The sequence below is a fragment of the Bacillus sp. 16GRE42 genome (assembly GCF_019837435.1).
Classification (GTDB): Bacteria; Bacillota; Bacilli; order Bacillales; family Bacillaceae_G; genus Bacillus_A; species Bacillus_A wiedmannii.
Map to the genome: position 1 here is coordinate 230685 of NZ_JADAXF010000002.1, position 56892 is coordinate 287576.

Consider the following 56892-nt stretch of genomic DNA (forward strand, 5'->3'; position numbering starts at 1 on the left):
CCATACTTTTTCATAACTCATTTTTTATCCCCCTATATAAAACTACGCTCTTGTAAGTACTTCACGATTTGTTCTGCACATTCTTCAATAGAATACTTGTGCGTTTCTACAATTAATTCCGCTTTCTCTGGTTCCTCATACGGTGAATCAACACCAGTAAATTCTTTAATATCACCTTGTCTTGCTTTTTTATAAAGCCCTTTCGGATCACGCTTTTCACACTCTTCAATTGGACATTTTACAAACACTTCTATAAACTCATCTGCTGCTAATAAATCTCTTACTTGTTTTCGGTCTACTCGAAACGGTGAAATAAACGCTGTAAGAACAACAGTGCCTTGATCTACGAATAGCTTCGCCACTTCGCCAATCCTTCTTATATTTTCCATACGATCACTTTCAGAAAAACCTAAGTCTTTATTTAAACCGTGGCGTACATTATCCCCATCTAGTACATAGTTTCCAATATTCTTTTCAAATAGTTTACGAGCAACCGCGTTCGCCACCGTAGATTTACCTGAAGCTGATAGACCAGTAAACCAAACTACAAAACTATGATGCCCATTTCTTACTCTTCTCTCATCTTTTGAAACAGACGCTGTATGCCAAGTAATATTCGTGTCCATGTCATTCTCTCCCTATTCTGTTACTACTTCTTTTTTCAAACCTTTAATTAGCACTTCCACTACTTCTTTACGACTAAATGTACTTGGCGGAACCTCACCGTTTCGTAATAGTTCTCTTACTTTCGTACCCGATAAAATAACATGATCTTCTTTGCCGTGCGGGCATGTTTTCGTCGAAGCCATCGCTTCACATTTCGTGCAGTAAAAACTATGTTCAAAAAATAACGGTGTAATTCCTAACTCTTCCACTGTAAAGTTTGTAAAAATTTCTTGTGCTTCATACGTACCGTAATAATCTCCTACCCCTGCATGATCGCGTCCTACAATAAAGTGAGTACATCCAAAATTCTTTCTAACTAATGCATGGAATATTGCTTCCCTCGGTCCTGCGTAACGCATTGCTGCAGGAAATACCCCTAAAAAGACACGCTCTTTCGGATAATAGTTTTGAAGTAATACTTCATAGCTTTCCATCCTTACATCAGCAGGAATATCGTCCGACTTCGTTTCCCCAACTAAAGGGTTTAAAAAGAGACCATCTACAATTTCAAGAGCAGATTTTTGAATATACTCATGAGCACGATGTACCGGGTTTCTCGTTTGAAATCCGACTACTGTTTTCCAACCACGTTTTTTAAATTCTTCTCTCGTTTCAATTGGATCTAAATGATAAGAAGGAAACGGATTATTTTCAAAGCGTTTTGTAAGAATAATAGCTCCACCGACATAAACGTTCGGTCGCTCATATAACTTCTTCACTCCTGGATGAGCCTCATCCGTCGTTTTATATACAAGTAACGCTTCTTTTTCTTTATCTGGTACAAAAATATCTTCTATTTGAATGACACCATATATATTTCCATCACTGACAAGCTTTACTTCCTCTCCAATTTTTAGACTCTCTGCTACTTCTTCTGTTACCGGTAATGTAATGGGGATACTCCAAACGCTCCCATTAGCTAAACGAATCGTTTCTACGACCGAATCGTAATCTTTCTTTCCTAAAAAACCTGTAAGTGGGCTATATCCCCCTGTCGCTAATAGCTCTAAATCACTTAATGCAATGTTGTCTAGTTGAATTTCTTTTTTAATTTGTGATACGTCATATGTCTCGTCTATTCGATTTATTAATTCGTTTCTTGTACTCATTTTCAGTACCCTCTCTTAGCTTTATTTTCAAATTCATCTTATTGGTAATGAAGACCACATTCTGTTTTCACTTTCCCGGCCCATCTACCATCTCTCGAATTGCCACCCTCTCCTACAGGTAACGTACATTTCTCACACCCAATACTTGGATATCCAACATCATGCAGCGGGTTATACGGCAAGCTATGTTTGTATACATATCGCCACACTTCTTTCCACGTCCAATGAATGAGTGGACAAACTTTAATAGATTGAAAGCGATGATCTTGATTTATAAACTTTGTATGCTTACGTGTTTCTGATTGTTCCCTCCTTAAGCCCGAAATCCACGCTTTTTCCGCTGCTAATGATTTTTCTAACGGTAAAATTTTTCTAATTTTACAACAAAGGTTCGGATTACTTTCCCATAATTTCTCACCATGTAACTTCGCTTGTTCATCAAGCGTAAGTTCCGGCTGTTTTTCTATAATATTTAATGAAGGAAATCGTTCCCGCACTTTTTGAATTAATTCATACGTTTCTCGAAAATGAACATTTGTATCTAAAAATACAACTTTAGCAGATGGATTTACTTGGTTTATAAGATGCAGTAATACCATCCCTTCCACTCCGAAGCTACATGCGTATACAATTTCACTTTTATATTCTTTATAAGCCCAACTTAATACTGATAGCGCGCCTTTCGTTTCATCTTCTTCTGAAAATGAAACATTATTTTCTTCCCACGTTTCATACGTCAACATGTTCTTTCCCCCTGTAAAAGCAAAAAGACGGTTTTAACCTAATATAATAGGTTAAAACCGCCTCTAGTTTTTCTAGTCAGCGCTTTTTACTTTAAACGTACCTTTTCACTTTTCTCTAATTGAATGACTTTCCCATCTTGCACAACAATTGTAATTGAACCATATTTCATATCAGCAAGCATCGCTTGAATTTTCTCAGATACTTCCTCAAAATGTTCCCGTACACTCACGCGAACAGCCCCCCTTTTTATTCATAAAAAAAATCTTTCCCATTTCGAAAAGACTGTTCGGTAATATATTTTACCTTATCTTTCAAAATGGATTCCATTTTGCTGGATTTAGCACCTTGCTTTCTATAAGCAGGTTGCCGAGCTTCGTCGGGCCAGTTCCCTCCGCTTCTCTTGATAAGCTTTGTATTTGTATTTTATCACAATTCTGATTTTTTTCAATCCTAGTTTTCCGATATATTTTAATTATTTTATTTTATAAAAAAGGAATTGCCCATCCGAACAACTCCTTTTTCCTCATTTAAACAAGTTCTTTAATACGTATGCGATCGTTCCCAATAATATTTTCATATGTTTCGCGCTCTACAACAATTTGTGATGTGCCGCCTTTCGCGAAGACGACAGCTGGTCTACGAATCCGATTATAATTATTCGCCATCGAGTACCCATATGCCCCTGTACAAGAAATTGCTAGTAAATCGGCAGCAGCAACTTTCGGTAGAGTAATATCCCAAATTAACATATCTCCACTCTCACAGCACTTCCCAGCAATCGAAACAAGTTCCTCATTCTCATCATTCCCTCGATTCGCTAACATCGCTTCATAACGAGCGTTATATAAAGCAGGTCTTAAATTATCAGTCATCCCACCATCCACTGATACATATTTCCGAATACCAGGAATGTCTTTCACAGATCCGACTGTATAAATTGTCGTTCCAGCATCCCCTACAATACTACGGCCTGGTTCAACCCATATTTCTGGAAGCGGATAATTACATACCGTAAATTGTTCCCTCACCGCACTTGTTACAGCTCGCACATATGTCTCAAGAGTTAATGGTGTATCTGACTCTGTGTAGCGTATTCCGAATCCTCCGCCTACATTTAATACTTTTACTACATAGTTCGCGCGCTCTCTCACTTGTTCTAAAAATTGATGAAGAACTTCAATCGCTCGAACAAATCCAGCCGTTTCAAATATTTGTGATCCGATATGTGAATGAATTCCTAACACATTATAATTTGATTTTTGTAAAGCAAACTCAATTGCTTGCATCGCTTGACCATTTGACACGCCAAATCCAAATTTCGAATCATCTTGACCTGTTGTAATATATTCATGTGTGTGCGCCTCTACTCCAGGCGTTACACGGATTAATATGTTCACAAATTTCCCATGTTGCACTGCTAAATCATGCAAAATTTCTAATTCTAAGAAATTATCTACGACAAAACAACCAATATTCGCCTGCAGAGCCATCACGATTTCTTCTTCTGTTTTATTATTGCCGTGAAAATGAATGCGCGATGCTGGAAATCCTGCTTGAAGCGCAGTATATAATTCTCCTCCAGAAACAACATCTAATGACATATTCTCTTCACGAGCTACTCGGCACATCTCCATGCACAAGAACGCCTTGCTTGCATATGCTACTTGATAAGAGAAACCACTTTCTTTAAACGCACGATGAAACGCACGGCACTTTCCTCGAATTGACTCTTCATCGTATACATAAAGTGGTGTTCCGTATTGTTTTGCTAGCTGCGTCGTATCGCACCCTCCAATTTCTAAGTGTCCTTGCCCATTGATTCGGCTTGTGCCGTGTAAATACATTTGAATTCCTCCCTTATTTCCTCTAAAACTCATAACCCCAATCTTCTATTCATTGCAGCACGCTTTTAGATAGACAAAAAACGCGCGGAACAATGTTCACACGCGTTTCTTATTAGGAAAAATATATAGAAAAAATAAACGAGTTGTTATCTCCTCAAAATAAGAAACCGCATCAACATCTCCAAATAGCTCTCCATAAAATAAATATTATGACAGTACTACATTTATTCAATGCAGTCCCAATATATGAATAAGGTGGTTATTCATATATTTCGGCAATAGTCCCTTTCAACCTATGATCACAGATTCCATTAAATCTCCCATAGCTTACTCTTTCCTATCGCGGCCTCTACCTTTGAGAGTAGATGAGGTAAGTCTATTTAATTTTCAAACATCTAATTGTTGCTATTAACAATACCAAAGGACCATTTTATTTGTCAAACAATTTTTTATATTGTTTTTTTACAGTTTAATTTCGTATCATTTGGTAAGCGCTTTACTGAAATCTTTGACACTTCCCATTCGCCTTCTTCATTATTAAATGTAATCGTTACCTTCTCAAATGGTGGAGCAATTTTCCCAGCAACTCGTTCATACTTCGTTACTTCAATACTTGCTTGAAATAAATATGTACCGCTATACACTTTTTTTAAACTAATAATTTTAGGACATTGATAAGGCTTCAAGCTCCCATATTGTTTTTCAATTGCTTTATTTATTTTCGGAAATAAAACAGAATAAAGGGCATCTTCCATAAGAGGTGCATCATATTGGGCTACCGACACACTCGGTGAAGCAAAAAGTATAACACTACTGCATACTATAAAATATAATAATTTTCGCATTATAACCTCCGTATCATTACACGATTCTTCTGCGCACGATAATTATCATACATAGAAACTCCGTTTTATTGTCTCCCACTGCCCTTTTTCTACTCAATTATTATAAAAAAGTCCACAACTCTCTTTTATTTTCGTATAATGATACTCATAGTATAATAAACATAATAACAAAGGACTGTTCGTATATATAAAATGAGGCGCTAATCAAACCGGCTCACAAGAACTGTCATGCTTTTTAGGAGAGGAGTATATTATGCTACAACGTCTGTTTCCAAAACTGCGATTTGCACTCGTTGCAGTCGTTTTATTATGGATAAAAACATATATTGTGTACAAGCTAGCATTTGATATTAAAATTGATAACTTCTTTGAAGAATTTATGCTTTTTATTAATCCACTAGCTGCGTTACTTTTATTTTTCGGTTTTGCTTTACTTGCATCTAAGCACCGAAACCGCATTATAGTTGGAATCAGTTTTATACTGTCCTTTATTTTATTTGGAAATGCAATGTTTTATGGGTTTTATAACGATTTCGTTACGTTCCCAGTTTTATTTCAAACAAATAATATGGCTGATTTAGGGACAAGTATAAAAGAACTCTTTACGTACAAAACATTACTTTTATTTGCAGATGCAATTATTTTAATGTTTCTTTCACGTAAACTCCCAGCATTTTGCGACAAGACGCCACTTTCTCGCTCTGAGAAGCGAACTTTCTTTAGCGGTGTAACAGCTCTATTAGCACTACAAATTGCCGTTTCAGTTATTTATAAGCCGCAAATGTTCTCACGCTCATTTGATCGTCAAACTGTCGTGAAAAATTTAGGCTTATACACATATCATCTATTTGATATTACACTTCAATCTAAATCTTCGGCTGAACGTGTATTTGCAAGTGGTGACGGGTTCTCTGAAATTAAAAACTATACAGACTCAAAAGATAAGCAAGTTGATAAAAACTTATTTGGAGCTGCAAAAGGTAAAAATGTCATTTTGATTTCAATGGAATCTACACAAAGTTTTGTTATTAATAAAAAAATAAATGGAAAAGAAATTACTCCATTTTTAAATGAATTTATTAAAGATAGTTTTTATTTCGATAACTTCTATCATCAAACAGGACAAGGTAAAACTTCTGATGCTGAATTTATCGTTGAAAATTCACTTTATCCGCTAGACCGCGGTTCTGTATTCTTTACTCACGCAACAAATGAATATACAGCTACACCAGAACAATTAAAAAAATACGGATATTCTTCTGCTGTCTTCCATTCCAACGATAAAACGTTTTGGAATCGTGATGTAATGTATCCTGCACTTGGATATGATCGTTACTTTAATTTAAATGATTACGTAGGCATAGAACAAATGTCTGTCGGTTGGGGATTAAAAGATAAAGAGTTCTTTGAACAATCGATTCCAAAGCTAAAATCTTTACCACAACCGTTCTATACAAAATTTATTACTTTAACAAACCATTTTCCATTTCTTCTAAATCCAGAAGATCAATATGTTGATGAGTTTAATTCGGAAAGTGGTGTTGTAAACCGCTACTTCCCAACCGTTCGTTACACGGATGAAGCTCTGAAATTATTTATTAAACAATTAAAAGAGGAAGGACTGTATGATAATTCCGTTATTGTCATTTATGGAGATCATTACGGTATTTCTGAAAACCATAATGCAGCTATGGCTCAGTTCCTTGGGAAAGACGCTATTACACCGTTTGATTCTATGCAATTACAACGCGTCCCTCTCATTATTCATGTACCTGGTCAAGAAGGAAAAGTCATTTCTAAAGTATCTGGTCAAATTGATATTAAACCAACGCTACTTCATTTACTTGGTGTTAAAACAAATCAATCAGTTGAATTTGGAACTGACCTATTTATTAAAGAAGAAGATCCACTTATGGTAATGCGTGATGGTAGCTTCGTTTCGGAAAACTATGTTTATACAAAAAACATGTGCTATAAACGAAATACAGGTGAAGAAGCGGACATTTCATTATGTCAACCAAATATTGAAAAAGCAAAAATTGAATTGAAACTTTCCGACAAACTCATTTATGGAGACTTATTACGTTTCGACCCTAACAATCGTTATAAAACCGGAACAATGACAACGAAATTTGAATAGCACCAGAAGCAACTTTTATAAAAGTTGCTTCTTTTTTTACTTATTTTTCAAATCATTCCGCTATGAAATCTTTCACAAATTGGGAATTTTTTTCGTATGAGGAAGAAATTTATGGTATGATAAAATAAGTAAAATTTCATAAACTAATTAAGAATTTATTACAGAAAGCAAGGGATCAGATTTTGTATAGAGCAGCTATTCCAAACTTATTTACGCTCGGAAATTTATATAGTGGATTCTTATCAATCGGCTATGCATCTTTAGGATATTATAAATCAGCTGCTATTTTAGTACTTATCGGGATGATGTTAGATAGTCTTGATGGACGTGTTGCTCGTTTATTACGTGTTGATTCACAAATGGGAAAAGAGCTTGACTCGCTGGCGGATGTCGTAACATTTGGTGCAGCACCTGCTGTTCTCATGTATTACACATCTTTCTCCAATTACGGAATCATCGGACTATACATAGCGGGACTATTCCCTCTTTTCGGAGCATACCGTTTAGCACGATTTAATGTAACACCATCTTCTACTTCAATGAAATATTTCACTGGCGTACCGATTACAGCAGCGGGAGGGCTTGTTGCTTTCTTAACATTATTTTCACATACCATTCCAAAAATCGTTCTTATTACAGTATTTGTAACGTTCGCATTTTTAATGGTGAGCCGCATTCGTATCCCAAGTTTAAAAGATGTACCAATTCCACGATATAGCATCATTATTACACTATTTCTAGTTGGAATCATTATAACAATGTACCAAACAGGGTTCGGTAATTTTTCTGTTTTCTTATTCATTGCTATTCCACTATATATTTTGTATATGCTATCTCAATTTCTCAGACAAAGACCGTCTAAAAGAGCAAATAAAGAAAAATAAGAAACCTTCCGATTCCGGAAGGTTTCTTTTTATTTTGTAACTACTACTTTTTGATTTACAGGTGTTACAGGCTCTTCCCCTTTTAATACGGCTAAAATATTTCTTACTGCCATTTCAGCCATCGCATCACGCGTTTCGAACGTTGCATTTCCTACGTGAGGAGCAAGTACTACATTCTTTAATCCTTTTAGCTCTTCTGTAATTTTCGGTTCAAATTCAAACACGTCAAGAGCTGCTCCTTCAATTTCATTCGTTTTTAATGCATGAGCAAGTGCCGCTTCATTCATAATTGGTCCACGTGAAGCATTTACAATATACGCTGTTTTCTTCATCATTTTAAACTGTTCATCATCAATCATATGATGCAATTTCGGATTATAAGCACAATTAATTGTAATAAAGTCTGCTGTTTGTAATAATTCTTCCAATGTTACATATGTTGCTTCCAGTTCACTTTCAGCTTCAGGCTTTCGATTTGGTCCTGTATATAAAACATTCATTCCAAACGCTTTCGCACGCTTTGCAACTGCCTTTCCGATTTCTCCAAGACCAATAATTCCAATTGTTTTACCGTGTACTTCACGGCCTAAGAAAAATAATGGAGCCCATCCATTAAATCCAGTTGTACGACATAATGTATCGCCTTCAGGAATTCTACGTGCAGCTGCTAAAAGAAGTGCAAATGTTAATTCTGCTGTCGCTTCAGTTGATACTTTCGGTGTATTCGTTACCGCAATCCCTTTTTCTCCGGCATACGAGTAATCAATATTATCGTAACCAGCACCGTAGTTTGCAACAATCTTCAAATTAGGTGCCGCATCAATAACTTCTTTTGTCACCTTTGTAGAAAGTAGACTTAACAATGCATCTTTATCTTTTACACGATCTGTTAATTCATCTAAAGAAATTAATGCATCTTTATCATACATTTCTACATCATGATCCTTTAATAGTTCTAATCCGATTGCTGGAATTTTCCCTGCTACTAATATTTTTGCCACTACTAACACCTCTTCTATAAAAAATAAGATATCTCTTATCTTTCATTGTAAGAAATCCACCTATAAAAACCAAGGAATTTGATCATAGTTTTGAAAATCGACATTTTTTCCCCATAAGAAAAGAGGAGATCCATCTCTCCCCTTTTCTTACGCTTTCTCTTGCGATTCTTGTCCAAGCTTTGCATCGATCGTTCCCTCTGCAACTGTATCGCTAATTTGTTCCTCAATAACTGATTGAGATGTAGCATTCGTTTCAGAAGTATAAGCTTGTTGCTGTGCACCTTGTACATCTTGTACATTTTGTTTATTTTGTTGTTTCGCCATTTCTTACCCTCCTTCTTATTCTTTCTTATTTTGAACAAAAAGGGTGGTTTTCATCAAAAAATCGTGATCATTTTGAAATTGTTACTTCTTCTTCCAGTAATCTCATCGTTCTTACTCGTTTCGTAAATGTAGCTATGTGAGAAATATCATGATTACGTAACGTCTTTATATTCTCTGCCACATATTTTCCTAAATCATTCGGATAATGAGCATCTGAGGAGAGAGTAACTGGAACGCCATACTTAGCTAATACTTGTAAATATAGCGGACTTGGACACATTTCGCGTACAGGATAGCGATAGTACAATCCTGCATTTATTTCCGTTGCCGTATTTGTTTCTACTAACGCACGCGCAATTTCCTTATAATATGAAAGTTGTTCATTTTCATCTAACCGATAATTAAATACTTTTATGTTATCAAGATGAGCTATAATATCAAATAAATTAGAGCGAACTGTACACTCAACCGTTTTGAAAAACGTATCATATAAAGCATATAAGTCATGTTCTTTAAAATATTCTTTCGTATCTGGATTATCAAATCCCCAGCCATTTAAAAAATGAACAGAACCAATTACATAATCAAAATCTCCTAATGCGAGTAAAGATTGTAATTCTTGTTCACCACCAATAAAATAATCCGCTTCAATTCCAAGTTTTAGCATCACGCCTCGTTTACTCCATCGTTCTTTCGCCTCTTCAATTGTCTTTGTAAAATCATGCAGTGACGCTACCCTTACTTGACCTAACCATTCCTTCTGTAAACGACCAAGCCCTGAATCACTTATATCGACATATCTTTCATAGTATTCTTTCGCTTCATAAAAACGGTATAAATGATCGACAATACCAACTTCTTTTATACCTTTTCGCAAAGCTTCTTCTAAATATAAATCAATCCATTTCGTTGTAAATGGCCCTTCTTTCACACGTCTTTGCAGGTGTTCTTGTGTTTTCACAAGCCATTCCATAGAATGTTTTTCTTCTTTAAGCGGTTCATAATGTTGCAATGCTTCATTTATTTTAGCTAGCCATCCTATTGAATATGGCCCTTCTTCTAAATGAATGTGATAATCCACCTTCATCTACATTTCCCCCTTATAATGTATCTATTTCACTTCTGTCCCCTACTCGCGAAAGCTTCCCATTTCTTTCTGTCACTTCCTCCATAACATCTTCTAATGATATATTTTTTTCAGCTAATAAAACAAAGCAGTGATACAATACATCAACCATTTCTTTCACTAATTCTTTTTTGTCATTATTTTTAGATGCGATAATTACTTCCGTGCATTCTTCACCAATTTTCTTTAAAATTTTATCTTCTCCTTTTGAAAATAAATAATTTGTATACGATTCAGGAAGTGGATTTCCCTTTCGTTCTTCAATTGTTTCAAATAGTAATTTAAAGGCATTTTCCATATGTATCCCCCTATATAATTTTGTAGTGAAAACATGTTTTCTCTCCTGTATGACAAGCAGGTCCCACTTGCTTTACGACAACAACAATTGAATCTTGATCACAATCTAAATAAAGAGATTGCACATATTGGACATTTCCTGATGTTTCTCCTTTGTTCCATAACGATTGTCTTGAACGAGAATAAAACCATGTTCTTTTCGTTTCTAGCGTTTTTTCATATGCTTCTTCATTCATATAAGCTAGCATTAAAACTTCTTTTGTCCCTTCTTCAATTACAACTGCTGGTAATAATCCTTTTGAAAAGTTAGGTTTCATAACCGCACCTCAACATTTGCATTTCTTAATTTTCTCTTTACGTCCTGCACTGTCGCCTCACCATAATGAAAGATGGATGCCGCAAGTGCTGCATCAACTGTTGTCTTTTGAAAAACTTCTATAATGTGATCAACATGACCACATCCGCCTGACGCGATGACTGGTACGGAAACGCTTTTTGAAATTTCTTCTGTTAAACGAAGATCATACCCGTTTTTCGTTCCATCTGCATCCATACTCGTTAACAAAATTTCGCCTGCCCCTAGCTCGGCAACGCGTTTTGCCCATCCGATTGCATCCATACCCGTATCAACTCTTCCGCCGTTCACATAAACATTCCACTTTTCTTCTGCTACTTTTCTAGCATCAATTGCTACGACAATACATTGTGAGCCAAAGTGTTCTGCCCCTTCTTCGATTAGCTTTGGATTTCCCACTGCCGCTGAGTTGATTGAAACTTTATCCGCTCCAGCTCTTAGTAAATTGTACATATCTTTAACACTTGAAATCCCCCCGCCAACTGTAAGAGGAATAAATACTTTCGAAGCTGTTTTTTCTACAACATCTATAATTGTTTTTCGTCCTTCATGCGTTGCCGTAATATCTAAAAATACAATTTCATCTGCTCCCGCCTCATTATATAAAGCGGCTATTTCAACAGGATCACCGACGTCTTGTAACCCTATAAAATTTACACCCTTTACGACTCGGCCCTCTTTCACATCTAGACATGGAATAATGCGTTTCGCTAACATAACTTTGTTACCTCTAGCACTTCTTCTAAATCAATCGTTTTCTCATAAAGAGCCTTACCAATTATGACGCCGTATATATTCATATCATTTAATTTTTTCACATCTTGAATAGATGCCACTCCTCCAGAAGCAATAAGACGAATGCTCACGCTTTTTTGTAGTAACTCCAATTGCTCTAAATTCGGCCCTGCAAGTGTCCCGTCTTTCGAAATGTCTGTAAACACAATCGTTTGAACACCTACATTCTCCATTTGCTTCGCTAAATAAATGTAAGAAATTTCAGACACATCAAGCCACCCTCTCGTTGCTACGAAACCATTTTTCGCATCAATTCCAACAATGATTTTCTCTTTATATAGAAGAACTGCTTCTTCTAAAAATTCCTTATCATAAAGAGCAGCTGTTCCTAAAATCACTTTATCTACACCTACTGACAATAACTTCTCTACCGCTACAAGTGATCGAATTCCGCCTCCAACTTGCACAGGAATACGTATTGCCTTGCAAATTCTTTCAATAACGAGCAAATTTACTGACTCGCCAGCAATTGCACCATCTAAATCAACAATGTGCAACTTTTTCGCTCCCAATTTTTCGAATATAATCGCTTGCGCAACCGGATCTTCATTCATTACTGTTTCTTTACTAAACTCTCCTTGATAAAGTCTAACGCATCGCCCCTCTTTTAAATCGATAGCTGGGAAGATTTCCATGCCTCTACCACCCCTTTGAAATTTTTCAACATTTGCATTCCAATGTCACCGCTTTTTTCAGGATGAAACTGTGCGCCGTATATATTTCCTTTTGCTACAAAACCAGGTACTTTCACTCCATATTCACTTATCCCATACACAATTTCATTTGGACAATCTGCATAATAAGAGTGAACATAATATACGAAAGAACCGTCCTCTACTCCATTCCAAAGTGCTATTTCTCCCTCTTTCTTTAACTCATTCCATCCCATATGTGGAATTTTATAAGGAACCTTTAACTTTCGAATAACACCTGGCAATAAACTTAATCCGTTACAGTCTTGTAGTTCCTCACTTTTTTCAAATAAAAGCTGCATCCCTAGGCAAATGCCCAGAAGCGGTTTTCCTGAACTCCCGACTTCTTTTAATACACGCACTAAATTTTTTTCTTCCAATACATCCATCGCTTTCGGAAATGCACCTACTCCTGGTAAGATTACTCCATCACTTCTAAAAATCTTTTCTTTATCACCCGTTACGATGTACTCTGCTCCAATATATTGTAATGCTTGTTCCACACTGCGAATATTTCCCATTCCATAATCTATAATAGCAATCAATTACAACATCCCTTTCGTGGAATTTACACCAGTAATGCTGGCATTTCTTTCGACTGCTTCTCTAAGCGCTCTACCAAACGCTTTAAATAACGCTTCAACTTTGTGATGTGTATTGCTTCCGTATAAAATGCGAGCGTGTAATGTAATATTGGCAGCATGAGCAACTGCTCTAAAAAATTCTTCTGTTAGTTCTGTATCAAAATCCCCTAGCTTCGGATTCGTTAATTTTCCTTGAAACACAATATATGAGCGCCCGCTAATATCAATTGCGACAAAACCTAAAGATTCATCCATCGGTACATATGCGGAGCCATAACGGTTAATCCCCTCTTTATTTTGCAATGCTTCTTTCAAACAATTTCCGAGTACAATTCCAACATCTTCAACTGTATGATGCGCATCAACGAATACATCGCCTTCCGCCTCCACTTGTAAACCGAATCTTCCATGCCTTGCAAATAAAGTTAGCATATGATCAAAAAATCCAACTCCCGTTTGTACAGAAACGTTCTTGCCTTCATCAAGCTGTAAACTTAATTTTATTTTTGTTTCTGTCGTCTCACGTATTTGACTGCACTCACGCATTATTCTTCCTCCTCAAATCTTATTTGAATTGCTCTCGCATGCGCATGTAACCCTTCTTTATTGGCAAGTTCTACAATATGATGTTGTACATCTCTTAACGCTTCCTCCGTATAAGACAGAAAGCTTGATTTTTTCACGAAATCATCGACTGATAACGGTGAGAAAAACCTTGCCGTTCCACTTGTCGGTAACACGTGATTCGGTCCTGCTAAATAATCACCGAGCGGTTCCGGTGCATATGAACCAAGAAAGATAGATCCTGCATGTTTCACATAAGCTAGAGCATTCATCGGTTCTTTTATATGTAACTCTAAATGTTCTGGAGCGATTTCATTCGATAATTGTAGCGCCTCATCTAAAGAAGGAACGATAAAGATAGCTCCATTTCTATTTATCGATTCACGTGCAATTTCGCTTCTTGGTAATGTTTCTAACTGTCTTTCTATCTCTCTTTCTACTTCTTTTGCTAACTCTATATTCGTTGTAATACAAATTGCTGTTGCTCTCTCGTCATGTTCTGCTTGTGATAATAAATCAGCAGCGATATATTTTGCATTACCGGTTTCATCAGCAATAACTACAATTTCTGACGGTCCAGCAATCATATCGATATTTACTATTCCGTATACTTCTCGTTTCGCCAGAGCGACGTACAAATTTCCTGGTCCAACTATTTTATCCACTTTTGGAATCGATTCCGTCCCATATGCTAAAGCAGCAATTGCTTGCGCACCACCTATCGTATAAATTTCATCTACTCCTGCAAGGCTTGCAGCAACTAAAATATGTGGATCAATTCCCCCTTGCCTTGGTGGTGTTACCATTACAATTTTTTTCACACCTGCGAGTTTTGCTGGCAATACATTCATTAATACTGATGAAGGGTACGAAGCCGTTCCGCCCGGTACATATACCCCTACATTTTCTAAAGGCCGAATGATTTGTCCTCTAATGATACCTTTACTCGCGCAATCGAATATAGATTGCCTTTTTTGCTTTTCGTGATACGAAATAATGTTTTTCTTCGCCTCTTGTAACGCTTCTAAAAATGAATGTTCTACAAACATACCCGCTTGTTTTATTTCTTCTTCACTTACACGAAACGCTTTAGTCTCCACACCATCAAACTTTTTTGTATAAAAAGATAGAGCCTCATCCGTACTCTTCCTTACATTTCGAACGATTTCACTTACACTTCTTTGAACAGTTTCTTCTATTATATTAGCGTTTTCTCGTAGCAATTTTATTTTCGATAACGCCTTTTGAAAATCTTCACAAACTATCTCCATTACAAGTCCCCCTATTTTCCTGACAAAATTTCTTGCTCCATCATATTTACAATACTGAATATTTCGTCTTTTTTAGTTTTTAATGCAGCCTTATTTACAATCATTCGAGCAGATATAGAACACATTTCCTCAAATACAATGAGCCCATTTTCTTGTAATGTTTTTCCTGTTTCCACAATATCAACAATTGCATCTGCCAATCCAAGAATAGGAGCAATTTCTACAGAACCTTCTATTTTGATAATTTCTACATCCTCCCCTTTATCATGAAAATAGTTAGAAGTAATATGTGGATATTTCGTCGCAATGCGTTTCTTTCGGTAGCTCTTCGGATTATACGTAGGAATAGAAGCAACACAAAACTTACACACGCCCACTCCTAAATCCAACATTTCGTAAATATCTTTCTCATTTTCCATTAAAATATCTTTTCCAACGACCCCAATATCAGCTACTCCATGTTCTACATAAGTAGCAACATCTACTGCTTTCACTAAAATAAATGAGATATCTGTATTTTTACTTTGAAAGACAAGCTTTCGTCCTTTATTTTTGAGCTCCGAACAATCAATCCCAATCTGCTCAAAGAGCGGAATCACATGTTTTTCTAATCTTCCTTTCGTTAACGCAATTTGAATGTTACGCATGAAGTTTCTCCTTCTTTCTGGACTACCCATTTCTCTTTCCATACATATTCCACTAATGATTCGTTCTTTGCCTCAACGACCGTTACTATTTGATTTTTTCTTGCAAATTGAAAGGTGTCGTTTACATTAGAGAATAAGGATAGCTCTACTTTTTTTCCGTTCTTTTGAAGCAAATTTCGTAATCTTTCCGCTTCTGCTAATCTATTTAACTCATAATGAATAATAATATCTATTCCTTTTCGTTCATATGGTTCTTGTTGCTCTTGCAGCGCCTTCACAATTTGATTGACTTGCACCGCGAGTCCAACAGCCGGCAGCATCTCTCCAAAATTTCCAATTAACTCATCATATCTTCCGCCACTAACAATTTCTTCTCCAATTTCATATATATACCCTTTGAAAATAACTCCCGTATAGTAATCTAAATGTTGGATCATACCTAAATCAATTGATATGTAAGATCCATAGCCTAGTTTTTCAATTGCTTCATATATTTCTTTCACTCTTGCAATCGCCATTTTCATTTCATTACTTGAGGCGAGTTTTTCTGCTTCCTCAATCACTTCTAAATTCCCAAATAGCCTTGGTAATTTCTCAAGTAATCTTACTGTTTCATCACATTGATCTAATTTCTTTTCTCTAATAAAATTTGATAGAGCCGCATAATTTTTACTTTCAATGTATGTCCTAAGTACTCTCTCTTCTTCCTCATGAATGGAGAGTTTTTTTACAATACATTTATATAACTGCACTTGCCCAATCTCTATTGTAAAAGATTGCACCTTCACCTTTTGAAGTGATTGAATGACGCTTATGACGCATTCAATTTCAGCTCTTACGTTATCAATCCCTATAATTTCAATACCACTTTGTACAATTTCATTATATTTTCCAGTAAGGGACTCATTCGCCCGAAATACATTCCCGCCATACGTCAGTTTAAGCGGCGTATCCCACCTCTGCGTTCCCATCACTCTCGCTAAAGGAATTGTCATATCTGGACGTAACACGATAATCCGTCCTTTTTCATCAAAAAATTTATACATCTTTTCTTCATCTATCGGTCTATTTTGAAAAGCAAAAACATCATAAAATTCAATTGTAGGTGTCCTTATTTCCTCATAACCTCGCCCTAAAAAAGTACGTCTTAATTTTTGCTCCACTTCTTCAATTAACGTACATTCTTCGAATAAATAGTCTCTCGTTCCATTTGGGTTTGCCCGTTTCCATTTTGTCATCTAAATTCTCACACCTTTCCCTTTCTAATGTATGCCCATTTCATTCACCTAAACCGAAAATAAAAAGAGCCTTGTAGACAAAATACCTACAAGGCTCTTTAGTAGAGTGTAGGTACAACGGGAATAACCCTTGTGCCTACACGTTTTCACGCTAGGTTCAAGGGCTTTATGTATGATGATGTAGTTGTGTAAGCATTTTAATAGATTGCATGATATTCATAATACTTACTCCCTTTCTCCTCTGATTTTTACATAGTATATAATACTTAATTCTGAATGTAAATACATTTTGAACATTCCGTTATTTCTTAATATAAAGTTACTTTCCTTTCATACTCTACAATTTCTTGTTCATATTGCATCGTAATACTAATTTCGTCTAGACCATTTAATAATTTCTCTTTCCACATTTTCTCGATCGTAAAATGAAATCTGTGCGTACTCTTTGTAATTACCTCATTCTCTAAATCTACTTCTATTTGTTCTCTCGCATCCGTTTTGGCAAGTTGTTCTCGCATTTCTTTATCCATTACAATTGGTAACATACCATTTTTCATACAATTCATATAAAAAATATCTGCAAACCCGCCGGCGATAATAACGCGAAAACCATAATCAGCAAGCGCCCACGGAGCATGTTCTCTTGAAGAACCGCAACCAAAATTATCACCTGTAATTAATATACTTGCTCCTTTTCTATTTTGTGCATTAAGCGGAAAATTAGGGTTTTCATGGCGGTTATTATCATAACGCCATTCATCGAATAAATATTTTCCAAATCCCGTCCTTTCAATTCTCTTTAAGTATTGCTTCGGAATAATTTGATCTGTATCAATGTTATCATTCATCAGTACTGCAGCAGTACCTTTATGAATACGAAATGGCTCCATCATAACTCTCCTTTCTAGTATCAACAAAATGACCGTATAACGCAGCTGCTGCCGCCATTGCTGGGCTAACTAAATGTGTTCGTGCCCCTTTTCCTTGTCTTCCTTCAAAATTACGATTTGAAGTCGAAGCACAATGTTCTCCTTCAGGTACTTGATCTGGATTCATTCCAAGACACATTGAGCATCCAGGTTCTCTCCATTCAAATCCAGCTTCTTCAAATATGTGATGTAGCCCTTTTTGCATCGCAGCTTCCCTTACTCTTTTCGATCCAGGTACAACGAGCGCTCGCACACCTTCTTTTACCTTTCTCCCTTTCACAACAGATGCAGCAATTTCTAAATCAGAAAGCCTGGAATTTGTACAAGATCCAATGAAAACATGCTGAACAGGAATGTCATACGTGCTTTGTCCAGGGCTTAATCCCATATAAGAAAATGCTCTTTCGTCATTTGCATCCTGCTTTTCTGGCAATTTTTCATCAATACGAACACCCATACTCGGGTTGGTTCCCCACGTAACGTACGGTGCTAAATCCGTCACATCTATCGTAATATGCAAATCATAAATTGCATCTGAATCTGTATAAAGTTCAGACCATTTCTTCTCGAATGTTTCAAAGTCATTCGGTGCATATTTACGTCCTTTTACATAAGCAAATGTTTTTTCATCTGGTGCTATAATACCAGCCTTTGCTCCTCCTTCAATTGCCATATTACAAAGCGTCATTCTCTCTTCCATCTCCATAGCCTCAATCGTCTCTCCGTAAAATTCCATTACATATCCAGTTCCAACTGCTACACCGTACTTTGAAAGGAAATGCAAAATAATATCTTTTGCGTAAACACCTTTCTGTAATTTTCCTTTTAACTCAATACCCATCGCTTTCGGCTTTCGTTGCCATAACGTTTGCGTTGCCAATACATGCTCCACTTCACTCGTACCAATGCCAAATGCTAGCGCGCCAAACGCACCATGCGTTGCTGTATGACTATCACCACAAACAATTGTTTTTCCTGGTTGTGTAAGTCCAAGTTCTGGTCCGATAACATGAACAATCCCTTGCTCTTCATCCCCGATATCCGCTAACGGCACCTGAAATTGTTTACAATTTTCCCGGAGTGTATCTAGTTGCTGTTTCGCAATGCGATCGGTAATATTCCAAACATCTTTCGTTGGAATATTATGATCCATCGTTGCGAATGTTAAATCAGATCTGCGAACCGTTCGATTTGTAAGCCGCAAGCCTTCAAAGGCTTGCGGTGACGTTACTTCATGAACAAGATGAAGATCGATATATAATAAATCTAATCCATTTTCGTTTGTCGTAACTACGTGTCTTTCCCAAAGTTTATCTAGCAGCCTTTTTCCCATTATCTCCCTCTCCCTACTAACGCTTGCTCTTCCATCTCTTGTATAACTGCCTTCGTAAATGAAGTTGTCGTCTCATCTCCTCCGATATCTACTGTACATTTTCCTAATTTAAGAACTGCAGATATCGCAGATTCAATTGCATTCCCTTCTCTCGTTAATTCAAATGATTGCCCAAGCATCATTGCAACAGAGCGCATCATTGCAATTGGATTCGCCTTATTTTTTCCGGCAATATCCGGCGCTGATCCGTGAATAGGCTCGTATAATGAAGGTCCCTTTTCTGCATGACTTGCTGATGGAAGCATTCCTAATGATCCCGCTAATACTGAAGCTTCGTCACTCAAAATATCCCCAAATAAGTTTTCCGTTACAATTACATCAAACCGTCCTGGATTCCGAATTAACTCCATCGCAGCTGCATCTACTAAAATATGTTCTAGTTCAACGTCTGGATAACGAAGTGCTACTTCTTCCGTAACAGTTCTCCATAGTTTACTAGATTCTAAAACATTCGCCTTATCAATAGATGTTACTTTTTTCTTCCGCTTACTCGCTAATTGAAAGGCATAAGAAACGATCCGTTCAATTTCATGTCGATGATACGTAAGTGTATCTGTTGCTACTTCGTCCGTTCTTTCTTTCGGATAAGAAAAATAAATTCCACCTGTTAATTCACGAACGACAACGAAATCAATTTCATCAGCGTTTTTTAATGGCGATAAATGTGCCGTTGCGCTTTCTACCGTTACAGGGCGAACATTTGCAAATACTCCAAGCCCTTTTCTTAGAGCTAATAATCCTTTCTCCGGTCTTTCCTTCGCGCTATCCCACCTTGGTCCACCAACCGCTCCAAGTAAAACCGCATCACTTGCTAAACAAGCGGCAAGCGTTCGTTGCGGTAATGGTTGCCCATTTACATCGATAGCACTCCCGCCAAAATACTCATCTTGCAAATGAAAATGATGCCCATATAACCTCTCTACCATATGCAATACTTCCTTCGCACTTTCCATAACTTCTGGGCCAACACCATCACCAGCTAAACAAACGATACGTTTTTCCAATTTCAACACTCCTTTTGACTGAATTTTCATAACTTTAATTTGATAGGTGAGGAAGGCTTCTCTCACCTATCAAACACTTATTTCACAAGCTGGATAAAAGATTTCAATTTCCCTGCTGCATGGACATATGCTCTCGCCGAAGCTTCCAATACGTCTTGTGCAACACCAAAACCTGATACTTGATGCGTTCCTTCTTTTAATTCAACATGAACATGAGCCAGTGCATCTTGACCTTGTGTAATAGATTGTATGCGATAATCCGCCAATTCACATTCTAATCCTAAAATTCTTTGGATTGCATTATAAATCGCCTCAATACTACCAGAACCAGTGGCTGCATCTTCGTATACATTTCCTTCTTCGTCTTTTAGCACAACTGTCGCGCATTGTGTACTATTTGATACAAAATGTACTTGTAGTTGCGTAATGTTATATTGCTGAGCCGCAAATGCTGATTCCCCAAGCATAAGTGCACGTAAATCTTCCTCAGTAATTTCCTTCTTACGATCAGCTAATTTTTTAAAGGCTTCAAACACCGCATCTCGTTCTTCCTTTGTAAATTCATAACCAAGCTCTTTCATTTTTTCTGTAAACGCGTGACGTCCAGAATGTTTTCCAAGTACGAATAGATTTTGAGATTCGCCTACTAGCTCTGGTTCAATAATCTCATACGTTGTCACTTCTTTTAATACACCATCTTGATGAATTCCTGATTCATGAGCAAATGCATTCGCTCCAACAATCGCTTTATTTTTCGGTACAACCATACCGGTTAATCTGCTTACTAATGTACTCGTCGCTTTAATCTCTTTTAGCGTCATAGAAGACTCCGCTTTATAGAGATCTTTTCTAATATGAAGAGCAACTGCGACTTCTTCTAACGCCGCATTCCCTGCTCTTTCTCCAATTCCATTAATTGTTCCTTCTACTTGCAACGCTCCGCCTTCAACCGCAGCTAATGAATTCGCTACTGCCATCCCAAGATCATCGTGACAATGACAAGAGAAAATTGCTTTTTCATATGAAGGAACGGATTCTTGTAAGTATTTAAAAAGAGAATAATATTCTTCTGGATTCGTATATCCAACTGTATCTGGAATATTAATTACATTCGCTCCTGCACGAATTGCAACTTCAACTGCTTCAACTAAAAAAGCTTTTGCTGTTCTTGTCGCATCTTCTGCTGAAAATTGTACTGTCGGAAATAATGATTTCCCGAGTGTCACCGAGCGGTGAATACTATCTAATACATCTTCTTTTGACATACAAAGTTTATATTTCATATGAATATCACTTGTAGCTAAAAATACGTGTAGACGAGGAGATACAGCACCTTTCACGGCTTCATATGCTCTTCGAATATCACTTTCTTTCGCTCTAGCTAAACTCATAACTGTAGCATTTTGAATGGTATTTGCGATGCGTTTTACCGATTGAAAATCCCCTTCGGAAGCTGCTGCAAAACCAGCTTCCATGACATTAATACCTAGTCTCTCTAATTGCCTTGCAATTTGCAATTTCTCTTGTTCATTTAAATTCACTCCTGGTGATTGTTCGCCATCACGTAGCGTCGTATCCATGAACAAAATCTGCTTCATATTATTTAACCCCTGCCTTTACTCGCGGCTGTACAAACGGCATCATTTCACGTAATTTACGTCCAACTACTTCGATTTCGTGTTCATTCTCTTTCTCATTTGTCGCATGGAAATTTGGTTTTCCTGCTTTATGCTCTGCAATCCAGCCTCTTGCAAATGTACCATCTTGAATTTCTGCTAGCACTGCACCCATCGCTTTCTTCGTATCTTCCGTAACAACGCGTGGGCCTGATACGAAGTCGCCCCACTGCGCTGTATCTGAAACTGAATATCTCATATTTTCAAGTCCGCCTTCATACATAAGGTCAACGATTAGTTTTAGTTCATGTAAACATTCAAAATATGCAAGTTCCGGTTGATAACCGGCATCAACTAACGTTTCAAATCCAGCTTTTACTAGTGCAGTTACTCCGCCGCAAAGCACAGCTTGCTCTCCAAATAAATCTGTTTCTGTTTCTTCTTTAAACGTCGTTTCTAATACACCGGCTCTCGTCGCTCCAATTCCATCAGCATAAGAAAGTGCCTTTTCAGTCGCAACTCCTGTTGCATCTTGGTATATTGCAAATAATGCAGGAACAGCTCCGCCTTCAGCAAATGTACGGCGCACAAGATGCCCTGGACCTTTTGGTGCTACTAGAAATACATCTACATTAGTTGGTGGTTTCACTTGATCAAAGTGCACATTAAATCCGTGAGCAAAAACGAGAGAATTTCCTGCCTTTAAATTTGGCGCAATTTCCGCTTCATATACTTCTGGCTGCAGTTCATCCGGTAGTAGAATCATTACTACATCAGCTTTTTCCGCTGCTTCTGCTACTGTATATACAGAAAATCCATCTTCTTTCGCTTTATCCCAAGAGTTCCCTTTTCTTAAACCTACTACTACATCAAATCCGTTATCACGTAAGTTTTGTGCATGTGCATGACCTTGCGAGCCATATCCAATGATTGCTACTCTCTTTTCTTTTAATACATTTACCGTTACATCTTTCTCATAATAAACTTTTGTCATTTTCATTTCCCCCTATATTTAAATGGTTATTGAATTAACATAACTTGCTTATCTTGTTTTTTCATACTACGCGTAAACGCTGTTACACCTGTTCTAGCAATTTCTTTCAAACCATACGGACGAAGTAATTCAATTAATGCTTCTACTTTCTCCTGCGTACCAGTTACTTGCACAACTATGGAATCCTTCCCAACATCTATTACAGCGGCTCGAAACGGTTCAATTAAACTATATAATTCTGCTCTTGCTACTGATGTTGCTACTTTAATAAGTGCAAGTTCTCTTGCGATCATCGCTTCTTCTGTAATATCTGATACTTTCAGAACATCAATTTGCTTATGAAGTTGTTTAATTAACTGTTCCACTTGCTGTTCATTTTCAACGTGTACAACAATCGTCATCCGCGATATGTCCGATGATTCCGTATGACCTACTGAAATACTTTCAATATTAAAATGTCTTCGTGTCATAACACCCGTAATTCGGTTTAACACACCACTTTGATTTCGAACTGTCGCTGTAACAATTCTCTTCACCTTTTTTCCACTCCCTCCATTTGGTGAACACCTTTCCCTGGCGCAACCATCGGCATTACCTTTTCTGATTGAAGTACACGGCAATCAATTACGACTGGTTCTTGTAATTCAATCGCCTGCTGTATTTGCTTCTTTGCAAGAAGTGGATCATCTATACGAACTCCTTTTATGCCATACGCATTCGCAAGAGCGACGAAATCTGGTTGACACGACAGTAAAGAGTGCGAGTATCTTTGATTATAAAATTCATCTTGCCATTGTCTTACCATTCCTAAAGCTTCATTATTTAAGATAAATACTTTAACAGGCAATGAGTGTTCTTTTAACACACTTAATTCTTGCAAGGTCATTTGAAATCCAGCGTCACCTACAATTGCAATAACTAATTCCTCACGCTTTGCAATTTGCGCACCAATTGCTGCTGGAAATCCGAAGCCCATCGTTCCTAATCCTCCTGAAGTTACCCATTTATCAGGAGTTTTGAGCGGATAATATTGGGCTGCCCACATTTGATGTTGCCCAACATCTGTTGTTACAATCGCTTCTCCTTTCGTAATTTCATATAACATATCAATTGCGTATTGAGGCTTAATACTTTCCGAATTCCTTTTATAAGATAGTGGATACTTTTCTTTTCTACTCTTTAATAAAGAGAGCCACTTATGATGATTTTCTTTCCTTCCTTCTGGTTGAAGTAATACTTCCAGCGCTCGCTTAGCACTTGCAACAATTGGAATCTCAGTCGGCACATTTTTTCCGATTTCGGCTGGATCAATATCGATATGCGCAACAGTCGCCTTTTTAGCAAAATAAGCTAAATTCCCAGTAAGACGATCATCAAATCTTGCACCTATATTAATAAGTAAGTCGCATTCATATAACGCCATATTGGCTGTGTAAGAACCGTGCATTCCTCCCATTCCTAGAAAAAGTTCATCATCTGGCGGAAACCCACCAAGACCAAGTAATGTATGCACAACAGGAATTTCATATTTACGAGCAAAACTTGTTAACTCTTTCGAAGCCTTCGCATGCAATACACCTGCTCCAGCTAAAATTAACGGCTTGTTTGCAGCCCTAATTGCTTGTAATAATTTGTTTATTTGGAGTAAATTCGGTTCATAATTAGGATTGTATCCTGGTAAATCCATTTGTACGTCATTACATCGTTCTCCTTGCTCTACTACCATATCTTTCGGAAGGTCAATAACGACTGGGCCTGGTCTTCCTGTTCTAGCAATATGAAATGCTTCTTTAATAATTCGAGGTAAATCTGAAGCCTTTCGCACTTGATAGTTATGTTTTGTCACTGGCATCGTAAGCCCCATAATATCCGCTTCTTGGAAAGCATCACTTCCAATTAATGTCGTTGCTACTTGCCCTGTAAATACAACAAGTGGTAATGAATCAATCATCGCATCTGCTAGGCCCGTAATAACATTTGTAGCACCTGGCCCACTCGTTGCAATGACAACCCCTGGATTGCCAGTAATTCTGGCATACCCTTCCGCGGCGTGAATAGCTCCTTGCTCATGCCTTGTTAAAATATGCGGAATTTCACAGTCATAGAGTGCATCATAAAGAGGTAAAACAGCACCACCAGGATAACCGAAAATTACTTCTACTCCTTCCTTTTCTAACGCTTCTAACAATAGCTGTGCACCAGTTGCCAGTTTCTCTTCCGTTTTTGAAGACATTGTTCTTATAAGCCCCCTTTTTGAAAACTTTTATCAATAAAAAAAATCCTACGTCCACACTCCAGCTATGTGCTGAAGGGACGAAAGATTTCGCGGTACCACCCTTCTTCGCAAGAATACTCTTGCCTCAGTGACCCATAAATGAGTCTAGCTAATAACGGAGCTACCGTCTAAGCCTAGACAAATGCTTCAGCTTAGCACTCAAGGGCGATGTTCGTCGACGTGAACCATCGGTTTTCAGCAACCACCGACTCTCTGTGAGGCTTCACAATCAACTACTCCTCCCTCTCAACGCTTTCTTATTGTTATAAAGAGTTGCTATCCAACTTTATTTTCTTCGTAAATCTTCTCTCCATCTTCTACAACTAACTTTCGGAATTCTTCTAATAAACGATTCGTATGTAGACCTGTTTGCCCTAAACCAATCGTTCTACCATCTACTGTCGTAACAGCAATTACTTCAGCAGCCGTTCCTGTTAAAAATACTTCATCAGCTACATATACATCATGTCTTGTAAATAACTCTTCTCTAACGTCATATCCAAGTTTTTCACCGATTTCTAATATAGCGTTTCGTGTAATGCCTTCTAACGCTCCAGCAGAACTTGGTGGTGTAATTAATTTATTTCCTTTTACAATAAACACGTTATCTCCCGATCCTTCAGCTACGTATCCTTGATCATTTAACATAAGTGCTTCTTGTACTCCAGCTAATTTCGCTTCAATACGAACTAAAATATTGTTTAAGTAATTTAAAGATTTTACTTGAGGCGACAAAACATCTGGACGGTTTCGGCGCGTTGCAACTGTTACAACCGGAATCCCCTTTTCATAATATTCTTGCGGGAATAAAGATAGTTGTTCTGCAATTACTACTACATTCGGTTTCTTACAAGAATCAGGATCTAATCCAAGATTTCCTGCTCCTCTCGATACAACAAGGCGAATGTATCCATTAGATAATTTATTTTGTCGAATCGTCTCAACAACAATATGCGTTACTTCATCTAAAGAATATGGAATTTCTAACATGATGGATTTTGCTGATTCATATAACCGGACAAGATGCTCTCTCAAACGGAAAACATTACCGCTATATACTCTAATTCCTTCAAATACTCCATCGCCATATAAATAACCATGATCATATACTGAAACTTTTGCCTCGTCTTTTGGAACAAATTCTCCATTTAAGAAAATCCATTGCTCGTTCACTGGAAAGCGCCTCCTATGTTCTATGAATTTTTTATTGTTTCCTAGTTTACTCTCCTTTCTAAATAAATCAAGTAAATTTTTAGAAAATTTTTAATTTTTAATCGTACATACATCTTTGATTATATTGATTTAACAGCATTGTTAACGTTTACAAAAAGTCAAAAAATTTTTTTCGTCAATTTCCCCTAAAAAAAATATTTGTTTAAAAGAAGGATTTTCATCAATTGATACGAATCTATTGTATTCAATAAACGGACGTCCGTTTTTATAAATTCGGGAATATATAACGACTTTTGCTGAAAAAGGGGGAAAATAATAAAAATAACGCTGTCTAAAAATAACATTCATATTTTTCGTTTCGTAATCATAATCCTATTTTTAAAAAACAATTTGTCAAAATGAAGGAGGAAATCAATATGGCGTGTGTACAAATTAAAGGAACGAGACAAGAGGTAGTAGAAATGCTTCAACTATTTGATCTAATGGATACGAAAGGTTTTTGTAAATTCGATAATTATGTAGAGGTAGAACCAAATAATAAAGAACATAATAATTTTATTGCTTCAATTGACATTCATTCAAATACTTCTTCTGCCCAAGATACTTTAAACGATCAATTCGTAAGTCAAATGCTTACTGGTGTATATAACGACTAAATAAAGTGATACTTTAATCAAGCTATCCGTAAATAGCAGGATAAATATATGCTTCCTACCGTCTTTGCATAAATATATACGATGTACTAGAGCATACTAGCAACTAGATGGTAGGAGGTGAGAATTATGGCTAGAATTGGCGTTGAAAACTCATTAACAGATGTTCAACAAGCTCTTCAGCAACAGGGACATGAAGTTGTTACCCTGGGCTCAGAACATGATGCACAAGGGTGCGATTGTTGTGTTGTAACTGGGCAAGATTCTAATATGATGGGTATTGCAGATGCATCAATTAAGGGATCGGTAATTGCAGCTCATGGTTTAACAACAGATGAAATTTGTCAGCAAGTTGAGAGCCGCACTTAAAAAAGAAAGAGGACTCCTTTTGAAAAGGAGTCCTCTTTTTTATATTCACCTAACGGGAAAGTAACATATACTGGATGAAAGCCCTACCTCTCTCTCATCATTACGGTTCCACTGACCGCTCCTTGATTCACTAGTATACATATAAAGCCTACAATAATAATTTATAGGGTTTGTTCACAAAAGTTGTTGGTAAGACTACCCGATCTTTCGCAAACTTTTCGTATTACATTTATAAGATTTATTTACTTTATACTAGCTGTAACCGAGACACGAATTAAAATTTTAACACCAATACAATAACTTGTCAACATTTTTTACAAATTAAAAACAGACAGTAACGGTTTGTCTGTTTTAGAATGGAGCTTTTTCTTTTATTACATATACAACAAAACCGCTTACTAACATACATAAGCCAACTACTAAGTTTTTGATATTAATCATAAATTCCTCTCCCTTATTCCACACATCATATATATTTACAGTTCAATTATTCCGATCATCTTAAAGCGCACTTTTTCTAATATATCATAATTCCTAAAAAATGCAAGTTCACTTTTGGCGACCATTTACAAATTTATCTACAGTGCTTGGTACCGTATTTAAAGCCTTTTCAATTAAATGTGTACTACTATTGAGGTGTAATACTTGCACACCGTTAGAACCGACTACTAAAAAAGCAACTGGGCTAATAGAAACCCCAGCCCCGCTTCCGCCTCCAAATGGATGACTTTGCTTGTGCTCTTTATGCTGCCCTTGTCCGTTATTATGTTTTTCGGAAATAAAATCACCTTTAAAGTCACTTCCACCGGCACCAAAACCAAAAGCCACTTGAGATACTGTTAATACTACATTTCCATCAGCTGTTGAAACTGGACTTCCAACAATCGTATTTACATCTACCATTTCTTTTAAATTTGTCATTGTTGTTTTCATTAAATTTTCAATTGGATGTTCCATTATGTATTGCACCCTTTCCTCATTATTCTTTTTTATACTTTCCAAAATAGAGGAAGTCATACTAACTTTTCCTATTTCAAAAAAATAATTCCACTCTTCTAAGTGGAATTACGCCTTGTACAAGCTCGGATAAAGTAAAATTTTAATCAATGAGGTTTTGTTCATCACCCACTAAGTATTAACCCTTACCAATCGGGCGTTTGCGGGCCACAAATAGCGGGATAAAAAAGAAAAAGAGATGCATACTACTATTGAACCTTGTTATGAAAGGAGTCATGACTTTGACTGAGAAATTTGATGAGTATAAAAAAAGAGATAGAATAGATAGTGATTATAGTGACTATAAAGAAGAATATGCAGCTGAGGTTGCACCACAGCGCATTGATTATGATTACGATGAGAAAGATAATAAAGATGATGTAAGATCGTCCGCCGCTGGATCAACTGCTGGCTTTATCGCTCTTGCCTTATCTATCTTATCACTCTTTACCTTCCCAACATTATTTGGTCTTGTTTCTGTATTACTAGGAATTTACGCTTATAATCGCGGAGCTACTGTAACTGGTGGTATCGCTGCGATTGTCGGCGGAATTGCAGCACTCATTGCAATTTTATTCCGAGTAGCACTTGTCGGATTATTGTTCTCCCTTTTTTAAAAAGAAAAAGGTATCTCGCTTATGCGGGATACCTTATCCTGTAAATACATCTTCCGATGGATATTTGATTTTTTGTTTTGCTGGTCGCGCTAAAGAAAAAACAAGTGTTAACGGTCCAATTAATCCACAAAACATAACAAACATAATAATACATTTTCCAAACGCTGATAACTTTGCAGTAATCCCCATCGTTAACCCTACTGTTCCAAACGCTGAAATTGTTTCAAATAGTAACTGAATAAAACTAAAGTTTTCTGTAAGCATTAATACAAATACTGCTGCAAAAATGAGTATTTGACTGGCAACAGCAATGGCTAACGCTCTCGTTACTGTTGACATTTTTATAGTGCGCTGAAATAAAACGATTTCCTCTTTTTTTCTAAAGAAAGAAAGAACGGATGTAACTAAAATAACAAAAGTTGTTAATTTAATCCCTCCACCTGTTGATACACTTCCTGCACCAATAAACATTAAAACCATCGTAAATAATATAGATGATTCTTCCATTCCCCCGTAGTCAACTGTATTAAATCCAGCAGTACGAGGAGTAATACCTTGGAAGAAAGAAGCCCATAACTTTTCATTTAAAGGTAAATTCCCTAACGTCTTCACATTATTATATTCCAATACAAAAATCACAATCATTGCTATAACATTTAACGCTACTGTTCCAACAATCATGATTTTAGAATGAAGTGATAATTTTCGAAAGCTACGACTATACCATATATCAATTAATACGGTAAAACCGAGACCACCTATTACGATTAAAGAGCAAATCCCAATATTAATAATAGGATCTCCTACATACCTTGTTAAATTATCCGGCCATAGAGCAAATCCAGCATTATTATAAGATGCAATAACGTGAAAAATACTATAGTATACACCTTTTCCAAAGCCAAACTCTGGAATAAAGCGAAACGATAAAAAGATGACTCCAATAAGCTCAATACAAATTGAAAATATAAAGACACGCTTTACTAATTTTACAAGACCACCTATATTTGTCTGATTAAATGCCTCTCCGATTAATAATCGATGGCGTAACCCGATTTTTTTACCTAATACCCAAACAATTAAAATGGCAATTGTCATAAGACCTAAACCACCTGTTTGAATTAAAAACATAATAACAATCTCGCCAAACATCGTAAACGTACTTGCAGTATCTACTACCCCTAATCCCGTTACAGTTGCTGCTGACGTTGCCGTAAAGAAAGCATCTACCCAACTAATATGTACTTTCGTTGCGAATGGTAACTTTAATAACAAACCGCCAACCACAATTAAGCAGAAAAAACCTAATGCTAATATTTGTGGTGGATTTAATCGTATAAAACGATTATACAGCCCTTGTCTTTTTGTTACTTCCATATTCACTAACTCCCTTTTCCCCTCATAACTAAAGGCTTATAAGAAACCTTACATAGCGGGATAAACCTTATATTCTTATAATATAGTTGAGCATAATCCTTTTTTTTAAAGATTTCAACTTTTATTTATACTCGAACTCCACTTCATTTTATGACAAGAAACTTTCTATTATATTTATTCGTACTCTACAACTCTCGCAACAATCATTTTATATGTATCATTTCTCAAATTCTCATACCTTTCACTCTATGTTCACACCAAGGTCACTTCTATCTTTTATAGTATATATATCGAAGTTGTTCCTCCCTAATTTATAAGACATTCCCCAGTGTCTTGAACAACTTCCATCCCTAATTAAATTGACATAAATTGTCCCCTTCCTTGACCATCTCTTATGTGATGGTCTTATTTTTTATTTACTCTACCTCTTATCTAAAACTCCCTCTCTCTTTCACTCTATGTTCACACCAAGGTCACATCTATCTTTTATAGTATATATATCGAAGTTGTTCCTCCCTAATTTATAAGACATTCCCCAGTGTCTTGAACAACTTCCATCCCTAATTAAATTGACATAAATTGTCCCCTTCCTTGACCATCTCTTATGTGATGGTCTTATTTTTTGTTTACTCTATCTCTTATCTAAAACTCCCTCTCCCTTTCACTCTATGTTCACACCAAGGTCACTTCTATCTTTTATAGTATATGTATCGAAGTTGTTCCTCCCTAATTTATAAGACATTCCCCAGTGTCTTGAACAACTTCCATCCCTAATTAAATTGACATAAATTGTCCCCTTCCCTAGACCATCTTATGTGATGGTCTACTTTGTTTTCTAACTAGATTCCCCAACTTTTTTGCTTACTTTAGCAAAAGCAATCTATATTTAAACACAAATTTTTATACAAAATATTCAGAAAATAATGTCAAAACAAGTAGTTTTTCGGTACAATTAATGTAGAAAGCAATTTCACAAAAATAAGGGGGGTTTTATTGAAACAAACAAAAGCAATCTTAATTGCATTATTTCTCGGTTTAGTTGTTGGACTCACTTTAAATTTAGCTGCACCATCCATTTTTGAACCATTAAACCAATATGTGTTCAATCCACTTGGTCAATTGTTTATTCGCCTCATTAAAATGCTAGTTGTTCCTGTTGTATTCATTTCTATCGTGCTCGGAGCTGCTGGGCTTGGAGACCCGAAACAACTTGGAAGAATCGGCTTAAAATCAATTTCATTCTTTCTTGTAACTACAGCCGGTGCTATCTCTATTGCAGTTACATTTGCACTGATTATTCAACCAGGATCTGGCGGTAACTTTAAAACAGAAGGGCTTAAATATGAAGGGGCAAAAACCGAAACATCTTTCGTGGATACATTGCTAAATATCGTACCAGATAACCCAGCAAAAGCGATGGCTGATGGAAACATGTTACAAATTATTGCCTTTGCCGTATTAATCGGACTCGGTATAGCTATTTTAGGAAAACGGGTTCAAGGTATCCATTCATTACTTGAACAGGGCAACGAATTAATGATGTATCTTGTTAATCTCGTTATGAAATTAGCGCCAATCGGAACATTTGGATTGCTCGCTTCATCCGTTGGTAAAATGGGTCTTGCAGGCGTCGCTGCGATGTTCAAGTATATGATTGTCGTTATGCTAGTACTTATTATTCACGGCGTCTTCGTCTATGGCGGATTATTAAAGGTATTAGCAAAAGAAAGTATTGTCCGTTTCTTTAAACATTTCGGACCGGTAATGGCAATTGGATTTAGTACATCTAGCTCTAATGCATCTCTTCCGTTTGCGATGAAAACAGCACAAGAAAAACTTGGCGTTCCAAAAGCGATAAGTTCTTTTGTACAACCACTAGGTGCAACGATTAATATGGATGGTACTGCCATTATGCAAGGTGTAGCAACTGTGTTTATCGCTCAAGTATACGGAGTTGATCTTACTATGTCCCAATTAGCTGTCGTCGTATTAACTGCTGTACTAGCTAGTATCGGTACTGCCGGTGTACCAGGTGTTGGACTTGTAATGCTTACGATGGTTTTAAATCAAGTAAATCTACCAGTAGAAGGTATTGCCTTAATTATCGGTATTGACCGCATTCTAGATATGTCAAGAACAGCTGTAAATATTTCTGGTGATGCAATTTGTGCAATGATCGTCGCAAAATCAGAAGAAAAATATAATACAGATCAATCTGCAGCATCTTAAATCAAAAAAGGAGTGAAATGATTCACTCCTTTTTTGATTTACTTCCTTTTTTCGAACGATATTCTTTTCCTTTGTTATCATTACCAGTATCAAATTCCGCACTAAACTCTTGCTGAAATTGTCCTGATTTTGGTGAGCCTTGATTTCCGCTCCCTTTACTACCATTTCGATTTGTCATATTTTTGCCCCCTTCCTTTACTAGTAGTATGTTACATATTTTCTTTTTTATAATCTTTTACATACGAAAGAAGACCTTCCTCATATAAGGAAAGCCTTCTTCTTCAATACGTAAGCGTTTTCTTACTTGTAATGACTTAAATAAGTTTTTTAGAAATAGATATCATTATATTCATTTCTTCTTCTGAAAGCGCGGAGAATCTTTCTTGTAAATATTTCTTTTTCTCCCCTTCCATTTTTGCAACTAAATCTTTTCCTTGCTCTGTAATCTCTAAATATACAACTCTGCGATCTGATGTAGAACGTGAACGGGTTACAAAGCCTTTATTAATTAATTTTTCTGTAACAGCTGTAATATGACTATTCGACACATTTAACTCATTGGCTACACGTGATACCATTTCTTTATTCGTACGATTCAATATTCTAAGGACGATGAACTCATTCCACGGTATGTAACCACCAAATATCTTTCCAATATCATTACGCAACGTGCGGAACATAGCAAAAACATTTGTCGATAGTTCTTCCATTAATTGCTCTCGATTTTGAGACAACTTTGACAGCCCCTTTTATTTCATTTAGTTAAATAAAAACCTTATTAATAATTTTACATGAAATCTTACTTTTTGTCACCTTATTTTCCCATAATTCGTAGTTTTTTAATAGACATTTCATGATACAATAAAGTTGATTTTCCAGAAAAAGGGGATGGAATAATGAATGAAGAAGACAAATTTTCTAATCTCAATCTAAAAGATAAGACTTTGATTATTGGTTTTGTTATTCTGTTTCTCATTATAATTTTTGCATTTATATTCTTTTTATATGTAGGAATCTTTCATATTACAGGTATAGAATATTCATCAAGAACAGCTCTACTACTCTTTTTTTACTTATTCTTTTATTAGATGGTATTACATATTTTATATTTATTTTCTTTAAAGTGCTCTTTCATCCAATGATGATAAATATGCCCAATTGGCTCTCAATCGCTCTGCTCTCCATAATTGAAATTACGTTAGATTGGTTTGTCATACATACCGCCGACGACTGGATAGAGAGTGTACAAATGTCCAACATAGCTGAACTATGTGTCGCACTATTCCTTTACACACTCAATAAATTATTTAGTGATAAGAAAGAGTAAGAATACAAGCTTTTCTATATAAAAATTGGTACAATGAAAACAAATCATACTAAAGAGGTGTTACTTATGAACTTACAACAATGGGCTGATAAAGGTATGTCCTTTGATACATATGTGAATGAAATGAAAGTAAATCAATACGAGCTACTGCACATTTACAATAACTTTTTAATTCCAAATGAATTACTTCCTGTATTAGAAGAACGCCAAAATGATGGCTGGCGTGTTATCGTATTAACAGCTGATTGGTGTGGTGACGCTCTTTTATGCGTACCTGTTATGAAACGAATTTCTGAAGTTGCAAATATTGATATGAGATTATTAATTCGCGATGAAAACTTAGAATTAATGGATCAATATTTAACAAATGGAACAGCACGTGCCATTCCAATCTTTATTTTCATTGATAAAGATGGAAATGAACAAGCCGTTTGGGGACCACGCGCTCCAAAAGTACAAGAGTTAGTAACTTCAATGCGCGCTACATTGCCTGAAAAAGAAGATCCAACATTCGAAGAGAAACAAAAAGAAATGTACGCTAATTTCCGTGCCACATTAGCTGATGATACTTCTCTTTGGGAACATGTAATGGAAAGCATGATGGAAAAAGTAGTAAAATAAAAAAACTGCCGAACTCGGCAGTTTTTTTATTACATAATGAAGAAATAGAATACCGCAGCTAAAATGAAACGGTAGTAAGCGAACGGTGTTAGTTTTACACGACCTAATAATTTTAAGAATGAAACAATTGCAAGCATCGCAACAACGAATGCTGTAATAAATCCTGTTGCAAATAACGGGATATCAGCCGCACTTAATATATCCCAGCTTTTAATTAAATCTAAACCACTTGCAGCTACCATCATTGGTACTGCTAAAATAAATGTATATTCAGCCGCCGCTGTATGTGACACGCGAGCTAATAAACCACCACTTATTGTAGAACCAGAACGAGAAAATCCTGGCCAAAGCGCTAAACATTGGAACATTCCAATTGTAAAAGCTTGCTTATATGTGATTTCATCTAATGTTCTTGCTGTACTTGGTTTCGAAAACTTCTCAGCAACAATCATTAAAATACCACCAGCCACTAAACTGATGACAACTGGGCCTGGCCCAAATAAAACTTCTTTAATCGCACTATGGAACAATACGCCAAGTACGCCGGCAGGAATCATCCCGATAATAATATGTAATAAATTTAACGATGGTCCCTCGGTTACTTTCCCTATACCTACTAAAGACCATAGACGCTTCCAAAATATAACAACAACTGCTAAAATCGATCCCAATTGAATAACAACTTCGAAAACTTTCGCTCTCTCGTCGTCAAATCCAAGTAAATGACCTGTTAAAATCATATGTCCTGTTGATGAAACTGGTAAAAACTCTGTTAAACCTTCAACAGCCCCCATGATTATTCCAATTAACCAATCAGCCACGAGTAGTGCCTCCTTAATAACGAATATGTAATTTTTCACACCTTATCATAATACCTTATCCCCTTTTAAAGTGCATCCTTTTTTTATTGATTGTACATGTTGTATGCGCATATTTCTTTTCTATTTTTTGATTAAATTGTATGATAGTAAGAGTTTGTTTTTTTAGCGGAAAGGGGATTTTATGAAAGAAACTAATTCATTCTCACAAAAATTAAAGCAATTTGTATTACTATTTTTCCCGATTTTCGTAACGCAAATGTCATTATTTGCAATGAGTTTTTTCGATACGACAATGTCAGGGCACGCAAGTCCTATTGATTTAGCGGGTGTTGCTATCGGAACAAGTATATGGCTTCCCGTTAGTACCGGATTAACAGGAATTTTAATGGCTACCACTCCAATTGTTGCACAGCTCATTGGATCCAAGAAAAAAGAGGATGTTCCCCAAGTTGTCATACAAGCAGTATATTTAGCAATTTGTGCTAGTTTCGTGGTCATCCTTATCGGTTTCTTCGCTGTTTCACCTATTTTAAACGGCATGCGCCTGGAAGAACCTGTGGAACGTATTGCGGCACAATTTTTAAGTATTATTGCAATTGGAATTATCCCTTTATTTACTTACACTGTTTTACGCGGGTTTATTGATGCATTAGGAAAAACTCGCACAACGATGATCATTACATTACTATCATTACCAATTAACGTAGTATTAAATTATGTATTAATTTTTGGTCATTTCGGTTTTCCAAAACTCGGTGGTGTTGGAGCGGCAATTGCTTCTGCAGCAACCTATTGGTGCATTTTAATTATTACCGTTATTATTATTCGTACGAAAGAACCTTTCGCATCTTTCAATATCTTTAAACAATTATATCGTCCTTCTCTTTCAAGTTGGACTGAATTCTTAAAACTTGGCGTCCCTATTGGATTTGCTATCTTTTTTGAAACAAGTATTTTCGCTGCGGTGACACTTATGATGAGTAATTTTAGTACGACAACAATCGCAGCTCATCAAGCAGCTATGAACTTCGCTTCCTTGTTATATATGACTCCTTTAAGTTTAGCAATGGCAATGACCATCGCTGTTGGATTCGAAGTTGGAGCAAAGCGATTCAATAACGCAAAACAATATGGATTTATCGGGATTGGCTTAGCACTTGCATTCGCCCTATTATATTCAATTCTTCTCTATTTCTTTGATGATGCAATTGCTTCTATTTATACGACAGATATACAAGTTCATCATTTAGCAAAAGAATTTCTTATATTTGCGATTTTATTTCAAATTTCAGATGCAATTGCAACTCCTGTACAAGGGGCACTACGTGGTTATAAAGACGTAAATGTTTCCTTAATTATGACATTAATCGCTTATTGGGTAATAGGTCTCCCTCTCGGTTACATATTAGCAACTTACACTGACTGGGCAGCAAAAGGATATTGGATCGGTCTTATTATCGGTCTAGCATTTGGCGCCACCTTCCTTCTTGTCCGTCTCTTTCAAGTTCAAAGAAAATATACAACAGAAAACCACCGCTCACGATAGAGGGGTGGGTTTCTTTATGCATATTTTTTCTTTGAACGTATAACATAATGAAAAAGAAAGGTGGATACATATGGACGAAAAAGAAAAAAAGCAATCATTCGATGAAGAATTCGCCCCTGAAATTTCACCTGGATATCGGCAAGATGTACATAAGACACCTAAATATAAAAACACTTCTTTTTTAATGGGCATTACCATTTTTGCCGCTGTGTTACTCGTACTCATCATTTTCGTTTATTTTTGATGGAAGGTGGTCTATTATATGAAGAAACAAAATTCCAATCGTTCAAAAAAAACTGTGAAAATAGAAAAAGGGTATGCAGGTGATTCTGTTCTTACTCAAAAACAAGTCGAGCAAGGAAATTTATATATTGCTCAAAAAGAACTTGGTCAACAAAATGAAAACCTTTAGAATCCCTCAAAGAACTGGGGGATTTTTTTATCCGCTATTTGTAGCACTGATTCATGTTTCACTTTATTGTACATACTGTTTTTGTTCTAACACCTTAAATATATTATTAACCTTTACAATTTTCATTTCATAATTCAATTTCATTTCGCTTCTCTTACCATTTTCAGTACCCGCAACGTACGCTGCAGTTTGATAACGAAAACTTTCATCCGTCACTTCACGTATGTCCTCGTTTATAAATTTATACTCTAAATCCCGAAACCGATTTGGATAATAATTTCCTATTAATTGTTCATATCCTCTATTTACAAATAGTTCTTCACCTTTTCGTTTCACATCTTCTTTATTATTAAGCCCAAACACTGATAATTGCTCTGTCACAAAATGTTCTCCTACCTTTTTCATTTCATTATGAGTTAAAGTTTCTATACTTTTGTTCTTTAATTCATTATTTAATCCGTACTGATCAATCAGTTTAAAGCTAGCAAAAACCTCTTCTTTATATGACCAAAACAATCCAAAAGCGATACATAAAGAAGTGATGAATAGTCTTTTCTTCATAATACTCCCGCCCCTCTTCATAATGATAGGTATATTTTAACATATAGAAAGAAAATTCTGATATCATAAAGTGGAATAAGTTAACATAGAAATGAGGAACAATTATGGACTCTTACAAACAATATATAAAAGAAGCTTTGCCTAATCTTTCTATACATTCATATAAACAAAATGAAGAAGGATGGGATAATGTAGCGGTTATTATCAATGATGAACTACTGTTTCGTTTCCCGCGAAAACAGGAATATGCAATGCGAATTCCGTTAGAAAAAGAACTGTGCACACTTCTCTCTTGTTCACTACATGAAATTGAGGTCCCACAGTATCACCTATTATATAGCAATAATGCTGATGCGGTTCCACTTTGTAGTTACTATACACTCATTCATGGTGAGCCGTTAAAACCAGAAATAGTTACTACACTAGAAAAACAAGAGCGGGAAGCACTTATTACACAATTAGCCACCTTCCTTGCGACTCTACATAGTATTCCTTTAAAACGTGTGGAAGCGTTAGAATTCCCTATAGAAAAAAACTGACCTACTGGAAAGAGCTACAAACTAAATTAAATCAGTATGTTACTAACAGTCTTACTTCGTTACAGAAATCATCTTTAAATCGGTTATTCGAAAATTTCTTTACTTTTATCGATACAACCACTTTTCAAAATACAATTATTCACGCTGATTTTACACATCATCACATTTTATTTAATAAGCAGAACAAAAATATTTCAGGGATTATCGATTTTGGTGATGCTCAAATTGGCGATCCTGCTTTTGACTTTGCTGGACTATACTATAATTTCGGACATGAATTTACTACAGCTGTATATAAACAATACAGTACGCTTACTTCACACGATGACCCATTACTCATTCACCGCATCACGAGTTTTTATCAATACAGCCCTTTACTACATAATATTGTTTATAGCTTTGAAACAAAGAATGAACTTGAATTCCTAGCGGGTACAGAACAACTGAAAGTAATACTACAGGGATGAGATTACATTCTCTCCCTATACTCTCTCTCCTCATACATCATTAACTTTTTATCCATTTCAACAATAACTTGATACAGTTGAAATGCTTGTAAAATTTGCAGTTGAATTCCAAAAGGAGCATTCTGTTCTTTTAACCATTGAAATACTTTCGTTTCATCTTTCATTGATTATTCCTCCCTTTATTAAAATCTGCTACAAATATACGGTATATGATGAAAAGCTTTTCATGTCAATAACAAAAAAGGATACAAACTTGTATCCTTTAATGTACGATATTTTTCTTCTGTTTCGCTTCTTTCTTTGCTTCTTCCCTTTGGCATTCACTACGAAACGCACAACTTATACACTCAGAACGAAAATGACGCTCTGTATAATGCTCAGGTTGTTGCAACATTTCTTTCATTCTAGATAAATCAGCCATTCCAGTTATAATATCTTCCTGTTTCGGAATGTACTCATACTTAGTTCCTTCTATTAAATTAATAACTTCAATTTTTCCGGGAAGAATGCCAAAAGCTTTATAACTGAATACTGTCATTAACTTTTGACAAAGAGCAAGCATTTCCTCATCCGCATCGACAACATACTTTTTAATTACAAACGACTCAGTACTCCACTCACCAACTTCTACTGTCAATGACATGTGGACACCTAACTCTTCCATATATGTTTGAAATTTTTCATATAAAAATAACGGCGGTATCTGACTATCATCTCTTTCAACAAACTGTAATAAGTGATCCGTTAGCTTCGCTAACACAATATAATACTCCGTCTTTGAAGCAAACATATTAATCCTTACCTTTTTCCAATACTTTTCTATTAATATTAAAAGTACGATTTTCGTTTGTTGGCCCGCAGGTAGTGTGTAATATTCATTAATAATTCGATTCACAATCATTTGTGCGATTTGTTGCCATTCAAATGAAGAAGGTTCTCTTCTTTTTATATGACGGAAATAAAATTTATGCGGACAACGCATAAAATCATACAAATGATAATCTGTCATCGTTTTGATTGCGATTTTCTCATGCACTTGCTCTTCATCTCCCTTCTGCCATTAAGAAAGGTGTTTTACAAATTCAGCTCCAAACTGTAAACATTTTTCTACATCTTCATCTTCTGGCGTTAATTCTACTTTTAGTCCTTCTAACACAACTGCAGCTCCGCGCTCTTGTAGCTTTTCTATTAAAATGTCAACCGCCACGCCGTATTTCGGATAAGCCGAATCACATGATCCGAATACTGCCGCTTTTTTCCCGGTTAAATCAATAGAATCCATTGCATCATAAAAATCTAAGAAATCATCAGGAAGGTCACCATCTCCCCAAGTGTAAGCACCTAAAATAATTCCATCATACTGTTCTAGTATAGAAGCTTCTGGTGAATCCATAATATCGATAACTTCAATTTCATTTTCTGTTTCACGAATTGCACCCGCAATATGATCAGCCATTTCCTCTGTATTTCCACTCATACTTGCAAAAATCATTACTAACTTACTCAACTGAATCTCTCCTTTTACCTTGTATCTCTTTTTCTGTTGGAAGCGTACTCTTCTCATCTACATATTCAGAACGAATTACATTTCGTTGCCATTCCATATGCTGATCAACATCTTTATTTTTATCTTTTAATCCCCTCCGCAGAAGGTGAAATTTTTTTCTCATTAACATGTCTCATCCATCCTATTGATAATAATTATCAATTTCAACTACCCTTAGATTAATTGACAGTGATTATCAATGTCAATAACTATTTTTTAAAAAATGATTAAAATGTACAAGCTTGTCCGTTAGCTATTCATATACTATAAATGAGCATAGTTCTTTCTCAGCCCTCTCTGACGGAAAGAAATAAAAGCAACTGCGATAGAGCGCAGTTGCCTTTTTTTATACTTTTCTATGATTTTAGTAGTCTTATCGCTGTCTCTAAAAATAATTCCACTCCATAAATTAAAGCTGATTCATCTACATCAAATTTCGGATGATGATGCGGATAACAAGTATCTACCTTTTCATTCCCCGTCCCCAATTTAATGAAGCAACCCGGTGCCTTTCTTAAATATGCTGAAAAATCTTCTCCTCCCATAGAAGGTTCAAGCTTCACAACACGCTCATTCCCAAACAAATGTAGTGCACTTTCTTCTACTACTTTCGTAATATATTCATCATTAATAACCGGATCATATCCGTATCGATACGTATATGTATACTTTCCTCCATGTGCCTTTGTGATTCCTTTCACGATTTGCTCAATTTTCTCTTCTGCTTCTATTCTTAACGCTTGATTAAAAGAACGCACAGTTCCCATTAAAGTTGCTGCATTAGGAATAATATTATCAGCCATTCCCCCATGAAACTGCGTAACTGAAACAACTCTTTGCATGAAAGCACTTGTATTTCTTGATACGATATGTTGTAAATTTGTAATAATCTGCGCTCCGATAGCAATAGGATCTATCGTTTCTTCTGGCCTCGCCGCATGCCCTCCTTTCCCTTGAATTTCAACTGTAAATACGTCTGGTGCCGCCATCATCGGTCCATACGCAATTCCGATTTTCCCGCTCTCCAATCCAGACATAACATGTAAACCTATTACATAATCAACACCATCCATCACGCCTGCCTCAACCATTTCTTGTCCCCCGCCAGGATACACCTCTTCTGCGTGCTGAAAGAAGAGACGAATCTCACCTACGAAATCTTCCTTTATATTTGATAGCACCTCTGCTGTACTTAACAAAATAGCTGCGTGAGCATCATGCCCACATGCATGCATCATTCCTTTATTCACAGACGTATAAGATTTCCTTGTCTCCTCTTGAATTGGTAAAGCATCTATATCAGCTCGAATCGCAACTACTTTCCCTTGTCCCGTCCCTCTTTTAATTGCTAGTACACTATACTTCGTCGGTCTCGTTACTTCTAAAGAAGAAAATGAGCATAATGTTTCATATATAAATTGTGAAGTTTCTTTTTCATGAAATGATAATTCCGGATATTTATGAAAATGCTGTCTCCATTTAATAATGTTTTCTTCTAAAATAAGATCCTTCCACATCCTCTTCATCAGAAATTCCTCCTCTTATGAAACTTTAACAATTCATACATTAACTATGAAAAACTCAAACAAATATTACATTTCTATACATTCTCCCAGACCACTTTTATACATTCACACAATCCACTTCCTATTTACATGTCAAACCCATTACAAATTCATACTGAATGTAATATAATTGCTAAGTTAGGGATTTTCTTTTTTAGTATTTAGTGCTAATATCAGAAAAGAGCCTTTTGACTTATTTTTACCTAAAATGTGGAATTTTGTTTTTTTCACAATAATGTAGGACATGATACCTACAAAGAGCTATCATTTCATTAAGAGAGGGAAAGACATGGAAAGATTAAAAGAGATATGGTCTCGACCACTCACACAATGGGTTGCAAAGACGGTTTATTACCTTGCAATTTTATTTGCATTGCTTTGGTTGTATGGATTCCATGATACAAACACAAGTACATTTATTTACAACGAATTTTAGGGTGGGAACGTTATGAAGTTATTAGAACAAATTGAAAAGTGGGCTATTGAAACGCCTGATCAAACTGCTTTTGTTTGGCGAGATGCGAAAATTACGTACAAACAATTAAAGGAAGATTCTGATGCGTTAGCACATTGGATTTCTTCTGCGTATCCAGATGATCGTTCACCAATTATGGTGTATGGCCATATGCAACCTGAAATGATTATTAACTTTTTAGGATGTGTAAAAGCTGGACATGCTTATATTCCTGTAGATTTATCTATCCCAGCTGATCGTGTACAACGTATCGCTGAAAATTCTGGTGCGAAACTACTTTTATCAGGAACTGAAGTAACAGTAACTGATTTACCAGTTCGCATTGTAAGTGAAGACAACTTAAAAGATATTTTCTTTACTCATAAAGGGAACACTCCAAATCCTGAACATGCGGTAAAAGGTGATGAGAACTTCTACATTATTTACACATCAGGAAGCACAGGTAATCCGAAAGGGGTTCAGATTACTTATAACTGCCTTGTAAGCTTTACAAAATGGGCTGTAGAAGATTTCAACTTACAAACAGGGCAAGTATTCTTAAACCAAGCACCTTTCTCATTCGATTTATCTGTCATGGATATTTACCCATCCTTAGTAACAGGTGGTACACTTTGGGCAATCGATAAAGATATGATTGCACGTCCAAAAGACTTGTTTGCTTCTTTAGAGCAATCGGATATACAAGTATGGACTTCAACACCATCTTTCGCAGAGATGTGTTTAATGGAGGCATCTTTCTCTGAGAGTATGCTACCGAACATGAAAACATTCTTATTCTGCGGTGAAGTGTTACCAAATGAAGTAGCTAGAAAATTAATTGAGCGTTTCCCGAAAGCGACAATTATGAATACGTACGGTCCAACAGAAGCTACTGTCGCTGTAACAGGTATTCACGTTACAGAAGAAGTGCTTGATCAATACAAATCACTTCCAGTTGGCTACTGTAAATCAGACTGCCGCCTTCTTATTATGAAAGAAGATGGCACCATTGCACCTGATGGTGAAAAAGGTGAAATCGTAATTGTCGGTCCAAGCGTAAGCGTTGGATATTTAGGAAGCCCTGAATTAACAGAAAAAGCATTTACTATGATTGACGGTGAGCGTGCCTATAAAACAGGCGATGCTGGCTATGTTGAAAATGGTCTTCTATTCTATAATGGTCGTCTTGATTTCCAAATTAAGCTGCATGGTTATCGAATGGAATTAGAAGAAATTGAGCATCACCTTCGTGCGTGTTCTTACGTAGAAGGAGCAGTTATCGTTCCAATTAAAAAAGGTGAGAAATACGATTATTTATTAGCGGTTGTTGTTCCTGGCGAACATTCATTTGAAAAAGAATTCAAATTAACATCTGCAATTAAAAAAGAACTCAATGAGCGATTACCAAACTACATGATTCCACGTAAATTCATGTATCAATCTTCTATTCCAATGACACCAAATGGAAAGGTAGATCGCAAAAAATTATTGAGTGAGGTTACAGCATGACCGCATATGGATCATTTTATTTTTTCGCTATAGTGGGCATTTTATTAATACCTACTATCATAGCTGGATTAAAAGGTAAAATGTTGCGTAAATATAATGCCGTTTTAACATTAGTCATGCTCGCTATTATCTTCTCGGATAAACCGAAGCAAGCGATTATGTTAGCCGCATTTATTATTTGGCAATATGCCCTGATTAAAGGCTATTTAATTTTAAGAAAACAAAAGAATAGTACATTCACGTTTTGTGTAGCTGTTATTTTATCGATTTTGCCACTTATTTTGGCGAAAGTCGCACCATTTGCACCTGAACTAAAGTTTATTGTATTTCTAGGCATGTCCTATGTAACATTTAGAGCAGTGCAAATGGTATTTGAAGTTCGTGATGGCTTAATTAAAGAACTTTCCTTCTTTAATTTTTGGGAATTCGTTTTATTCTTCCCTGCGATTTCAACGGGACCTATCGATCGTTACCGCAGATTCCAAAAAGATATTCAAAAACCACCTAGCGCTGAAGAATATCAAAATTTACTATATACAGGATTAAACCGTATTTTCCAAGGTTTCTTGTATAAATTTATTATCGCTTACTTAATAAAGCAATATTTTATGGATCCGGCATTTGCTCAGCAAGATACAATCCTATCCAATATGATTTACATGTATAGCTATAGCTTATATTTATTCTTTGACTTTGCTGGTTATAGCTCATTTGTAATTGGTGTAAGTTATATGATGGGTATTAAAACACCAGAAAACTTTAATAAACCGTTCATTAGTCGTAACATTAAAGACTTCTGGAACCGCTGGCACATGAGTTTATCATTCTGGTTCCGTGATTTTATTTACATGCGTTTCGTCTTTTTTGCAACGAAGAAAAAGTTAATTAAAAACCGTTACACAATTTCTTATATCGGTGCATTTTTGAACTTTTTCATCATGGGAATTTGGCATATTACTGGTGAGCATGTGTATCAATACATTATTTATGGTCTTTATCATGCCGCACTGTTTATTTTATTCGATATTTTCGAACGAAAAAACAAGAAGCATAAGTTTTGGCCAAACAATAAATTTACACATGTCCTTGCGATTGTAATTACGTTCCACGTTGTATGTTTCGGTTTCCTAATTTTCTCTGGACACCTTAACAGATACTTTTAATGCACCCTTCTTATACTAGTAAGAAGTTGCACATATAATATATTTCGGATATAAAGGAGATTTTAAAAATGGCAGAATTCAAAGAGCAAGTATTAGATATTTTAGAAGAAGTATGTGAAAACGATATTGTGAAAGAAAACTTAGATGTTCAATTATTTGAAGAAGGTATTCTTGATTCTTTCGCTGTAGTATCTTTATTAGTTGAATTCCAAGAGCGTTTAGATATTGAAGTTTCTATTTCTGATTTTGACCGTGACGAGTGGGCTACACCAAACATGGTTATTAAGAAGTTGGAAGAAATCCGATGAACAAAGCAAAATTTGGTCCGATGCTTTTAGCATTGGCCCTTTTTGCTGTATTCTTACTTATTCCAACGCGCTTCCTACTTCCACTTTTAAGTGATGAAAAAGTAGAACAAGCTGCCACTTCTTTAAAAGAAGAAAAGATTCAAAGTATGATATTACAGCAAAAGATGTTAGCAGACCCGAAATACCTTCCGATGTACGGTTCATCGGAATTCGCACGTATGGATGCTTTCCATCCATCAAATTATTTCAAAGTAAAGCCTGAAGGGTTCACACCATTCCTACTTGGACGCGGAGGAACACAAGACCTTGTACATGTGTTAAACTTTGCATCTACTATGGATCAATTGAAGGATAAGAAAATGGTATTCGTTCTTTCTCCTCAATGGTTTGTACCACAAGGTATTGATGAAACACACTTTGCACCTAACTTTTCAAAACAACAAGGCTATCACTTGCTTTTCAATGATGACTTAAAGCCTGAAATGAAAAAGCAAATTGCAAAACGTTTATTAAACTTTGAGATCGTCAAGAAAGAAACTTTACTAAAAATTTCGCTTGAAGGTATCGTTTATGATGATACAAAGCATAAAGTAAAAGCACTTGCTGCTAAACCTTTCGCTTATATTTATCGTAACATTTTAGATCGTAAAGATTTATTTACAGCAATGTTTAATATTAAACCGCATAAAGAAAAACTTGACCCTTCATTAAAACAAATGAATTGGGACGAGGCTCGTAAACATGCAGACCAAACGGGTGCAGTAGAATCAGGATCTAACGAATATGGTATCGAAGATGATTACTTCAATAGCAAAATTAAGAAGAAATTAAAGCAACGTGAAGGCTACTTAAAAAATGATGCTTATGATCAATCGCCAGAATATGAAGATTTACAAATTGTACTTGATTTATTAAAACAATCTGGTGCAAAACCACTCTTCATTTCTGTTCCTGTAAAAGGTCCTTGGTACGATTACGCTGGCTTCCCGAAAGAACGTCGCGAATTGTACTACAAGAAAGTTCATGAGCAAATTGAGAAAGCTGGCTATCCAATTGCCGACTTCTCAAATCATGAGTATGATAAATACTTCTTAAAAGATCATATGCATTTAGGTTGGAAAGGCTGGGTTTATATCGATGAGGCCATCCAACAATTTTATAAAGCAAACTAATGAAAAGACCACTTGAATTATTCAAGTGGTCTTTTTCTATATATATTTTGTAATTGTTCGATTACGTTCTCTGCTTCTTTCATAACTCGCTCCACTACATGCTGAGCTGATTCTATTCGTGCTAATGATGACGCTTGCCCTGCCCAAAGCGACATGTATTCTCCTTTATTTTGTTTTGCTGCTTCTTGGCGTATTTTAGAGGTTAATACATTTTGCACTGGATACATCGGAAGCCCTTCTTCTTTCCCTTCATGTCTCTCTATAAATTCATTACGAATACCCCGCGCATATTTCCCGGAAAACGCACGGGTCACAGTTGTACTCGTATCTGTACTATGTAACACTGCTTCTTTATACACATCATGCGTAATACTTTCTTCACTCGTTAAAAAGGCTGATCCCATTTGAACAGCTTCTGCCCCCAGTGTAAATGCTGCAACAAGCCCTTGTCCGTTCATTACACCACCTGCTGCAACAATCGGGATATGCGGGACTGCTGCTACTAACTGTGGAATTAATGCAAACGTACCAATCATAGCGTCCTGTTCTTTCCCAATAAACGTTCCTCTATGCCCTCCTGCCTCACTACCTTGACCGACAATAATGTCTACTCCTAATTCAGCAAGCACCCTCGCCTCTGTCACATGAGTAGCTGTTCCGATAACTTTTATTCCTCTTCTTTTTAAGTCACCTATTTCTTCTTTTTCTAACGTTTGAAATGCAAAGCTAACGACTGGTACGTTTTCTTCTATTAACACTTGTAATTGTTCTTTATAGCTTTTGGGGAGCTTTATCGCCTCTTCTTCCCCTATACCGAATTCTCTATTCATCCCGCTAAGTAATACCTTTGCCAAGTTTACTTTCTCTTCTTCTATCTGTATCTCTTTCGTTAACAGTAAATTAACACCGAAAGGCTTATCAGTTCGTTCCCTTATTTTATAAATTGCTTCACGAATTTGCTCAGGGCTCATATAGCCTGCTCCAAGCGTTCCTAGTCCTCCGCTATTACTTACAGCTGCAACAAGCTCAGGCGTCGTAATCGCACCTGCCATACCTGCTTGAATGATGGGATACTTAATTTGTAATAAATCTATTACGCGACTTGTAAACATCATTTCTCCTCCTATTCCCCTTATATCTTCTTTATTTGACAAACTTTCCCCTTCTTTTACAAGGGTTGAACTTCATAGGAAGCGAATATATTGAAAGGGAAGGAGGCTGAAAACAATGATATATCCAAATGCGTTACAACAAGGTGATACAGTAATGATTATTGCACCGTCCGGCCCACCAACAATTGAAAATGTATTAAAAGGGGTAACCCTATTACAAGAAATGGATTTATCTGTAGTAATCGGGAAGAGTGTTTATGAGAAATATGGATATTTAGCTGGAAGTGATCAAGTTCGGCTCGATGATATACATGGAGCATTTACAAATAATGAAGTAAAGGCCATTTTCTGTGCACGAGGTGGTTATGGAAGTGCCCGTCTCCTCCCTCACATTCAATATGAAATCATTCAGCAGAATCCAAAAATCTTTTGGGGATATAGCGATATTACAGCTTTACATACTGCCTTTTCACGTTATGCAAAGCTTGTTACTTTTCATGGTCCAATGGTTGAAGAATTAGGTAAAGGTGTAGATTCTCTTTCTTTATCTTCTTTCAATCAACTATTCCATCCGTATTCAAACATCTTATCTGCTTCAGAATGTATCGTACCTACCTCTCCATGTACAGTTACAGGCACATTGGCGGGAGGGAATTTAACTGTATTAACGAGTATAATTGGCTCACCCTATGAGATAAATACGGCTAATAAACTTTTGTTGCTTGAAGACATTGGGGAAGAACCGTATCGCATTGACCGCATGTTAAATCAGCTACTTTTATCTGGCAAGTTTAATGAATGTAGCGGTGTTATTTTTACAAGTTGTCACGACTGCACTCCTTCTAAACCATCTCAATCATTGCAAACAATACTATATGAATATTTCGCACCATATCATATACCTGTCCTATTCGGTTTACCGATTGGACATATAAACCCAAACATCGGGATTCCTCTTGGAGCTACAGCGACAATAAATACAAATAATAAAACACTCTCTATTTCTTCTGGCGTAGCCAATCCGTATTCAAATTAAAAAGGAAAAGCGATTCCGCTTTTCCTTTTATTTATAATAATTAAAAATTCGTCCAGATGCGATATCTGCAACTTCTTCTGGAATAAATGTTTTACTTATATCAGTGCCAACATTTAATACTGCTGTAGCATCTTTCTCAATGCTACCAAATAATTCTTTTCCACGTATCGTAATAAGGGGCGTTCCTTCTGGCAACACGTCTTTTACAAATTCCATTTGTGTAAAGAACGGAACGATCCATCTACCCTCTCCTTGGAAATGACGCAAGCGAAGTATTCCTTCTGTTGCCCCGTCCTCTGCTTCTAGTGAACCAGCAACATAAAACTCAGTAGATAAGAGCAATTCATAAAATTCCTTTTGCTTCTGTTTATCGTCCCCTGCTACAACAAGTACTTCTTCTATTCTCTTTACCGGAATTTGCTCCATATGATGCCACCCCTATTTCAAAATGATTGTACTTAGATTATACGAAATATTCTTATTTTTTTCTACATAATTCGCAATTATTTTCTTAAAATAATTTTAATACTTCTTTTTTCGTTACAATCGTAGCAAATTCATCATGTAAGTTTACAAGTGTCATATTGTGAATGTCCTCTGCACTATACTCTGCCCCGTCCAGACCTTTACGATTGAATGTAGCCGTCGCATCGCTCACTAAATACGTTGTAAATCCTAAATTACCTGCCATTCGTGTTGTAGTCTCCACACAATGATTTGTCGTTAATCCTACAATCACTACCGTATTACATTTTTGCTCTCTTAATTGTTCTTCTAAATTTGTCCCAATGAACGCGCTATTAACGGATTTCCGAATAATTATTTCATCTGGCAGTGGTTTCACTTCTTCTTTAAAGTTTACTGTTTCTGCTTGTTGATAAAACATCGACTGAACATCTTCTTTATTTACATGTTGAATATGAAAAACTGGTCGCTTCCTTCTTCTCCATTCTTCTAATAAATTTTTCATATTTTCTTCAGCAAAAAGATTATTTCTCTCACCCCAGTATGGTAATTGAAACGCCTTTTGTACATCAATTATGATAAGTGCTATTTGATTAGTCATCATTTTCTCCTTAATTTGGTTGTAGTTGAAATACAAAACCAAGTTGCTGCGACGCAGTAATAAAACAAATATAAGCGCAAAGTTCTACAATTTCTTTTTCCGTCCAATATTGTTTTAATACATGAAACATATTATCATCTATCGCCTTTCGATCATGAACAAATGTATGCGCAAAAGTAACGGCTATACTAATCTCCTCTGCCTTTTGCACATCATCAGGTCTTCCCTTTGCCATGCAGTACGGACATTCATTCCCATACGCTAATGTTCTTCTCACTTGCTCCTTCAACTCTGCTGAAAGTGTTCCTTTATTGTACAGTGTATCCTCTAACGTACTCCACGAATGTAATATATCCAGATTATGGCCTAATAAATTTTGAAACTTTGTAACTCCTACATTTGATAATGAAATTCTCTCCATCATTTCCCCTCCTATTTCCTTCCGTTTTATTGTAAAATAAATAAAGTTCACTTTACATTTCATATGAATCTTAATTTATATTTTCACTTTACAAAAATTATTATTTTACTGGAGGTATATTTACAAATGCAACTAGACCGTGTCGATCGAAAGATTTTAAATGAATTATATAATGATAGTCGCCTTTCCATGCGTGAATTGGCGAAACGAGTAAACTTATCTGCTCCGTCTACTGCAGAACGTGTTCGCAAACTTGAAAGTGAAGGCGTGATTCAAAAGTACACAATCGATATCGATTATAAAAAAGCAGGACTTGTTTTAGATTGTATTTTAGAAATCACTTTAAAAAATGGTGATACAACACGTATGCAACAGTTTATTCAGTCTTATCCATCTGCAAGTTTTTGTTACCGAGTAACAGGAAGCTTATGCTACATTGTAAAAATTTCTGTTCCTTCACTCGTTGAACTTGAAGATTTTATAAATGATGTTTCTTCATATGCAACGACAGTTTCTCATATCGTATTATCAGAAGTATCTCTTACTCCTGATATTGAACATATCTTCCCAGAAGATTAATTTATTTTTATTCATAAAATACAAAAAAACCCCTTACATTAAGAATAAAAATAATATATTATGTATTAAAATACATAAAGTTCGAGAAAGGGGCTTTACATTGAAAATCTGGTTTTATGAAAAAACGGCACAATTAGACGACTTGCTTGGCATTTGGGATAATGTTCCCACTATCCCTCGAATTGGTGAAAAAGTGGAGATTTTAAAAACAGTCCGTATCGTTACAGATATTAAATATGTAAAGAACGGTAATAATTTTCGTGTAGAAATTATTACAAATTAAAAAGTAGCTCTTTAGGAGCTACTTTTTAGTTATCTATCATGCGCTTTCTTTATAACGATTTTATCTTCTTCTACAGATACTGTTACATAATCATTTTCTTCTAATCGAAGCTTATTTACAGCCTCATCTGGTAGCTCTACAGCCATCAGTCTATCTGTTACAATTACTTGACTATACACTTCATTTTCTTGTGATGCACTCACTACTTTTTCCTCATTTATAAAGCGCACTGGTGGCACACCCACTTCTTTTACAGTACACCATTGTTTCCAAATGTAAGGAATTAACCAAAGTAACCCAACAACTGTCAGACCAATACCGATCCATAAATTACTTTGTGCTTGTAATTCAGTAATTGAGATTGCGCTACTCTCTTCTCCACCTATAAATTGCATACTTGTTGCAATTAAATTATTTAGAGCATGTACAGCGATATTCGTCCATATATTTTTCGTCTTTATGTATAAAAGACACATTACAATACCAAACATAAATGCACCAATAACATCAAAATGTCCTAAACCAAAAATAAGTGAAGATATGATTACAGCTTTTTTAATTCCCCATTTATAAGCCATTCGCTGTAAAAAGAATCCCCTAAAAATAACCTCTTCCATAATAGGTGCTAATACACATGCTGAAATGAAAGTAAATATCGTCATATATACGTTACTCGTGTTAATAACATTTCCGTCTTCTAACATAGTAACTAAGAAATTCGGTAACGTATGTGCTAATATGTAAAATTGAATATGAGATATACCAACTGAAAAAATCATTCCCATTATCGTTGCTAATACAATTAATCCCCACGGTAAACGTCCTGGCTTATCAAAAAAACTCTTAAATACAACATTATTTTTATTTGTTTTTACGTATAACCAAAATAACGGAAATACAAAAAATAATGTTATTTGTGAAATAACCTCCATCGTATTCTCAGAAACATTTGATAGACCTAATGGGATCATCGTAAGGAACACCCCTATAATCATCCATCCAAAAAAGCTACGTAGTCTTATACGTGAAAATGCATAGTGCATATAGAACACCCCCAAAGATAGTAAAATAAATGGTGTGATAACTAAATTATAATATGAATATAGTTGAAATTCTTCCTGTTTGTCTCAAACACTTTTGAACAACATATATAGTAATCATTCTTTTCTTTCAATTGAAATCTATGAGAAAGTTATGTAATAAAAATCCCCGTTTTTACAAGCGGGGATTTCTTTTATTATAATACGTCACGTTTTTGGAATAATGCACTTGATGCTACAAGTAATACAACAAAGTATGCAGCTACAAGTAATAATGAAGTTGTAAATGTAAACTCTGTAAATGTTGGTTCCATTCCGCCGCTTACTAGTTTATTACTATCGTACACACTTAAATTTAAATGGAAAAACACTACAAATTTCGCTACACCTTTTGCAAACATCATCAGTACCATATTAATTGCTCCTTGTAAAAAGAAGAGGAACATCGTAATAATTAATGGTAATACAGACTTTCTAAATACGTTTGCTAAGAAAAATGCTAGTGTCGCAAAGAAGAACGGTGAAAGTACTTGATATAAAGTAGATTTCATTACGATTCCTACCGTTAATTCTGTTTTACTACCATCCATTACAATTCCACCAAGAATCATTGCAATTAACGTGCTAGCAAATATGATAAATACTATAGTAAGTAACACTGTAATATATTTAGAGAATAAAACTGTAATTCGTTTTCTTGGACGGATTAATAACTGCTTAATTGTACCTTTTTGGAACTCATCAGTAATCATACGAGAAGCAATCGTAATCCCAAAAATTGTTGCAAACAAAGTAATTAAACCAATCTCTGAACTTGCAAAATCTAAATATGATCCTTTAAATTCACTTCCGTCTCCCCATTTCAGCATCGCTAAAACTCCCAAACTCTCCAATACTGCAATGACACCAATTAAAATATACATACCTTTTTTCGCATGTAACTTTAAAAATTCATTTTGAATTAATTTAAACATTACGCTTTCACTCCCCCTGTAATCGCTAAGAACTCATCCTCTAACGTTTTATTTTGAACAGTAACTCCGTATACAAGAACATCGTCATTCACAAGTTTTTTTACAAGTTGTGGGATTTCTTCTTTCATTACAGATACTGCAATTACATTTCCTTGCGTCTTACCTTTAATGATTTCATTTGCTTTCTGTACTTGATCTACTTCAAACGCTACAACTACTGTCTCATCATGTTTCGCTTGTTCGTGTAAGTTGTACTCTTGCACAAACTCACCTTGCTTAATAATAACGACGCGATCACACATGAGTTCAATTTCACTTAATAAGTGACTTGATACGATTACAGCAATATTCTCTTCTTTCGCTAAACGTTGTAAATAATCACGAATTTGGCGAATACCAGCTGGATCTAATCCATTTGTCGGCTCATCTAAAATTAAGATTTTCGGCTGATGAAGTAATGCCTGTGCAATTCCTAAACGTTGTTTCATACCAAGTGAATATGTTTTCACCTTTTTATGAATCGCGTGCTCTAATTCAACAAGCTTTACAATCTCAGCAATGCGCTCTTTACTAATTGGTGTAATTGCCATGTTCGCAAAATGCTTTAAGTTTTGCATTCCAGTCATATAATCATATAGTTCAGGATTTTCTACGATCGCCCCAATTTGCTCTAGCGCCTTTTCACGCTCCGTGCGAATACTATGACCGCAAATTGTAATATCGCCCTCTGTCATTGATATAAGACCTGTCATCATACGAATTGTCGTCGTTTTACCACTACCGTTCGGTCCAAGAAACCCGTACACTTCCCCTTCACGAACTTCAAATGATAAACCACGGATAATTTCCGTTCCACCAATCTTTTTTCGAACATTCTCTAACTTTACTACTACATTTCCCAATGCTGATTCCTCCTTTAGACTTCTAGTTTTTTATCAATTATGCGACCTGTTATATAAACAAGTAAAACAAATATACCGATTGAAAAAGCAATACTATATAAATTCATAAGACTTTCTGGATATAGTATAAGATTTATATCCACTGATTCATCTATATAAACTAACTTCCTAATAAAAGTAGATGTAGGTGCAAGTCGGCCTAGCATTTCATATATCATATTGATTGCTTTCGTTACTAATAAAAATAAGAAGAAAATAATTACATACTCCATTTTTTTCTTTTTCAAAGAAAATACTTTAACACCAGCTACTGTGAAAAGTAAAACCAACAATATACTTGATAAATTAAATACATATAACACACTACTAAATACTTGTTTTACTATATCTAGCTCAATTGTACTTTCCGTAAATAACATTCCATAGAGTTCTGTACCTTTTATTACTTTCATCGAAATACTATAGACAAATATAGTACCTATCACTTCAAAACACATTAAACTAATTGCCGCATATGACAATATTGCCAAAACAATTTTTTTACCAGATATCGGTGTTAATCGAAATAATGTACTTTCGGTCATTTTGCCAAATGCAGACATCGCCTGCAGCAATACAAGTACCGCAAAAATTATATAAACTAAGAATACTAAGGCAATCGTAATCATTTGCCTTACTTCTCCTGATCCTTGTTTAATATAATTTCCCATACTTACAAAAGCGACAGCTACAATAAATATGAATGACAATAACGAAATGAAAATTTGTTTTTTATTCGCATTGTACATATATATTAAACTGGCCTTCATCTACTAAACACCTCCTTAAACACATCTGTGACAGCTTTTCCTCGCTGAAAGCGTAACTCCTCTACATTTTCATGTAGTACACTCTCACCATCTTTTAAAAAGATTACTTCGTCAAAAATATTTTCCACTTCTCCAATTAAATGTGTTGCAATTAAAATGGTACAATCTTCACGATAAAACTGTAAAATAAGTTCTAATACGTGTTCTCTAGAAACAAGATCAATTCCGCCCAGCGGTTCATCTAGTACGTATAACTTTGCTTTCCTCGAAAATGTTAAAATAATTTGTAGCTTTTCAACCATACCTTTTGATAAAGCTGTAATTCTTTCTTCTAACGGTATTTTAAATTCCGCAATTGTATCTACTGCTTTTTGAATGTCGAAGTCTTTATAAAAATCTCGATAGAAGAATAAAGAATCTTTTACCGTCATCCAATCATCAAATACTGGTTTATCCGACATAAAAGAAACAATTTCTTTCGTTTCTAATCCTACCTTTTTACCAGCGATTGTAATACTGCCTTCGGAAGGATGCTGCAGACCGGCAATCATTTTCAATAACGTCGTTTTCCCACTCCCGTTATCTCCAACGAGTCCTATAATTTTCCCTTCCGTAATCTCTATGTTTAATTCACGGATCACTGCTTTTAATCCGTATCTCTTCCATAAGTTTTCTATTTTTAATAACTCTGTCATTCGCTCTCCTCCCTCTTCTCATGTAATGAAGAACGAAGGATTGTAAGAATTTCTTCTTCTGAAAAACCTAAATTGTCCATTCCATCTATAAAAGAATGAAGTAATTCTTTCGCCATCTCTTTTCGCAGCTCCATAATTTTCTCCCCTTCATTCGTTACATATCGTCCCATTCCTCTACGCGTTACAACAACCCCATCCCGTTCTAGCTCTTGAAATGTACGCTGAATCGTATTTGGATTTACTTGTAATTCACTCGCTAATTCACGTACAGAGGGAATTTTATCACCAGGCAATAAATGTCCTGTTACGATTTCTTTTTTTATGTATTCCATTACCTGAATGTAAATTGGTGTATTTGGAGAAAACTCTATTTTCATTTCTTCCCTCCTTTTGTATCAGTGTACTAGTTAAATAATACACTGATACAAATAATTTGTAAATACCCATTTAATTACAAAAAAGTTCTATCCCTTTGCTGGATAGAACTTTTTAAACAGAACTCGTTATACGAAAATAATAGTGTTATGTAAACAAATTCATAAAGAAAAGCTGTCTTATCAATGAATAAGACAGCTTTTCTTTATAATCGTATATTAAAAATTAAACACGAAGTCATCGTCAGATAACTTTTCAACGTTCGTTGCTTTTACGTAACCATTCCCTTTTACAGAGAAGAAATCATGGTTTTTCGTATCTGTACGTAAACCATTTAAAACGATTGGGTTAATTTCTTCTTCTTCAAACTTCGGCTCAAGTCCTAAGTTCATAAGTCCTTTATTCGCATTGTAACGAACGAAACGATTTACATCCTCTACAAGACCGATAGAAGTGTAAATTTCTTCTGTGTATGCCATTTCAATTTCATATAATTCCATTAATAACTCTTGTGTTTCTTTTTGCACTTCTTGTTGATCTTCTGCAGAAAGTTCTACGAAGAGTTGTTGTGCTAAAATACCGACGAATACGCCGTGAATTGACTCATCACGAATTATTAGGTTAATAATCTCACCACTTGCCGTCAATTTACCTTGACCTGCTAAGTAAAGTGGGTAGAAGAATCCACTATAGAATAAGTAACTTTCTAAGAATACACTTGCTACCATTGCCATGTATAACTCTTTTTTCGTTACTTCAGGCTTTAATAAACGACGATAGTAACTAGTAACAATACCAGCTTTTTTCTCAAGTAATGGATGATTGTCTACCCATTCAA

The 56892-nt window shown here is 35.8% G+C and carries 69 protein-coding genes, 2 pseudogenes, 2 riboswitches and 1 other annotated feature (2 of these 74 running past the window's edge); of the genes and pseudogenes, 20 read left to right on the forward strand and 51 right to left on the reverse strand.

Translation table 11 applies throughout. The features are described 5' to 3' along the window. From ILS93_RS13435 to ILS93_RS13465, 7 genes are all read right to left on the reverse strand, one after another. A protein-coding gene (locus tag ILS93_RS13435) for a nitrite/sulfite reductase (protein WP_088048384.1) crosses the window boundary here: on the reverse strand, positions 1–21 show its start. 1602 nt of this gene lie to the left of the window's left edge; only the first 21 of its 1623 coding nucleotides appear in the window; the start codon lies at positions 19–21; its stop codon lies beyond the left edge, outside the window. 11 nt (positions 22–32) lie between these two features. Then, positions 33–626, reverse strand: a complete 594-nt coding sequence (gene cysC / locus ILS93_RS13440) for an adenylyl-sulfate kinase (protein WP_048561381.1) — start codon at positions 624–626, stop codon at positions 33–35. Positions 627–638: 12 nt separating this feature from the next. Beyond that, positions 639–1775, reverse strand: a complete 1137-nt coding sequence (gene sat / locus ILS93_RS13445; RefSeq protein WP_064476660.1) for a sulfate adenylyltransferase — start codon at positions 1773–1775, stop codon at positions 639–641. Between the two features lie 38 nt (positions 1776–1813). Next, positions 1814–2518: a phosphoadenylyl-sulfate reductase gene (locus ILS93_RS13450; protein ID WP_064476661.1), complete on the reverse strand. Its 705-nt coding sequence runs from the start codon at positions 2516–2518 to the stop codon at positions 1814–1816. A gap of 86 nt (positions 2519–2604) precedes the next feature. Then, positions 2605–2748 (reverse strand): YezD family protein, encoded by a 144-nt coding sequence (locus tag ILS93_RS13455; protein ID WP_000116163.1) that lies wholly within the window; start codon positions 2746–2748, stop codon positions 2605–2607. A gap of 72 nt (positions 2749–2820) precedes the next feature. Further along, positions 2821–2929, reverse strand: a riboswitch (SAM riboswitch). A 117-nt stretch (positions 2930–3046) separates the two neighbouring features. Then, positions 3047–4363, reverse strand: a complete 1317-nt coding sequence (lysA, locus tag ILS93_RS13460) for a diaminopimelate decarboxylase (RefSeq protein WP_064476662.1) — start codon at positions 4361–4363, stop codon at positions 3047–3049. 178 nt (positions 4364–4541) lie between these two features. Next, positions 4542–4723: riboswitch (Lysine riboswitch) on the reverse strand. A gap of 89 nt (positions 4724–4812) precedes the next feature. Beyond that, positions 4813–5208: a DUF3888 domain-containing protein gene (locus ILS93_RS13465; protein WP_001228833.1), complete on the reverse strand. Its 396-nt coding sequence runs from the start codon at positions 5206–5208 to the stop codon at positions 4813–4815. A 253-nt stretch (positions 5209–5461) separates the two neighbouring features. On the opposite strand from ILS93_RS13465, the gene ILS93_RS13470 reads away from it, so the two are divergent. Together ILS93_RS13470 and pssA are read left to right on the forward strand one after the other, a co-directional pair. After that, positions 5462–7348 carry an LTA synthase family protein gene (locus tag ILS93_RS13470; protein WP_222660674.1) on the forward strand — a complete coding sequence of 629 codons (1887 nt, stop codon included), beginning with the start codon at positions 5462–5464 and terminating at the stop codon, positions 7346–7348. 182 nt (positions 7349–7530) lie between these two features. Beyond that, complete coding sequence (gene pssA, locus ILS93_RS13475) at positions 7531–8232, forward strand: CDP-diacylglycerol--serine O-phosphatidyltransferase (protein WP_000285422.1); 702 nt, start codon at positions 7531–7533, stop codon at positions 8230–8232. 29 nt (positions 8233–8261) lie between these two features. On the opposite strand, the gene ILS93_RS13480 is transcribed toward pssA, so the two are convergent. The 21 genes from ILS93_RS13480 to ILS93_RS28955 form a co-directional block, all read right to left on the reverse strand. Beyond that, positions 8262–9233, reverse strand: a complete 972-nt coding sequence (locus ILS93_RS13480; protein WP_048544909.1) for an NAD(P)-dependent oxidoreductase — start codon at positions 9231–9233, stop codon at positions 8262–8264. A gap of 147 nt (positions 9234–9380) precedes the next feature. Continuing rightward, on the reverse strand, positions 9381–9557 hold the full coding sequence (locus tag ILS93_RS13485) for a DUF4025 domain-containing protein (protein WP_088048382.1): 177 nt from the start codon (positions 9555–9557) through the stop codon (positions 9381–9383). Positions 9558–9624: 67 nt separating this feature from the next. Continuing rightward, positions 9625–10644 carry a histidinol phosphate phosphatase domain-containing protein gene (locus ILS93_RS13490; RefSeq protein ID WP_064476665.1) on the reverse strand — a complete coding sequence of 340 codons (1020 nt, stop codon included), beginning with the start codon at positions 10642–10644 and terminating at the stop codon, positions 9625–9627. 13 nt (positions 10645–10657) lie between these two features. Continuing rightward, positions 10658–10981 (reverse strand): phosphoribosyl-ATP pyrophosphatase, encoded by a 324-nt coding sequence (hisI, locus tag ILS93_RS13495; protein ID WP_064476666.1) that lies wholly within the window; start codon positions 10979–10981, stop codon positions 10658–10660. 10 nt (positions 10982–10991) lie between these two features. Further along, positions 10992–11297: a phosphoribosyl-AMP cyclohydrolase gene (gene hisI, locus ILS93_RS13500; protein WP_016088718.1), complete on the reverse strand. Its 306-nt coding sequence runs from the start codon at positions 11295–11297 to the stop codon at positions 10992–10994. Then, on the reverse strand, positions 11294–12052 hold the full coding sequence (hisF, locus tag ILS93_RS13505) for an imidazoleglycerol phosphate synthase cyclase subunit (protein ID WP_064476667.1): 759 nt from the start codon (positions 12050–12052) through the stop codon (positions 11294–11296). The genes hisI (ILS93_RS13500) and hisF overlap by 4 nt, the downstream gene beginning before the upstream one ends. Next, positions 12046–12765 carry a 1-(5-phosphoribosyl)-5-[(5-phosphoribosylamino)methylideneamino]imidazole-4-carboxamide isomerase gene (gene hisA / locus ILS93_RS13510; protein ID WP_088048381.1) on the reverse strand — a complete coding sequence of 240 codons (720 nt, stop codon included), beginning with the start codon at positions 12763–12765 and terminating at the stop codon, positions 12046–12048. Before hisA ends, hisF begins: the two co-directional genes overlap by 7 nt. After that, complete coding sequence (gene hisH, locus ILS93_RS13515) at positions 12738–13367, reverse strand: imidazole glycerol phosphate synthase subunit HisH (RefSeq protein ID WP_000560364.1); 630 nt, start codon at positions 13365–13367, stop codon at positions 12738–12740. Before hisH ends, hisA begins: the two co-directional genes overlap by 28 nt. Further along, a complete protein-coding gene (gene hisB / locus ILS93_RS13520; RefSeq protein WP_222660676.1) occupies positions 13368–13952 on the reverse strand; it encodes an imidazoleglycerol-phosphate dehydratase HisB in 585 nt (194 codons plus the stop codon). It abuts the gene before it with no gap. Beyond that, positions 13952–15241: a histidinol dehydrogenase gene (hisD, locus tag ILS93_RS13525; RefSeq protein WP_088048380.1), complete on the reverse strand. Its 1290-nt coding sequence runs from the start codon at positions 15239–15241 to the stop codon at positions 13952–13954. The genes hisB and hisD overlap by 1 nt, the downstream gene beginning before the upstream one ends. 11 nt (positions 15242–15252) lie before the next feature. Beyond that, the gene (hisG, locus tag ILS93_RS13530) at positions 15253–15888 is read right to left on the reverse strand and encodes an ATP phosphoribosyltransferase (protein ID WP_001244476.1); all 636 of its coding nucleotides are present in this window, start codon (positions 15886–15888) and stop codon (positions 15253–15255) included. Beyond that, complete coding sequence (gene hisZ, locus ILS93_RS13535; protein WP_064476670.1) at positions 15864–17126, reverse strand: ATP phosphoribosyltransferase regulatory subunit; 1263 nt, start codon at positions 17124–17126, stop codon at positions 15864–15866. The genes hisG and hisZ overlap by 25 nt, the downstream gene beginning before the upstream one ends. Before the next feature lie 308 nt (positions 17127–17434). Continuing rightward, positions 17435–18016 (reverse strand): 3-isopropylmalate dehydratase small subunit, encoded by a 582-nt coding sequence (leuD, locus tag ILS93_RS13540; RefSeq protein WP_222660678.1) that lies wholly within the window; start codon positions 18014–18016, stop codon positions 17435–17437. Then, positions 17994–19388 (reverse strand): 3-isopropylmalate dehydratase large subunit, encoded by a 1395-nt coding sequence (leuC, locus tag ILS93_RS13545; RefSeq protein ID WP_064476672.1) that lies wholly within the window; start codon positions 19386–19388, stop codon positions 17994–17996. The genes leuD and leuC overlap by 23 nt, the downstream gene beginning before the upstream one ends. Continuing rightward, positions 19388–20452 (reverse strand): 3-isopropylmalate dehydrogenase, encoded by a 1065-nt coding sequence (gene leuB / locus ILS93_RS13550; RefSeq protein WP_064476673.1) that lies wholly within the window; start codon positions 20450–20452, stop codon positions 19388–19390. Before leuB ends, leuC begins: the two co-directional genes overlap by 1 nt. Positions 20453–20529: 77 nt before the next feature. Then, positions 20530–22050: a 2-isopropylmalate synthase gene (gene leuA / locus ILS93_RS13555; RefSeq protein WP_064476674.1), complete on the reverse strand. Its 1521-nt coding sequence runs from the start codon at positions 22048–22050 to the stop codon at positions 20530–20532. A gap of 1 nt (position 22051) precedes the next feature. Next, entirely contained in the window at positions 22052–23068 is a 1017-nt protein-coding gene (gene ilvC, locus ILS93_RS13560) for a ketol-acid reductoisomerase (protein WP_141669146.1), read from the reverse strand. 20 nt (positions 23069–23088) lie between these two features. Further along, a complete protein-coding gene (ilvN, locus tag ILS93_RS13565) occupies positions 23089–23598 on the reverse strand; it encodes an acetolactate synthase small subunit (RefSeq protein WP_000822948.1) in 510 nt (169 codons plus the stop codon). Continuing rightward, positions 23595–25295, reverse strand: coding sequence for an acetolactate synthase large subunit (gene ilvB, locus ILS93_RS13570; protein ID WP_064476676.1), 1701 nt, complete (start codon positions 25293–25295; stop codon positions 23595–23597). The genes ilvN and ilvB overlap by 4 nt, the downstream gene beginning before the upstream one ends. A 73-nt stretch (positions 25296–25368) precedes the next feature. After that, positions 25369–25596 (reverse strand) — a binding site (T-box leader). A gap of 17 nt (positions 25597–25613) precedes the next feature. Beyond that, complete coding sequence (ilvE, locus tag ILS93_RS13575; protein WP_064476677.1) at positions 25614–26510, reverse strand: branched-chain-amino-acid transaminase; 897 nt, start codon at positions 26508–26510, stop codon at positions 25614–25616. A 141-nt stretch (positions 26511–26651) separates the two neighbouring features. Then, positions 26652–26858 carry a hypothetical protein gene (locus tag ILS93_RS28955; RefSeq protein WP_048561401.1) on the reverse strand — a complete coding sequence of 69 codons (207 nt, stop codon included), beginning with the start codon at positions 26856–26858 and terminating at the stop codon, positions 26652–26654. Between the two features lie 68 nt (positions 26859–26926). Here ILS93_RS28955 and ILS93_RS13580 point away from each other — a divergent pair, with 68 nt between their 5' ends. Next, positions 26927–27166, forward strand: coding sequence for a DUF3911 family protein (locus tag ILS93_RS13580; protein ID WP_000752504.1), 240 nt, complete (start codon positions 26927–26929; stop codon positions 27164–27166). 126 nt (positions 27167–27292) lie between these two features. Next, complete coding sequence (locus ILS93_RS13585; protein WP_000101010.1) at positions 27293–27532, forward strand: YkuS family protein; 240 nt, start codon at positions 27293–27295, stop codon at positions 27530–27532. Between the two features lie 351 nt (positions 27533–27883). On the opposite strand, the gene ILS93_RS13590 is transcribed toward ILS93_RS13585, so the two are convergent. After that, positions 27884–27973, reverse strand: coding sequence for a hypothetical protein (locus ILS93_RS13590; RefSeq protein WP_000608225.1), 90 nt, complete (start codon positions 27971–27973; stop codon positions 27884–27886). A 108-nt stretch (positions 27974–28081) separates the two neighbouring features. Beyond that, positions 28082–28549, reverse strand: a complete 468-nt coding sequence (gene ytfJ / locus ILS93_RS13595; protein ID WP_222660680.1) for a GerW family sporulation protein — start codon at positions 28547–28549, stop codon at positions 28082–28084. Between the two features lie 203 nt (positions 28550–28752). Here ytfJ and ILS93_RS13600 point away from each other — a divergent pair, with 203 nt between their 5' ends. Then, positions 28753–29145, forward strand: a complete 393-nt coding sequence (locus tag ILS93_RS13600) for a hypothetical protein (protein WP_002007169.1) — start codon at positions 28753–28755, stop codon at positions 29143–29145. A gap of 33 nt (positions 29146–29178) precedes the next feature. Here ILS93_RS13600 and ILS93_RS13605 read toward each other — a convergent pair whose 3' ends face one another. After that, positions 29179–30522, reverse strand: a complete 1344-nt coding sequence (locus tag ILS93_RS13605; RefSeq protein ID WP_000454120.1) for a TrkH family potassium uptake protein — start codon at positions 30520–30522, stop codon at positions 29179–29181. A gap of 993 nt (positions 30523–31515) precedes the next feature. Here ILS93_RS13605 and ILS93_RS13610 point away from each other — a divergent pair. After that, positions 31516–32751: a dicarboxylate/amino acid:cation symporter gene (locus ILS93_RS13610; RefSeq protein ID WP_064476695.1), complete on the forward strand. Its 1236-nt coding sequence runs from the start codon at positions 31516–31518 to the stop codon at positions 32749–32751. Between the two features lie 22 nt (positions 32752–32773). Here the strand turns inward: ILS93_RS13610 and ILS93_RS13615 are convergent, their stop codons facing one another. Beyond that, the gene (locus tag ILS93_RS13615; RefSeq protein ID WP_000184929.1) at positions 32774–32929 is read right to left on the reverse strand and encodes a hypothetical protein; all 156 of its coding nucleotides are present in this window, start codon (positions 32927–32929) and stop codon (positions 32774–32776) included. A 136-nt stretch (positions 32930–33065) separates the two neighbouring features. Beyond that, positions 33066–33485 (reverse strand): MarR family winged helix-turn-helix transcriptional regulator, encoded by a 420-nt coding sequence (locus ILS93_RS13620; RefSeq protein WP_000081442.1) that lies wholly within the window; start codon positions 33483–33485, stop codon positions 33066–33068. Positions 33486–33647: 162 nt separating this feature from the next. Here ILS93_RS13620 and ILS93_RS13625 point away from each other — a divergent pair. Together ILS93_RS13625 and ILS93_RS13630 are read left to right on the forward strand one after the other, a co-directional pair. After that, positions 33648–34078: pseudogene (locus tag ILS93_RS13625) on the forward strand (regulatory YrvL family protein). Positions 34079–34111: 33 nt separating this feature from the next. Then, positions 34112–34699: a thioredoxin family protein gene (locus ILS93_RS13630; protein WP_002070995.1), complete on the forward strand. Its 588-nt coding sequence runs from the start codon at positions 34112–34114 to the stop codon at positions 34697–34699. 29 nt (positions 34700–34728) lie between these two features. On the opposite strand, the gene uppP is transcribed toward ILS93_RS13630, so the two are convergent. After that, the gene (gene uppP / locus ILS93_RS13635; RefSeq protein ID WP_000796250.1) at positions 34729–35520 is read right to left on the reverse strand and encodes a bacitracin resistance undecaprenyl-diphosphatase; all 792 of its coding nucleotides are present in this window, start codon (positions 35518–35520) and stop codon (positions 34729–34731) included. Between the two features lie 181 nt (positions 35521–35701). Between uppP and ILS93_RS13640 the strand changes: the two genes are divergently transcribed. From ILS93_RS13640 to ILS93_RS13650, 3 genes are all read left to right on the forward strand, one after another. Next, positions 35702–37066: an MATE family efflux transporter gene (locus ILS93_RS13640; protein ID WP_222660682.1), complete on the forward strand. Its 1365-nt coding sequence runs from the start codon at positions 35702–35704 to the stop codon at positions 37064–37066. A gap of 70 nt (positions 37067–37136) precedes the next feature. After that, a complete protein-coding gene (locus ILS93_RS13645) occupies positions 37137–37310 on the forward strand; it encodes a hypothetical protein (protein WP_000343561.1) in 174 nt (57 codons plus the stop codon). An 18-nt stretch (positions 37311–37328) separates the two neighbouring features. Next, the gene (locus ILS93_RS13650) at positions 37329–37478 is read left to right on the forward strand and encodes a hypothetical protein (RefSeq protein WP_064476699.1); all 150 of its coding nucleotides are present in this window, start codon (positions 37329–37331) and stop codon (positions 37476–37478) included. A gap of 63 nt (positions 37479–37541) precedes the next feature. Here the strand turns inward: ILS93_RS13650 and ILS93_RS13655 are convergent, their stop codons facing one another. Next, entirely contained in the window at positions 37542–38060 is a 519-nt protein-coding gene (locus tag ILS93_RS13655) for a hypothetical protein (RefSeq protein WP_064476700.1), read from the reverse strand. Positions 38061–38143: 83 nt separating this feature from the next. Here ILS93_RS13655 and ILS93_RS13660 point away from each other — a divergent pair. Beyond that, positions 38144–39045, forward strand: a pseudogene (locus ILS93_RS13660) (aminoglycoside phosphotransferase family protein). A 2-nt stretch (positions 39046–39047) separates the two neighbouring features. Here the strand turns inward: ILS93_RS13660 and ILS93_RS13665 are convergent. The 5 genes from ILS93_RS13665 to ILS93_RS13685 form a co-directional block, all read right to left on the reverse strand. Beyond that, complete coding sequence (locus ILS93_RS13665) at positions 39048–39209, reverse strand: hypothetical protein (RefSeq protein ID WP_016088745.1); 162 nt, start codon at positions 39207–39209, stop codon at positions 39048–39050. 98 nt (positions 39210–39307) lie between these two features. Beyond that, a complete protein-coding gene (locus tag ILS93_RS13670; protein ID WP_088048377.1) occupies positions 39308–40081 on the reverse strand; it encodes a hypothetical protein in 774 nt (257 codons plus the stop codon). 24 nt (positions 40082–40105) lie between these two features. Further along, on the reverse strand, positions 40106–40552 hold the full coding sequence (locus ILS93_RS13675) for a flavodoxin (protein ID WP_000041146.1): 447 nt from the start codon (positions 40550–40552) through the stop codon (positions 40106–40108). Beyond that, positions 40545–40721 (reverse strand): hypothetical protein, encoded by a 177-nt coding sequence (locus tag ILS93_RS13680; RefSeq protein ID WP_016088748.1) that lies wholly within the window; start codon positions 40719–40721, stop codon positions 40545–40547. Before ILS93_RS13680 ends, ILS93_RS13675 begins: the two co-directional genes overlap by 8 nt. 226 nt (positions 40722–40947) lie before the next feature. After that, complete coding sequence (locus tag ILS93_RS13685; RefSeq protein WP_098103454.1) at positions 40948–42117, reverse strand: amidohydrolase; 1170 nt, start codon at positions 42115–42117, stop codon at positions 40948–40950. Positions 42118–42445: 328 nt separating this feature from the next. Here ILS93_RS13685 and ILS93_RS13690 point away from each other — a divergent pair, with 328 nt between their 5' ends. The 5 genes from ILS93_RS13690 (at position 42446) to dltD (ending at position 46762) form a co-directional block, all read left to right on the forward strand. Beyond that, complete coding sequence (locus ILS93_RS13690) at positions 42446–42592, forward strand: teichoic acid D-Ala incorporation-associated protein DltX (RefSeq protein WP_000440293.1); 147 nt, start codon at positions 42446–42448, stop codon at positions 42590–42592. A gap of 12 nt (positions 42593–42604) precedes the next feature. Beyond that, positions 42605–44119: a D-alanine--poly(phosphoribitol) ligase subunit DltA gene (dltA, locus tag ILS93_RS13695; protein WP_000770515.1), complete on the forward strand. Its 1515-nt coding sequence runs from the start codon at positions 42605–42607 to the stop codon at positions 44117–44119. After that, the gene (dltB, locus tag ILS93_RS13700) at positions 44116–45282 is read left to right on the forward strand and encodes a D-alanyl-lipoteichoic acid biosynthesis protein DltB (protein WP_088048375.1); all 1167 of its coding nucleotides are present in this window, start codon (positions 44116–44118) and stop codon (positions 45280–45282) included. The genes dltA and dltB overlap by 4 nt, the downstream gene beginning before the upstream one ends. A gap of 68 nt (positions 45283–45350) precedes the next feature. Next, on the forward strand, positions 45351–45590 hold the full coding sequence (gene dltC / locus ILS93_RS13705; RefSeq protein WP_000807310.1) for a D-alanine--poly(phosphoribitol) ligase subunit DltC: 240 nt from the start codon (positions 45351–45353) through the stop codon (positions 45588–45590). Next, positions 45587–46762, forward strand: a complete 1176-nt coding sequence (gene dltD / locus ILS93_RS13710; protein WP_088048374.1) for a D-alanyl-lipoteichoic acid biosynthesis protein DltD — start codon at positions 45587–45589, stop codon at positions 46760–46762. Before dltC ends, dltD begins: the two co-directional genes overlap by 4 nt. 17 nt (positions 46763–46779) lie before the next feature. Here dltD and ILS93_RS13715 read toward each other — a convergent pair whose 3' ends face one another. Continuing rightward, the gene (locus ILS93_RS13715) at positions 46780–47874 is read right to left on the reverse strand and encodes an NAD(P)H-dependent flavin oxidoreductase (protein WP_070168569.1); all 1095 of its coding nucleotides are present in this window, start codon (positions 47872–47874) and stop codon (positions 46780–46782) included. 115 nt (positions 47875–47989) lie between these two features. Here ILS93_RS13715 and ILS93_RS13720 point away from each other — a divergent pair, with 115 nt between their 5' ends. Further along, entirely contained in the window at positions 47990–48910 is a 921-nt protein-coding gene (locus ILS93_RS13720; RefSeq protein ID WP_064476709.1) for a S66 peptidase family protein, read from the forward strand. A gap of 27 nt (positions 48911–48937) precedes the next feature. Here ILS93_RS13720 and ILS93_RS13725 read toward each other — a convergent pair whose 3' ends face one another. From ILS93_RS13725 to ILS93_RS13735, 3 genes are all read right to left on the reverse strand, one after another. Further along, positions 48938–49336 (reverse strand): SseB family protein, encoded by a 399-nt coding sequence (locus ILS93_RS13725; protein ID WP_000435201.1) that lies wholly within the window; start codon positions 49334–49336, stop codon positions 48938–48940. Positions 49337–49421: 85 nt separating this feature from the next. After that, a complete protein-coding gene (locus tag ILS93_RS13730; RefSeq protein WP_064476710.1) occupies positions 49422–49976 on the reverse strand; it encodes a cysteine hydrolase family protein in 555 nt (184 codons plus the stop codon). 10 nt (positions 49977–49986) lie between these two features. Then, complete coding sequence (locus tag ILS93_RS13735; protein WP_222660685.1) at positions 49987–50400, reverse strand: carboxymuconolactone decarboxylase family protein; 414 nt, start codon at positions 50398–50400, stop codon at positions 49987–49989. Positions 50401–50523: 123 nt separating this feature from the next. On the opposite strand from ILS93_RS13735, the gene ILS93_RS13740 reads away from it, so the two are divergent. Together ILS93_RS13740 and ILS93_RS13745 are read left to right on the forward strand one after the other, a co-directional pair. Further along, positions 50524–50976 carry an Lrp/AsnC family transcriptional regulator gene (locus tag ILS93_RS13740; protein WP_001175492.1) on the forward strand — a complete coding sequence of 151 codons (453 nt, stop codon included), beginning with the start codon at positions 50524–50526 and terminating at the stop codon, positions 50974–50976. A 100-nt stretch (positions 50977–51076) separates the two neighbouring features. Next, entirely contained in the window at positions 51077–51259 is a 183-nt protein-coding gene (locus ILS93_RS13745; protein ID WP_000707104.1) for a DUF3913 family protein, read from the forward strand. A 29-nt stretch (positions 51260–51288) separates the two neighbouring features. On the opposite strand, the gene ILS93_RS13750 is transcribed toward ILS93_RS13745, so the two are convergent. From ILS93_RS13750 to nrdF, 7 genes are all read right to left on the reverse strand, one after another. Beyond that, positions 51289–52302, reverse strand: a complete 1014-nt coding sequence (locus ILS93_RS13750; protein ID WP_222655029.1) for a CPBP family intramembrane glutamic endopeptidase — start codon at positions 52300–52302, stop codon at positions 51289–51291. 194 nt (positions 52303–52496) lie between these two features. Continuing rightward, the gene (locus ILS93_RS13755; protein WP_088048367.1) at positions 52497–53273 is read right to left on the reverse strand and encodes an ABC transporter permease; all 777 of its coding nucleotides are present in this window, start codon (positions 53271–53273) and stop codon (positions 52497–52499) included. Further along, positions 53273–54175 (reverse strand): ABC transporter ATP-binding protein, encoded by a 903-nt coding sequence (locus ILS93_RS13760; protein WP_000528799.1) that lies wholly within the window; start codon positions 54173–54175, stop codon positions 53273–53275. Before ILS93_RS13760 ends, ILS93_RS13755 begins: the two co-directional genes overlap by 1 nt. A gap of 14 nt (positions 54176–54189) precedes the next feature. Continuing rightward, positions 54190–54984 (reverse strand): ABC transporter permease, encoded by a 795-nt coding sequence (locus tag ILS93_RS13765; RefSeq protein ID WP_222660687.1) that lies wholly within the window; start codon positions 54982–54984, stop codon positions 54190–54192. Further along, positions 54981–55679, reverse strand: a complete 699-nt coding sequence (locus tag ILS93_RS13770; RefSeq protein ID WP_064476714.1) for an ABC transporter ATP-binding protein — start codon at positions 55677–55679, stop codon at positions 54981–54983. Before ILS93_RS13770 ends, ILS93_RS13765 begins: the two co-directional genes overlap by 4 nt. After that, positions 55676–56056 carry a GntR family transcriptional regulator gene (locus ILS93_RS13775; protein WP_000687513.1) on the reverse strand — a complete coding sequence of 127 codons (381 nt, stop codon included), beginning with the start codon at positions 56054–56056 and terminating at the stop codon, positions 55676–55678. The genes ILS93_RS13770 and ILS93_RS13775 overlap by 4 nt, the downstream gene beginning before the upstream one ends. Before the next feature lie 216 nt (positions 56057–56272). Further along, positions 56273–56892: the 3' portion of a class 1b ribonucleoside-diphosphate reductase subunit beta gene (gene nrdF, locus ILS93_RS13780; protein ID WP_048561423.1), read on the reverse strand. 349 nt of this gene lie beyond the right edge of the window; the window shows 620 of its 969 coding nt (coding positions 350–969); the start codon falls outside the window, past its right edge — the gene reads right to left on this strand; its stop codon occupies positions 56273–56275.

Bases quoted from the DNA above. Each gene is read 5' to 3' on its own strand.
- ILS93_RS13490 (WP_064476665.1), bottom strand. From the start codon at position 10,644: ATGAAGGTGGATTATCACATTCATTTAGAAGAAGGGCCATATTCAATA.
- ILS93_RS13600 (WP_002007169.1), top strand. From the start codon at position 28,753: ATGAAAGGAGTCATGACTTTGACTGAGAAATTTGATGAGTATAAAAAA.
- ILS93_RS13730 (WP_064476710.1), bottom strand. From the start codon at position 49,976: ATGACTAATCAAATAGCACTTATCATAATTGATGTACAAAAGGCGTTT.
- ILS93_RS13720 (WP_064476709.1), top strand. From the start codon at position 47,990: ATGATATATCCAAATGCGTTACAACAAGGTGATACAGTAATGATTATT.
- ILS93_RS13450 (WP_064476661.1), bottom strand. From the start codon at position 2,518: ATGTTGACGTATGAAACGTGGGAAGAAAATAATGTTTCATTTTCAGAA.
- ILS93_RS13765 (WP_222660687.1), bottom strand. From the start codon at position 54,984: ATGAAGGCCAGTTTAATATATATGTACAATGCGAATAAAAAACAAATT.
- ILS93_RS13485 (WP_088048382.1), bottom strand. From the start codon at position 9,557: ATGGCGAAACAACAAAATAAACAAAATGTACAAGATGTACAAGGTGCA.
- ILS93_RS13470 (WP_222660674.1), top strand. From the start codon at position 5,462: ATGCTACAACGTCTGTTTCCAAAACTGCGATTTGCACTCGTTGCAGTC.
- ILS93_RS13770 (WP_064476714.1), bottom strand. From the start codon at position 55,679: ATGACAGAGTTATTAAAAATAGAAAACTTATGGAAGAGATACGGATTA.
- hisI (WP_064476666.1), bottom strand. From the start codon at position 10,981: ATGGAAAATGCCTTTAAATTACTATTTGAAACAATTGAAGAACGAAAG.
- hisF (WP_064476667.1), bottom strand. From the start codon at position 12,052: ATGTTAGCGAAACGCATTATTCCATGTCTAGATGTGAAAGAGGGCCGA.
- ILS93_RS13590 (WP_000608225.1), bottom strand. From the start codon at position 27,973: ATGATTAATATCAAAAACTTAGTAGTTGGCTTATGTATGTTAGTAAGC.
- ILS93_RS13775 (WP_000687513.1), bottom strand. From the start codon at position 56,056: ATGAAAATAGAGTTTTCTCCAAATACACCAATTTACATTCAGGTAATG.
- dltA (WP_000770515.1), top strand. From the start codon at position 42,605: ATGAAGTTATTAGAACAAATTGAAAAGTGGGCTATTGAAACGCCTGAT.
- ilvB (WP_064476676.1), bottom strand. From the start codon at position 25,295: ATGTCTTCAAAAACGGAAGAGAAACTGGCAACTGGTGCACAGCTATTG.
- ILS93_RS13680 (WP_016088748.1), bottom strand. From the start codon at position 40,721: ATGTTAATGAGAAAAAAATTTCACCTTCTGCGGAGGGGATTAAAAGAT.
- hisB (WP_222660676.1), bottom strand. From the start codon at position 13,952: ATGCGTGAGTGCAGTCAAATACGTGAGACGACAGAAACAAAAATAAAA.
- leuC (WP_064476672.1), bottom strand. From the start codon at position 19,388: ATGGGAAAAAGGCTGCTAGATAAACTTTGGGAAAGACACGTAGTTACG.
- ILS93_RS13715 (WP_070168569.1), bottom strand. From the start codon at position 47,874: ATGTTTACAAGTCGCGTAATAGATTTATTACAAATTAAGTATCCCATC.
- hisZ (WP_064476670.1), bottom strand. From the start codon at position 17,126: ATGACAAAATGGAAACGGGCAAACCCAAATGGAACGAGAGACTATTTA.
- hisG (WP_001244476.1), bottom strand. From the start codon at position 15,888: ATGCGTAACATTCAAATTGCGTTAACGAAAGGAAGATTAGAAAAACAT.
- ILS93_RS13665 (WP_016088745.1), bottom strand. From the start codon at position 39,209: ATGAAAGATGAAACGAAAGTATTTCAATGGTTAAAAGAACAGAATGCT.
- cysC (WP_048561381.1), bottom strand. From the start codon at position 626: ATGGACACGAATATTACTTGGCATACAGCGTCTGTTTCAAAAGATGAG.
- ILS93_RS13605 (WP_000454120.1), bottom strand. From the start codon at position 30,522: ATGGAAGTAACAAAAAGACAAGGGCTGTATAATCGTTTTATACGATTA.
- hisD (WP_088048380.1), bottom strand. From the start codon at position 15,241: ATGGAGATAGTTTGTGAAGATTTTCAAAAGGCGTTATCGAAAATAAAA.
- ILS93_RS13630 (WP_002070995.1), top strand. From the start codon at position 34,112: ATGAAAACAAATCATACTAAAGAGGTGTTACTTATGAACTTACAACAA.
- ILS93_RS13685 (WP_098103454.1), bottom strand. From the start codon at position 42,117: ATGAAGAGGATGTGGAAGGATCTTATTTTAGAAGAAAACATTATTAAA.
- sat (WP_064476660.1), bottom strand. From the start codon at position 1,775: ATGAGTACAAGAAACGAATTAATAAATCGAATAGACGAGACATATGAC.
- ILS93_RS13650 (WP_064476699.1), top strand. From the start codon at position 37,329: ATGAAGAAACAAAATTCCAATCGTTCAAAAAAAACTGTGAAAATAGAA.
- ILS93_RS13615 (WP_000184929.1), bottom strand. From the start codon at position 32,929: ATGACAAATCGAAATGGTAGTAAAGGGAGCGGAAATCAAGGCTCACCA.
- hisI (WP_016088718.1), bottom strand. From the start codon at position 11,297: ATGAAACCTAACTTTTCAAAAGGATTATTACCAGCAGTTGTAATTGAA.
- ILS93_RS13465 (WP_001228833.1), bottom strand. From the start codon at position 5,208: ATGCGAAAATTATTATATTTTATAGTATGCAGTAGTGTTATACTTTTT.
- ILS93_RS13735 (WP_222660685.1), bottom strand. From the start codon at position 50,400: ATGATGGAGAGAATTTCATTATCAAATGTAGGAGTTACAAAGTTTCAA.
- ILS93_RS13580 (WP_000752504.1), top strand. From the start codon at position 26,927: ATGGCGTGTGTACAAATTAAAGGAACGAGACAAGAGGTAGTAGAAATG.
- leuA (WP_064476674.1), bottom strand. From the start codon at position 22,050: ATGAAGCAGATTTTGTTCATGGATACGACGCTACGTGATGGCGAACAA.
- dltB (WP_088048375.1), top strand. From the start codon at position 44,116: ATGACCGCATATGGATCATTTTATTTTTTCGCTATAGTGGGCATTTTA.
- ilvC (WP_141669146.1), bottom strand. From the start codon at position 23,068: ATGAAAATGACAAAAGTTTATTATGAGAAAGATGTAACGGTAAATGTA.
- ILS93_RS13740 (WP_001175492.1), top strand. From the start codon at position 50,524: ATGCAACTAGACCGTGTCGATCGAAAGATTTTAAATGAATTATATAAT.
- hisA (WP_088048381.1), bottom strand. From the start codon at position 12,765: ATGGAAATCTTCCCAGCTATCGATTTAAAAGAGGGGCGATGCGTTAGA.
- ILS93_RS13750 (WP_222655029.1), bottom strand. From the start codon at position 52,302: ATGCACTATGCATTTTCACGTATAAGACTACGTAGCTTTTTTGGATGG.
- ILS93_RS13755 (WP_088048367.1), bottom strand. From the start codon at position 53,273: ATGTTTAAATTAATTCAAAATGAATTTTTAAAGTTACATGCGAAAAAA.
- ILS93_RS13690 (WP_000440293.1), top strand. From the start codon at position 42,446: ATGGAAAGATTAAAAGAGATATGGTCTCGACCACTCACACAATGGGTT.
- ILS93_RS13585 (WP_000101010.1), top strand. From the start codon at position 27,293: ATGGCTAGAATTGGCGTTGAAAACTCATTAACAGATGTTCAACAAGCT.
- ILS93_RS13655 (WP_064476700.1), bottom strand. From the start codon at position 38,060: ATGAAGAGGGGCGGGAGTATTATGAAGAAAAGACTATTCATCACTTCT.
- ILS93_RS13645 (WP_000343561.1), top strand. From the start codon at position 37,137: ATGGACGAAAAAGAAAAAAAGCAATCATTCGATGAAGAATTCGCCCCT.
- dltD (WP_088048374.1), top strand. From the start codon at position 45,587: ATGAACAAAGCAAAATTTGGTCCGATGCTTTTAGCATTGGCCCTTTTT.
- leuD (WP_222660678.1), bottom strand. From the start codon at position 18,016: ATGGAGCCATTTCGTATTCATAAAGGTACTGCTGCAGTACTGATGAAT.
- ILS93_RS28955 (WP_048561401.1), bottom strand. From the start codon at position 26,858: ATGAATGTTATTTTTAGACAGCGTTATTTTTATTATTTTCCCCCTTTT.
- ILS93_RS13640 (WP_222660682.1), top strand. From the start codon at position 35,702: ATGAAAGAAACTAATTCATTCTCACAAAAATTAAAGCAATTTGTATTA.
- dltC (WP_000807310.1), top strand. From the start codon at position 45,351: ATGGCAGAATTCAAAGAGCAAGTATTAGATATTTTAGAAGAAGTATGT.
- lysA (WP_064476662.1), bottom strand. From the start codon at position 4,363: ATGTATTTACACGGCACAAGCCGAATCAATGGGCAAGGACACTTAGAA.
- ILS93_RS13725 (WP_000435201.1), bottom strand. From the start codon at position 49,336: ATGGAGCAAATTCCGGTAAAGAGAATAGAAGAAGTACTTGTTGTAGCA.
- ytfJ (WP_222660680.1), bottom strand. From the start codon at position 28,549: ATGACTTCCTCTATTTTGGAAAGTATAAAAAAGAATAATGAGGAAAGG.